The sequence below is a fragment of the Streptosporangium sp. CA-115845 genome (genome assembly GCF_050943795.1).
GTDB lineage: Bacteria > Actinomycetota > Actinomycetes > Streptosporangiales > Streptosporangiaceae > Streptosporangium.
In genome coordinates this window covers 6279272-6336651 of record NZ_CP191988.1, presented here as the reverse complement: position 1 = coordinate 6336651, position 57380 = coordinate 6279272, and the positions used below count along the sequence as shown (strand labels likewise).

Here is a 57380-nt window from a genome sequence, read left to right as displayed (position 1 = left end):
TTCCGGATGAGCCCCCGCCCGGTCCGTACCGCGGCGGGCGTCTCCACCATCACGGTGTCGATCTTCTACCTGCTGGCCCAGATGGTCGGCGCGGGCGCGCTGGTCGGCCTGCTGCTCGGCGTCACCTCGCCGGCGGGCAAGGCGCTCACGATCGTCGGCGTCGGTGTCCTGATGATCGTCTATGTGGTCGTCGGCGGCATGAAGGGCACCACCTGGGTGCAGATCGTCAAGGCGGTGCTGCTCATGGGCGGCGCCACCCTGGTCACCCTGCTGGTGCTCGGCCACTACGGTTTCAACCTGTCCGGCCTGCTCGGCGACGCCGCCGCGCAGAGCGACAAGGGCCAGGCGTTCCTTGAGCCCGGTCTGAAGTACGGCACCGAGGCGCAGGGCCTCGCGGGCAAGATCGACCTGATCAGCCTGGGCCTGGCCCTGGTGCTCGGCACCGCGGGCCTGCCGCACATCCTGATCCGCTTCTACACGGTCCCCACCGCTCGGGAGGCCCGCAAGTCCGTCCTGTGGGGCATCGGCATCATCGGCGTCTTCTACCTGCTGACCCTGGTGCTCGGCTTCGGCGCCGCGGCCCTGGTCGGTGGCAAGGCGATCACGGCACAGGACAAGGCGGGCAACACCGCGGCGCCGATGCTCGCCGAAGCGGTCGGCAAGACCCTCTTCGGCGAGGTCGGCGGCACGATCCTGCTGGCCGTCATCGCGGCGGTCGCCTTCGCCACGATCCTGGCGGTCGTCGCCGGGCTGACGCTGGCGTCGAGTTCCTCCTTCGCCCACGACCTGTACGCGCACGTGTTCAAGCGCGGCAACGTCACCGACAAGGAGGAGGTGCTGGTCGCCCGGATCTCGGCCTTCGTCATCGGCGCGGTCGCCATCGGGCTCGGCATCCTCGCCCAGGGGCAGAACGTGGCCTTCCTGGTCGCGCTCGCCTTCGCCGTGGCGGCCTCGGGGAACCTGCCCGCGATCCTCTACAGCCTGTTCTGGAAGCGGTTCAACACCGCGGGCGCGGTCTCGGCGATCTACGGCGGCCTGGTCTCCGCGCTGGTGCTGGTGATCTTCTCGCCGGTGGTCTCCGGCAGTGCCACCTCGCTGTTCCCCGACGCGAACTTCGCCTGGTTCCCGCTGAGCAACCCCGGCATCGTCTCGATCCCGCTCGGCTTCCTGGCCGGGTTCGTCGGCGCCCGCCTCAGCAAGGAGTACAGCGCCGGCAAGTACGCGGAGATCGAGGTCCGCTCGCTCACCGGCATCGGTGCCGAGCAGGCCACCTCGCACCGGCCGGGCACCGAGGTCCAGCGGCAGCCCGGTACCGACCCTGAGCTGGAGCCCAGCGCCGACTAGGCGCCGATCCGGCACAGCTCCCGAACCCGGCGGGACCCGGCCGCACCACGGCCGGGTCCCGCTGTGTCCTTCTAGCGGGACGCCTCCTCCAGCAGGGCCAGTTCGTCCTCGGACAGCGTCAGGTCGGCGACCGCGAGCAGCGGCCGAAGCTGCTCGACGTTGCGGGCGCTGGCGATCGGCGTGGCCACCGTGGGCTGGGCGGCCAGCCAGGCGAGGGCGATGGTGGCCGGGGTGGCTCCGTGGGAGGCGGCGATCTTGTCCAGGGCGTCGATCACCCTCGGCCCGCGCTCGGAGTGAAGGTACTGCGATGCCTGGCCCGCGCGGGGGCTGTCCACCGTGACCCCGGGCCGGTACTTGCCGGTCAGGAAGCCGCGGGCCAGGCCGAAGTACGGTGTGCTGGTCAGCCCGGCCTCGGCCACCACGTCTCGCAGCGCCCCCTCGTAGCCGCGCTCGAGAAGGTTGTAGTGCTGCTGCAGCACCCCGTACCGGGCCAGGCCCTCCCGCTCGGAGATCTCCAGTGCCTCCGCGAGCCGCTCGGCGCTGTAGTTCGAGGCGCCGATGTTGCGTACCTTGCCCTCGGTGATCAGGTCGTCGAACGCGCCGAGGGTCTCCTCCAGGGGCGTGGCCGCGTCGTCGATGTGGGCCCAGTACAGATCGATGTAGTCGGTACGCAGCCGCCGGAGCGAGTCCTCGGCCGCGGCTCGGATGTTGGCCGCCGACAGCCCGGTGCGGCCGTTCAGTGAACCCACCTTGGTCGCCACCACGATCCGGTCACGGTTGCGGCGGGAGGCCATCCACTCGCCGATGACGGTCTCGGACTCCCCGCCGACGTGTCCGGGCACCCACGCGGAGTAGACGTCCGCGGTGTCGAGGAAATTGCCGCCCGCCTCGGCGTAGGCGTCCAGGACCGCGAAGGAGTCGTTCCGGTCCGCGGTCCAGCCGAATACGTTGCCGCCGAGACAGAGAGGAAACAGGTTCAGCTCAGAAAAGCTCATGGGCTAACTCTATTTCTCGGGTAATCGCGCGGGTGCGGGGCATCGGCGGTAGCCGTCGGAGCATTATTATGTGCGGCGTCAATAAGACTGTCGGAGGCTCCCATGGCACCCGGTTCACGGTTACCCGGACTTCTCATCGGTGCTGTGATCGCGGGCGGTCTCTTCGTCCTGGCGGTGGCCGCCGCGATCGCCCTGATCTCCAACCAGCGCGGGACCGTCGCGGACCCGCCGGGCCCTTCCACCTCGGAGCGGCCCCGCACGCCGGACGCGTCCAGGAGGCCGGAAGGGGTTCCCGACGGTGTCGAGGTGGTCGGGGAGAAACGGTCCGGTGGCCGCCGGATGGATCTGACCCTGCGCTCGGCGGCCCTCGACGACGTCACCCGGGTACGGCTGCTGCTGCCCAAGGGCTGGTCCAGACAGGCGGGCAGGACCTGGCCGACGCTCTGGCTGCTCCACGGGGGGCTCGACGACTACGAGGGATGGTCGAGGTCCGACGTCGAGAGGTTCACGGAGAACGATCAGGTCATCGTGGTCATGCCCGACGGCGGCAAGTGCGGCAGCTACTCCGACTGGTACAACGGCGGCGAGGGCGGGCCGCCCAGGTGGGCGACCTACCATCTCAAGGAGCTGCTTCCGCTGCTGGAGAGCAGGTACGCCGCGGGCAGGGAGCGGGCCATCGCCGGATACTCCATGGGCGGCCAGGGCGCGATGCTGTATGCGGCGGCCGGTGGTTTCAAGGCCGCGGCCTCCTTCAGCGGCGCGGTGCACATCCTCATGCCCGGGGTCGACCTGGCGGTCATGCTCGGCACCACGGCGGGCTGTTTCGGCACCGACTGGAAGCGGATCTGGGGTGATCCGCGGGAGGATCGCGAGGTGTGGGAGCGGCACGACCCGTACCATCTGGCGGGCAGGTTGCGCGGAGTCCGCCTTTACCTGGCCTCGGGCGACGGCGGCAAGGGGGACGGTGAGCTGTTCGGGGACATCACCGAGGAACTCGCTCACAAGGCGACACTGGCCTTCGCCGGACGCCTGCAGTCGCTGGACATTCCCTTCCAGCCCCACTTCTACTCGGGGCGCCACAACATGACCTACTGGAACCGGGAGCTGCGCCGGGCGCTTCCCATGCTCCTGGAGGCTGTCGGAGCCCGATGAGCCCTTCCGGCTCCTCCCGCCGGCCGCGAGGACGAATATTGGACATAAGGGGGCATAAAGGAAGAGGGGAAGGTCGCCCGAACGCTTCGCCGTCCGGTGGCGATGTTTCTCCGGGAGGCAGCGACGGCGATTCTCCGGGAGGCACCGATGGCGATCGCGACGATCAACCCGGCCACGGGCGAGACCGTCAGGACGTTCGACCCGATCCGCGAGGAGGAGGTGGAACGGCGGGTGGCACTCGCCGCCTCCGCGTTCCACGAGTACCGGACGGTCGACCTCAAGCAGCGGGCGGCCTGGATGCACGCCGCCGCCGGCCTGATCCGGGCCGAGCAGGACCGGCTGGCACGGCTGGTGACCACCGAGATGGGCAAGACGCTGGCCGCCGCCCACTGTGAGGTGGACATGTGCGTGCGGGAGATGCGCTTCTTCGCCGACCACGCCGAGGAGTTCCTCGCGGACGAGTCGGCGGACGGGCCCGCCGTGGGAGCGCGGCAGGCGTACGTGCGCTACCAGCCGCTGGGCCCTGTCCTCGGGATCACCTCGTGGGACTTTCCCCTCTGGCAGGTGGTCAGGTCTGCCGCGCCCGCCCTGATGGCGGGCAACGTCTGCCTGTTCAAGCACGCGCCGAACGTGCCGCAGACGGCGCTGCACCTGGGCGGGCTGTTCGCCAGGGCCGGTTTTCCCGAGGGATGCGCGCAGGTCCTGCTGATCGAGCCCGAGCGGGTCGAGCCGTTGCTGCGCGATCGGCGGGTGGCGGCCGTCACCCTCACCGGGGCCGATCGGGAGGGGCGCCCGGTCGCCGCGGTCGCGGGCTGGGAGATCAAGAAGACGGTCCTGGAGCTGGGCGGCTCCGACCCCTACGTCGTCATGCCCTCCGCCGACCTGGACGAGGCCGCCGCCGTCGGGGTCACCTCGCGGGTGCACAACAACGGCCAGTCCTCCGTCGCGGCCAAGCGGTTCATCGTGCACGAGGAGATCTACGACGACTTCGCCGGGCTGTTCGTGGCGCTGATGGAGTCGCTGCGGCTCGGCGACCCCGCGGACGAGGCGACGGACGTGGGACCGCTCGCCACCCGGCAGGGCCGCGACCACGTCGAGTCACAGGTCGCCAACGCCGCGGGGCTCGGCGCCCGGGTGCTCTGCGGGGGAGTGAGCCCGGATCGGCCCGGCTGGTTCTACGAACCGACCGTGATCACCGGTATCACCTGCGAGATGCGGGTGTTCCACGAGGAGGTCCGCGGCCCGGTGGCCGCGCTGTACCGGGTCGCGGACATCGACGAGGCGATCGCCCTGGCCAACGCGACCCCCTTCGGGCTCGCCGCCGCCGTCTGGAGCGGCGACGTGGCGGAGCAGGAGCGCCTCGTCTCCGAGATCGAGGCCGGCATGGTGTACGTCAACGGGATGGTCTCCGCCTACCCGCAACTGCCGTTCGGCGGTGTCAAGAGCTCCGGGTACGGGCGCGGGCTGTCCGCGTACGGCATCCGTGAGTTCTGCGACGCCAAGGCCGTCTGGATCGGCTGATCGCCCGCCACGCCTCGGCGCGGGGCCTTCAGGCGGGCACCATCTGCCTGGCCGGGAGGCTGTCCACCGGGTTGAGCCGCCCGGCGGGCTCGATCTGCTCCATCAGCTCGTCCATGGCCTCCTGCAGGTGGCCCATGAGCCGCCACACGTCGGCCACCCGGTCCGGGCAGGACAGGATGCCGAAGTCGAGCGAGCCGTCGTAGGAGAAGCAGGTGATGTTGACCCCGCCGCTCAGGTCGGTCAGCACGGACATGGGGTGGTAGGCGAGCACCCTGGCCCCGCACAGGTACAGCGGGAGCTGCGGTCCCGGCACGTTCGAGACGATCAGATTGATCGGCGGCAGCATGATCGAGGCCAGCCGGAACACCGTGGAGGTCGCCAGCGCGGTGACGGCCGCGGGCAGCATCGACGACAGCTCGCTCAGCCAGCCGGCGGGGGAGCCGGCGAACCGCCGCTTGGCGGTGTGCATCGTCCGCGCCATGACGCGCAGGCGCTCGCGGGGACAGGCCAGGTCGGTCGGGATGGGGGTGACCATGACGGAGATCTGGTTGCCGACCACGTTCTGGGCGCTCGCGCTGCGGACCGCGACCGGGACCGCGGCGATCAGCGGCCGGTCGGGCAGCGCGTCGCGCTCACGTAGCCAGGCGCGCAGCGCCGAGGCGCACAGCGTCATGACCACGTCGTTGACGCTGGCCCCCGAGCTCCTGGCCACCCGTTTGACGTCCGCCAGCGGGATCGACCCGTAGGAGAAGCGCCGCTCGGGGCCGATCGGGCCGTTGAACGGTGTGCGCGGCGCCGTCAGCACGGGCAGCTCCGGCAACTCCCGCACCCTCCCGGCGATCATCCGGGTGGCGGCGGCCACCCGCCGGGCGCCCGGCAGCGCCGAGGCCAGCGGCATCGTGTCGAGTTCGGTCGCCATGCGACCCAGCGAGTACAGCGTTCTGGCGGGCTGCATCACCGACCTGGCCACGGCCCCGGCGAGCATGCCCGCCAGACCGGGGGCGGTGGTCGGCGGCGTGGGCGCGGGCCGCTCGACGACGCGGGGCTCGGGCGTCAGATCCAGCAGCGCGGCGAGTGTCTCCGCTCCCGAGACCCCGTCGATGGCGCAGTGGTGGACCTTGGCGTACAGGGCGACCCGGCCGCCGGTCAGACCCTGGATGAGATGCATCTCCCAGAGCGGGCGGCCCCGGTCGAGGCGCCGCTCGTGGATCCGGGCCACCTCCTCGGCGAGCTGGGCCTCGTCGCCCGGCGCGGCCAGGGTCACCTCGTGGACGTGGCCGGTGACGTCGAGATCGGGGTCTTCCGTCCAGTACGGACGGTCGAGGTCGAACGGCACGGTGGCCAGGCGGAGCCTCAGCGCCGGGGCCAGGTGCACCCGCTCGCGGAGCAGCCCGATCAGGCACTCGCGGGTGACGGCCCCCGCCTGGGAGCAGGCGGGGTCGAGGATGGCAAGCCCCGCGACGTGGGCCGCCGTGGTCGCCGACTCTGCGTGAAGGAACTGCGCGTCGAGCGCGGTCAGCTGGCGCATCGGTCGAGCCTCCTGGCGGAAGATGGGAGAACACGTATTGCCATCATCAGGTCGGCACGTTTCCCTCTCGTTTCCTCCGTGGGACCTCTGACGTCTTTCCGGCGAGGTCCGGAGGCCCAGCCGATCATCGCGCTAGGTGACATTCCCATTTCACTCGGTAGTCACGCCTGGCGGATGGAGGTGTCCCGGCGATTCTTTCCGAAGGTGATACTCGGGTGCGGGCATCTGGAGCCGTGGGCCGAGTCGTTCGGCTGGGCGGGGCCCCGGTCACCCGCTCACGACGGTCACGGGGTGGCGGACGACGGCGTCGAAGAGGTAGCCGAAGTCGTTGTGCGTGGTGTGCGACGGCTGGACCGCACCGGTCTCGTCGGTGGCGCGGGCGAGCAGGAAGTGCCGGCCGGTCTCCGCGGGTCTCCAGGTGACCTGCCAGCGGGTCCAGGTGGATGCCACGTGCGGTCCGCGCAGCGGAGCGCGCTGCCAGGTGGCGCCACCGTCCAGGCTCACCTCCACGTCGGCGATCCGGCCGTTGCCCGACCAGGACCGCCCGCGCAGCACGTAGGGGCGCCCGGCGACCAGAGTGGCGTTCCAGGGCAGTTCGAAGGCGCTCCTGACGCCCTGCGTGGTCAGCGGGGCGCCGCCCTGTGGCGGGTAGGCGTCGCCGAACATCCGGTAGAACTCGGTGGTCCAGGGTGAGGACAGCGGCGAGGTGGACACCTCGATGTCGCCGACCCACTTGACCGAGGCCAGGCCGATCCAGCCGGGGACGACCAGTCGCACGGGGTGGCCGTGGTCGGGCGGGAGCGGCTCGTCGTTCATCTCGTAGGCGAGGATGACATCCCGTAGCGCCTTGGCCGCCGGGATCGGGCGGCGTACCCGGCCGTAGTCGACCCCGTCGGCCACGTAGGCGGGGTCGAGTCCGCGGGCCATGACGTCGACGGCGTCCGGGGTGATCCCGGAGCGTTCCAGCACCGTGGCCAGCGGCACCCCGCGCCAGCGGGCCACCCCGATGCCGCCGAGCTGCCACGGGGTGCCGATGACCTCCTGGTGCTGCTGGACGGTGAAGAGGCTCCGCCCGTTGCCCGCGCACTCGATCGCCACGTCACGCGTCACCGCGGGCATCGCGAGTAGTTCCTCATAGCCGAAACTCCGGGGGGCGCTCAGGCCCGTGCCGTGCAGCCGCAGCCGCCAGGTGGCCGTGTCGATGATCGGGGTGGAGGTGTGGTTGCGGACGAAGAACCGGTCGTTGGGCACGTGGAACCCGATGTCGCCCATGGCGTCCCAGCGCATCTCGGCATTGGTCTCGTGCTCGACGAACAGCTCCGGCGGCAGCGGCTTGACGATCCCCGGGGTGGACGGATCGTCGCCCGAGGCCCCCTTGTCGTCGGCGCTGTCACCGGTGCTGTCATCGAGGGTCCTGCCGTCGACGGCGGCCGGCCGGAGCCGGTCGAGGGCCTCCCGCGGGATCTGCCCGGCTCGGGTGTGCTGGGAGACGGCCTCGTCGTCGAGGTTCTCGTACGGCATCCGGCACCACTCCTCTCTACATCTATTTCCTACCAGTAAACTATGCAATATCCGATGAGTGCCACGCCCTTGCCGCTCTCAATCATCCCCTCAACGACCGAGGAAAGCCAGCAACCGCTCCAGGGGCCAGGTGTTGATCACATCGTCGCCGGTGAGCCAGCCGCGCTGGGCGACACCGATGCCGAACCGCTGGTTGTCGAGGTGGGGAACCGCGTGGGCGTCGCTGTCGATGGAGAATTTCACGCCGTGGTGTTGCGCCAGCCGTACCAGGTCCGAGGGGAGGTCGGAGCGGTCGGGGAAGGAGTCGATCTCCATCGCGGTGCCGGTGCGGGCCGCGGTGCGAAACACCTCGTCCCAGTCGGCGTCCACCGGCCCCCGGGCGCCGATCCTGCGGGTGGTCGGGTGGCCGATGATGTGCACGTGAGGGTTCTCGCACGCGGTGACCAGGCGCCGGGTCATCTCCTCGCGTGACTGGGTGAAGTGCGAGTGGACGCTGGCCACGCACACGTCGAAGCCCGCCAGCACCTCGGCCGGCCAGTCGACCGAGCCGTCGGGGGCGATGTTCAGCTCGCTGCCGTGCAGCAGCCGCATCTTCGGATATCTCTCCTGCAGCCGGTGCAGCCGCTCGCGCTGCTCCAGGGCCGCCTCCAGCGTCATCCGCTGCATCGCCAGGTCGGGCGCGTGGTCGGTCACCGCGTAGTAGGAGTAGCCGCGAGCCTGGGCGGCGGCGACCATGTCCTCCAGCGAGGCGATCCCGTCGGTCAGGTCGGTGTGGGTGTGCAGGTCGCCCCGCAGATCCTCCAGGGTGACCAGCCTGGGCAGCTCACCGGCGAGCGCGGCGGCGATCTCACCGCCGTCCTCGCGCAGGGTCGGCGGGATCCACTCCATGCCGAACGCCTCGAAGACCTCCTCCTCGGTCGCGGCCGCGATCACCCGCTCCCCCTCGAAAAGGCCGTACTCCGACAGCTTCCAGCCCTTCTTCACCGTGATCTCCCGCAGGTGCACCGTGTGCTCCTTGGAACCGGTGAAGTACATCAGCGCGGCGCCCCACGACTCGGCGGGGACCAGGCGCAGGTCGACCTGGACACCCTGGACGGTGCGGATCGAGGTCTTCTTGTCGCCCGAGGCGATGACCTCCGCGACGTAGGGCTGGGCCTTGAAGTCGTCCATCAGCGACTCGGGGCCGACCGCGAGGACGTCGATGTCACCGATGGTGTCCTTCATCCGGCGCAGCGATCCGGCGTAGGCGATCCGCTCGGCACCCGGCAGCGAGGCGATGACCCGCTCCGCCAGGTCCATGGCGGCTCCGATGTGCATCCTGGCGCTGTTCTCCGCCAGGTGCTCGACCCCCTTGAGCAGGTTTTCCACGGTCTTGGTGCCGAAGCCCCTGACGCCCTCGAGACGCCCCTCTCCGATGGCCTTCACCAGGGCCTCGGGGGAGTCGATGCCCAGCTCCTGGTAGAGGAAGACCGCCTTCTTCGGCCCGAGCGAGGCCACCCGGGTCAGCCGCCGCACTCCCTGGGGAACCTTCCCTCGCAGGTCGTCGAGCTGCCGGAAGCTGCCCCGCTCCAGGTATTCCTCGACCTTCTTGGCGATCGCCTCGCCCACCCCCGGCACGCTTCGCACGGGCACGGCCGTGATGTCCTTGGGAGAGCCCGCGATCGCCTTGGCGGCCTTCTGGTAACTGCGGACCCGGAACGCGTCGCCGCCGGTCATCGCGAACAGCTCGGCGTACTCCTCCAGAGCGGCCGCGACATCGTCGTTAGCTCGTGCCATGGGGCCAGCCTAGAAGATCGCACCGACAGTTCCCACGCCCGCTGCCGGCCTCAGGCCCCGTCCCGATCGGGACGGTCCGCCGGATAGGTCAGCAGGTGGCCGCACATGCCGTCGCGGGGTACGGAGGGCATCCGGGTGACCGCCGCCTCGCGCAGGTGGGTCAGGTCGCCGGCGCGGAGCGCGGCCAGCCGGGCGCCCGTCGTCTCCGCCGCGCGCAGCGGGCCCTCGCGCCAGCGGGACTCGAAGGCGTCCAGGTGGGGGCCGACGAGGCCGGCGGCGGCCGCGAGGAAGGCGGCGAAACCGGGACGGCCCGCGGCGCGGAGCCGCAGGAACCCCTCGACGGCCAGATCGCGGCGCTCGCGCGGGGCCGAGCGCGCGGCCCCGGCGTAGCCGGCGGGATCGGCGAGGACGTCGGGGGGGAAGGTCAGGACGGCGTCGCCGGCCTCGGGCAGGCCGCTGTTCTGCATGAGGACCACGATGCGCAGGTCACCGCGGTTGACCAGGCGATGGACGGTGCCGGGGGTGAACCAGACGACGGAGCCGGGGGCCAGCTCCGTCTCCTGGTAACCGTCCCAGGTCAGGGTCTGCACGCTGCCGGAACCGGCCACCACGGCGTACGCCTCGGCACACAGGGTGTGCAGGTGCGGCGAGCCACCGCGCAGGCCGTCGGCGGCGGGCCAGTCGTAGACGGTCAGATCGCTCACGCCGGTGCCGAACATGGGTGCTCCCTGGGTCTCTCACGCCGGTGCCGGACACGGGTGCCTCCGGACGTACGCCTCCAGCCGGGGGCGGTCCCACGCGCCGGTGGCCACGACCATCCGGTAGCGCAGCCGCAGTGTCGCGCCGGGCGGCAGGATCAGTTCGCGATGGAACGCGATGGACGGGTTGACCGCCGCGAACGGCGTCGTGCGGACGAACCAGACGGTGGGCCGGGCGCTCTGGAACAGCAGGGTGGAGGAGCGGTCGACCTCGTCGTGGGTGCCGCTGTAGGCCAGCCACGCCGACTCCCGGCCCATCATCTCCGGTCCCTCGCCGCCCTCGGCGATCACCCGGCCGTGCTCGAAGGAGCGGGGCCCGCGCCAGAACAGTCCGCAGTATCCGGCCATCGGGCGGCCGGAGGTGGTGGGACTGCCGAAGACCAGGTCCCTTCCGCGTACGTTGGTGATCGCGGTGGACAGCTCCAGCGCCCACGAGTCGTCGCCGACGTCGCCGACCTCGAAGGTCCTCACCTCGTCCACCCAGTGCTCGCCGCCCTGGGTGTGCCAGGTCAGCCGCTCCACGCCGGGGGCGAGGAACTCCTCGTGCCGCATGGTCCCGTTGTTCGGCAGGTCCATGTATCCGGCGGCGGCGCGGACGTAGCTGCCGCCGCCCCAGAAGTTCTCCCCCGACAGGTCCGAGACGGTCAGCTGCAGGCCCCGGTGCCAGCGGTGGTCGTGCGGGCGGTAGGCGCTGACCACGTCGCCCGCCAGGGTCCTGATCGGATGGAAGTAGGGCTTGGGCGATTCGAACACCGGCGTTTCCGGCCGGTGGACGTAGCGCAGGATCTCGACGCCGCGCTCGGTGAAGGTCAGCTCCATGCGCGTCCGTCCAGGCGGTGGTAGAAGGGGTGATCGGGGGTGAGGTCGGTGCGGAGCACGGGCCGGCCGGTGAACGCCGAGGCGTACAGGCCGGTGATCAGTTCGAGCGACCGGCGCCCCTCGGGACCGCTCATGGGCGGCCGCTCGCCGCGCTCGTAGGCGTCCAGCAGCTCCGCCAGCTGCGCCTCGTGCGAGCTCGGCAGGTCGGTCGGCGGGTTCCAGCGCGCCGAGGTGGACCTCCAGTCGGCGTTGCGGTAGCCGTACAGGTGGCGCAGCTCCATCGTCGCCTCGGCGTAGTCGAAGCGCAGGTAGCTCTCCTCGCGCCGGGACAGCACGCTGTTGACCACCGAGGCCATGGCCCCGGAGGCGAAGCGGACGGCGGCCATCGAGACGTCCTCGGTCTCGATCCGGCGGTCCAGCGTGCCGGTCATCGCGCGGATCTCCGACCAGTCGCCCAGGATCGACAGCATGAGGTCCATCTGGTGGATGCCGTGACCCATGGTGGGGCCGCCGCCCTCGGTCTCCCAGCGGCCGCGCCAGGGCGCCTCGAAGTAGGCGTGGTCGCGGTACCAGGCGGTCACGCAGAGCGCGACGAGCGGGCGGCCCAGCTCGGGGGCGAGGGCGCGCAGGTGGCGCGCGCCGGAGCCGAACCGGTGCTGGGAGACCACCGAGGCGTAGCCGGGCCCCTCGGCCGAGGTGATCAGGTCGTACTCGGCCAGCGACCGGCAGGCGGGTTTCTCGATCCACACCCAGGCGCCGACCTTCAGGCAGGCCCTGGCCTGGGCGGCGTGCAGGTGCGGCGGGGTGCACAGGTGGACGAGGTCGGGCCGCTCGGCGTCGAGCATCGCCTCCAGGGAGGGGTACGCCCGCGGGATCGCGTGCTCGGCGCAGAACGCCCTGACCCGCGCCTCGTCGGTGTCCGCGGCGGCCACCACCCGCGCCCGGTGCGACTGGGTGCGCAGCGCGGGCAGATGGCAGATCCCCGCGATGCCGCCGGTGCCCACGACCGCCACCCGGATCATCGTGGTCCTCGCGGCACGGATGTTTCGGGTGTAGGGCCGGACACCGTGACGGAGAGCCGGACCGGGCCGAGCCAGGTGAAGCGGCTGTGGGCGGCCAGTGCCCACAGCCGCTTGGAGACGCGGTAGGTCACCTCGGCCTCGTCGATCCGGATGAGGCGCCGGGTGGCGCCGAACCAGAAGACTTGACGTCCTCCCCGGCGTGAACGCCGGCGATTCCTGCCATGTCGCTGACGCGACATCTCGGTGGGTTCCTGTTTCACGGCCAGGTGCCCAGACAAATCCAGGTCTTACCTCGGCTCCGCAGGCGTTTCACGTCTCCGCCCGCCCAGCGGCGACGTGGACACGGTATCGGAGCGCACCCTGTTCCGCCGGTGAAATCAGGAAGGTGGGGAGCAGGAGGATCGGTGTCAGTAGTGCCCTGTGACGTCGTGACATGCGGGAACCCGCTTTCCGAAAGTTTCACAAGATTACCGAGACTTTTCGTGTCGATCACCGTAAATGTTTCGGAGGGCGGCAGTCAACAGCCGTCAGGACGGGCGGTGCTGTCGCGGACCACGAGGTCGGTGGCCAGCTCCACCCGCCGGGGCTCGTGCCCGCCGCGGTCGAGGCCGAGCACCATCCGGGTGGCCAGCGCCGCCATCTCCTGGAGCGGCTGGCGCACGGTGGTCAGCGGCGGCCAGGCGGAACGTGCCAAAGGCAGGTCGTCGAAGCCCACCACCGACAGGTCCTCCGGCACCCGCAGGCCGCGCTGCCTGGCCGCCTCGAAGACGCCGAACGCCTGCATGTCACTGCCCGCGAAGATCGCGGTGGGCGGATCCGCCGCCGACAGCAGCGCGTGGCCCAGGTCGCGGCCCGAGCCGACCAGGAAGTCGCCGTACCCGATGAGCGAGGGGTCCACCGTGATCCCCGCGGTCTCCAGTGCGGCGCGGTAGCCGTCGATGCGGGCCCGGCTGCACAGCATGCCGGCCGGGCCGCCGATCATCCCGATCCGGCGGTGGCCCAGCTCCAGCAGGTGACGGGTCGCGGCCAGGCCGCCGCTCCAGTTGGTGGCGCCGACCGAGGCGACTCCCGGCGGCGGCTCGCCCTCCGGGTCCACCACCACGAAGGGGATGGACCTGGCGGCCAGCTGGCCGTGCTGGGCGGCGCTGATCCGCGAGCCGATCAGGATGGCCCCGTCGGTGCGCCGGGTGGCGATCCGCTCCACCCAGTCCCTGCCCGGGCCCGCGTGGCTGTGCAGTACCGAGACGACCACGCCGGCGTCGACCTCGCGGGCCGCGGTCTCCACGCCGCGCACCAGTTCCATCGCCCACGGGCTCTCGATCTCGGTGAAGACCAGATCCACCAGGCCGACGGGCTCGTCGCCCTGGCCGGTCCTGCGTATGTAGCCGTGCTTGTGCAGCAGGCGCTCGATCCGCTGCCTGGTCTCGGAGGCGACCTCGGGCCGCCCGTTGATGACTTTCGAGACCGTGGGCGCGGAGACCCCGGCCTCCTCGGCGATCAGGGCGATCGTCACCCGCCTCTTGGATGGCATGCGGCGAATACTAACCGAAAACTTTCGGAGGCCCGCAGGGGGGCCGTCTCCGTTGCTGTTCGAGCTCGCTACCACGGCGGCTATTGACGCGTAACCGGCAATTTACCTATCCTCCGGGTCACGAAATGTTCGGGGAACCTATGAAACTTTTCAGACCCACTCCCGAAAGGGGAACCCCATGCTGAGTCGGCGAGGCGTGGTGGCTCTGGCGGCATCGATGGTGCTTCTTGGAGCCTGCGGCACGAGCGGAGACGACAACGGGTCGAAACCGGGCGCGAGCGCCGGCTCGGAGAAGGTCACCTTCGAGTTCTGGAACCTGGCGACGGCCGAACCGCTCAAGTCCTTCTGGGCTGACCTCATCAAGGAGTACCAGGCGGCCCACCCGAATGTGACGATCAAGAACGTCGGCATCGAGAACGACTCCTACAAGCCGAAGCTCGCCACCCTCACCCAGTCGGGGAAGGCGCCCGACCTCTACTCCACCTGGGGTGGCGGTGTCCTGAAGCAGCACATCGAGGCGGGCCTGGTGAAGGACCTGTCGGCGGAGGCCGGTGACATCCTCGGCGGCTTCACCCCCGCCTCCCTGGCCGCCTACCAGTTCGACGGGAAGACCTACGGGCTGCCCACCGACATCGGCATGGTCGGCTTCTGGTACAACAAGTCGATTTTCACCAAGGCCGGCATCTCCACCCCGCCCGCCACCTGGGCCGAGTTCCTGGACGCGGTGAAGAAGATCAAGACGACCGGGACCACCCCGATAGCCCTCGCCGGCAAGGCCAAGTGGCCGGGCCACTACTACTGGGCCTATCTGGCCATGCGGGTGGCGGGTCTGGACGCGCTCAGCCAGGCCACCACCACCAACGACTTCACCGGACCCGACTTCGTCGCCGCGGGGCAGCGGCTCAAGGAACTCGTCGACCTGCAGCCGTTCCAGAAGGGCTTCCTCAACGCCGACTACTCCACCCCCGACGGGCAGGCCGCCACCATGAGCAACGGCAAGGCCGCCATGGAACTGATGGGCCAGTGGGCGCCGGCCGTGCAGAAGGACGCCGGCAAGGGGCTCGGTGACGACCTCGGGTTCTTCACCTTCCCGACCGTGGACGGGGGCAAGGGCTCCGCGGCCGACGCGTTCGGCGGCGGCGGTGGCCTCGCCGTGGGCGTCAACGCCCCGCCCGCCGCGCTGGACTTCCTGAAGTTCGCGCTCAAGCAGGAGAACCACTCCAAGGCGGTCTCCGCCGGAGGCGTGCTCCCCGTGCTCAAGGGCGAGGAGTCGGCCGTGACCGACCCCAACATCAAGGTGGTCTCCGACGCCCTGTCGGCCGCGACCGGCTTCCAGCTCTACCTCGACCAGGCGTACCCGCCGGCCGTGGGCCAGGAGGTCAACGACGCCGTGGCCGAGTTGATCGCGGGCAAGAAGACGCCGGAGGAGGTCGTCAAGGTCATCACCGAGACGGCGAAGTCGGAGTCGGAGTAGCCGCCCGGATGAAACCGACGGTGAGAACGGTGAAGGGGCGAGGTCGGTGACGACGATGACCGGGCCGGACGCACGTCCGGCCCCTGCCGTGGGGAAGCCCGCCGAGGGGCGGGGGCGGCGCGGTGGCGGGCGCGCGAGAAGGGGCTGGGTCACCGCGATCCTGTTCGTGCTCCCCGCCCTGGTCCTGTTCACCCTGCTGGTGCTGGCGCCGATCCTGGTCGCCGGTTACACCAGCCTCCACAAATGGAACGGCATCGGTCCGCCAAGCGACTTCATCGGCCTGGACAACTTCACCCGGCTGCTGCGGAGCGACATCTTCCTCGGCGACCTGTGGCGCGGCGGCGTCCTGGTCGTACTCTCCCTGCTGGTTCAGCTGCCGCTCTCGCTGGGACTGGCGGTGCTGCTGAACCAGCGGATCCGGGGACGTGCCCTCTACCGGCTGCTGTTCTTCGCGCCCTACATGCTCTCCGAGGCGGTCACCGGCGTGCTGTTCGCGCTGATCCTCTCACCCGAGGCGGGACTGGCCAACCGGCTGCTGACCTCCTGGGGGCTGGAGCCGTGGAGCTGGCTGTCGGAGCCGGACACCGTGCTGTTCTCGATCTTCCTGGTGATCACCTGGAAGTACTTCGGGTTCCACATGATCATTTATCTGGCCGGGCTGCAGGGCATCCCCAGGGAGCTGAAGGAGGCGGCCAGGATCGACGGCGCCGGCGGCTGGAAGGTGTTCCGCCACATCACCCTGCCGCTGCTCGGCCCCACCGTCAGGGTCAGCGTGTTCCTGTCCGTCATCGGCACGATCCAGCTCTTCGACCTGGTCTGGATCCTCACCGGAGGTGGTCCCTCGCACGCCTCGGAGACCATGGCCGTCAGCATGTTCGAATACGGTTTCAAGCGGACCCAGATCGGTTACTCCAGCGCGATCAGCGTCGTCATGTTCCTGATCAGCCTCGTCTTCGCCCTCGGCTACCAGCGGTTCGTGCTGCGCCGGGACCTGGAGGGGGCCAGCACCACGATGGGAGACCACCGATGATCGCCCGGCTCCGGACGGCCCCGATCCACGTGATCATCTGGGTGGCGGCGGTCTTCATCGTCGTCCCCTTCCTGTACGGCCTGTTCGGCGGTTTCAAGACCTCCAGCCAGCTGTCGGGCAACCCGCTCGGCCTGCCCTCCCCGTGGGTCACCGACAACTACACCAGCGTGATCACCACCGGCGCGTTCTGGCGCCAGCTCCTCAACAGTCTGTTCATCGCGGTCGCGACCACCGCGCTGGTCGTGGTCCTGTCGGCGATGGCCGCCTTCGCCTTCGCCCGGTTCGCCTTCCGAGGCCGCGAGTTCCTGTTCACGCTGTTCGCCCTCGGCCTGATGTTCCCGTTCGCGGTGGCGATCCTGCCGCTGTTCATCCTGCTGCGCACCTTCGGCCTGCTGGACAACCCGCTCGGGGTGATCCTGCCGCAGGCCGCGTTCGGGCTGCCGCTGACGATCATCATCCTGCGCACGTTCTTCCGGTCCATCCCCAGGGAGGTCGAGGAGGCCGCCACCATCGACGGCTGCACCCCCTTCGGGTTCTTCTGGCGGGTGCTGCTGCCGATGGCCAGGCCCGCCCTGGCCACCGTCTCGGTGCTGGCGATCGTGGCGAGCTGGAACAACTTCTTCCTCCCGCTGGTGGTCTTCAACGACCCGAATCTGTGGACGCTGCCACTCGGCGTCCAGCAGTTCCAGGGGGAGTACATGGCGGACACGGCCAAGATCTTGGCCTACGTCATCGTCTCCATGGTCCCGGCCCTGGCCTTCTACGCGGTCGCCGAGCGCCAGCTGATCAGCGGCCTCACCGCGGGCGCCACCAAGGGCTGAGCCGGGACCTCATCGCTGTGTCGAACGACCGTTGTGGAGAGTGAGAAACATGACCCTGAGTGTCGCCGGATCCCGTCTCGTCGATTCGGCCGGCACCCCGGTACGGCTGCGCGGAGTAGGCCTCGGGGGCTGGCTGAACATGGAGAACTTCATCACCGGATATCCGGCCAACGAGGCCGCGATGCGTGCGGCGGTCCGGGAGGTGCTCGGCGACGACCGGGCCGAGCTGTTCTTCGACCGCCTGCTCACCGCGTTCTTCGGCGCGGACGACGCCTCGCTCCTCGCCGACCTCGGCGTCAACTGCGTCCGGATCCCGATCAACTACCGCCACCTGGAGTCCGACGACCGGCCCTTCGAGATCATCGAGCAGGGCTTCCGCCACCTCGACCGGGTGATCGGCCTGCTCGCCGAGCGCGGCGTCTACAGCGTCATCGACCTGCACGCCCTGCCCGGCGCGCAGAACCAGCACTGGCACTCCGACAACCCCACGCACATCGCCGCCTTCTGGCAGCACCGGCACTTCCAGGACCGCGTCGTCCACCTGTGGGAGGCGGTGGCCGACCGCTACCGGGACAACCCGTGGGTGGCCGGCTACAACCCGGTCAACGAGCCCGGCGACTCCGGCGGGCGGGTCGTCGGCCCCTTCTACGACCGCCTGGTCAAGGCGGTCCGCGCCGTCGACCCCGGACACGTGCTGTTCCTGGACGGCAACACCTACTCCACCGACTTCTCGATCTTCCGCGAGGTGTACGAGAACACGGTATTCGTCTGCCACGACTACGCCCTGGCCGGCTTCGCGCACGGCGGCCCCTACCCCGGCCACACCCGTGGCGAGTGGGTGGACCGGGTCCAGCTGGAGAAATCCTTCGAGCGGCGGACCGTCTTCCAGCGTGAGACGGGCACCCCCCTGTGGGTCGGCGAGTTCGGCCCCGTCTACACCGGCGACGCGGAGATCGACCGGCAGCGCTATCAGATCCTCCGCGACCAGCTGGAGATCTTCGACTCCTACCAGGCCGGCTGGTCGCTGTGGACCTACAAGGACGTCGGGCTGCAGGGCCTGGTCAGCGCGGGTGAACCGTACATGAGCCGGTTCGGTGACTTCATCGCCAAGAAGGGACGGCTGGGCGCGGACCGGTGGGGCTCGACGATGGAGGAGTCGGCGAGTGAGCTGGCGCCGCTGCACCTGCTGATGGAGACCGAGTTCCCCTCCTGGAACCCCTACCCGTGGGGTGCCCGCTACCAGACCGACGACCTGATCCGGCACATCCTCATCGCGCAGGCGCTGGTTCCCGAGTACGCCGAACTGCTGCGAGGCTGCTCCGACGAGGAACTGACCGCCCTCGCCGACTCCTTCGCGCTCACCCGCTGCGTCCGGCGGCAGCCGCTGCTCGACCTGCTCGCCGAGAACCTGCTCGCCGAGAACCCGCGAGGTGAGAACCGGCAGGGTGAGAACCCGGGCGGCGACGTCTGAGGAAACCGCACGGCGACCCCGTACGGCGACGCCCGGCGGATCCGCCGTCCCACCGGCACCCCCCTCCTACCTGACCGAGGAGCCCAGGAGAGATGCGCACCCCCCGGCCGCGAACAGCGGTCCTGGCCCTGTTGTCCCTCGCACTGTCATTCCTGGCAGGCGCGTCAACCGTCCCCGCCGCGCACGCGGCCGCCGCCACCATCGCCACCTACGACTTCGAGTCCGGCACGCAGGGCTGGGAACCCCGGGGCTCCGGAGTCTCGGTCACCGCGACCACGGACTCCGCGCACGGCGGAACCCGGTCCCTGCTCACCGGCGGCCGCAGTGCGACCTGGCACGGAGCGGCCGTGACCCCGCCCTTCGAGAAGGGCGTCAGCTACGAGGTGACCGCGTGGGCGCGGGCCGTCGCCGGTCAGCCGTCCTCGACGGTCGCGCTCACCGTGCAGCGCACCCCGGCAGGTGGCACGACGGTCTACGAGCGGGTCGCGGCGGCCACCGTCACCGACTCCGAGTGGGTCCGGCTGTCCGGCAGCTACACCTACGCGGCCGACTCGGCCCTGTCGCTGTACGCGGAGAGCTCGGGCGAGACCGTCGCCTTCCAGCTCGACGACATCGTGGTCACCGCCGACACCGACCCCACCCGGTCCGGCCTGACCAGTGACTTCGAGACCGGCACCGCGCAGGAGTGGACCGCGCGTGGCGGCGCCACCCTGACTCCGGGAGACGGCTTCGCGCACACCGGGGCCTACGGCCTGGGCGTGACGAACCGGCAGGCCTCCTGGGACGGTCCCGCACGGACCGTCCTCGGCAAGATGGCCAAGGGATCGAAGTACGACCTGTCGGTGTGGGTGCGCACCGGCAGCGCCCAGAGCCTGGGCCTGTCCGTCGAACGGAGACTGGACGGCACCCCCGCCTACGAGCGGGTGGCCGCGCCCAGGGCGTTGGTCGCCGGCGAGTGGACCAGGCTCGCGGGCACCTACACCCTGGCCCACGACGTGGACTTCCTGAGCGTCTACATCGAGTCGGCCGCCGGGACGGAGCCGTTCGCCATCGACGACTTCGAGCTGGCCTACATCGAACCCAAGCCCATCCAGACCGACATCCCCTCGCTGCGGGACAGGCTGCCGTTCACCGTCGGCGCGGCCTTCTACCGGGGCGCCACCCTGGGCGAGCACGCCAAGTTGATCACCAAGCACTACGGGAGCGTCACCCCCGGCAACAGCCTCAAATGGGACGCCACCGAGCCGACCGAGGGTGAGTTCACCTTCGCCGACGGCGACCACCTGGTCGACTGGGCGACCGCCAACGATCTGGAGTTCCGCGGCCACACCCTGGTGTGGCACAGCCAGACCCCCGGCTGGGTGTTCGAGGGCGCCACCAAGGAGATCCTGCTCCGGCGGCTGGAGAACCACATCCGCGCCGTGATGGGCCGCTACAAGGGCAGGATCGGCACCTGGGACGTGGTCAACGAGGTCATCGACGAGAACCGGCCGGACGGGCTGCGCCGCTCCCCGTGGTTCGAGATCGCCGGCCTCGACTACATCAGGACCGCCTTCCGGGTGGCCCGCGCGGTGGACCCGGACGCGACGCTCGTCATCAACGACTACAACACCGAGTTCCCGCGCAAGCGCCGGGCGCTCTACGACCTGGTCAAGAAGCTGCGCGCGGAGGGCGTCCCGATCGACGCGGTCGGCCACCAGCTGCACGTCAACGTCGAGCAGCCGCCCACCTCGTTCATCGAGGACACCATCGAGAAGTTCGCCGAGCTGGGCGTGGAGCAGCAGGTCACCGAGCTGGACGTGAGCGTCTACACCGACTTCGTGACCTCCTACGACACGGTGCCCGCCGAGATCCTGGCCCTGCAGGGCCACCGGTACCGGGAGATCTTCGACGTCTTCCGGCGGCAGGCGGACCACCTGTCGTCGGTGACGATCTGGGGCGTCGCCGACGACGCGACCTGGCTGTCGTCCTTCCCGATCACCCGGACCAACCCGCCGCTGCCGTTCGACGACGAGCTCCAGGCCAAGCCCGCGTACTGGGGCATCGCCGACCCCGGCAGACTGCCCCCGCTGACCCGGAGCCTGACCGCGCCCGCGGGCACGGTCACGGTGGACGGCAAGCGGGACGAGGAGTGGAACCTGTTGCCCGACGCCCCCATCGCCAGGATCGGTGACCTGTCCGCCGGCTGGCAGGCGCGCACCACACCCGCCGGCCTGTACGTACTGGCCGAGGTCAACGATCCGACCGACAACAAGAACGACACGGTCACCCTCACCGTGGGCGGCACGCCGTACCGGATCCAGCGGGGTGGCACGCACGCCCACGGTTTCAGGGCGCACACCAAGAAGACCGCCACCGGCTACCGGGTGGAGGCGCTGCTCCCCTCGGGGACGGCCACCGGTGTCAAGGTCGTCGTGGCCGACGCGGGTGGTCAGGAGATCTCCTGGGCGGGTGAGCTGACTCCCGTCCCGGCGATCAGGACGACCCGCGCGCCGAAGAGGACCCCGGTGGTGGACGGCATCGTGGACGCCGGGTGGAACCAGGCGCCGGAGATCACCACCGGCACCCGGGTCCAGGGCACCTCGGGGGCGACCGCCAAGGTGCGGGCGATGTGGAACTCCGGCACCCTCTACGTGCTGGCCCGCGTCACCGACCCCGAGCTCAGCGAGGAGTCGCCCAACGCCTGGGAGCAGGACTCCGTCGAGATCTTCGTGGACCCGCAGAACAACAAGACCAAGGGCTATGACGATGACGACGGCCAGTACCGGATCAGCTTCACCGGCAGGCAGACCGTCGGCGGCACCTTCGACGCCTTCGCGGTCAAGGAGAACCTGACCGGCGCGGCCACCCGCGTCCCCGGCGGCTACGTGGTCGAGGCGGCGATCAGGCTGCCCACGGTCACCCTGGCCAAGGACGCCCTGCTCGGCTTCGACATCCAGGTCAACGACGCCGTCGGTGCCACCCGCGCGGCCGCCGCGACCTGGAACGACCCGACAGGGCGCGGCTACGTCGACACGTCGAGGTGGGGGGTGCTCCAGCTCGTCAAGTAGGGCGCGTCCCCCCGGGCCGCCGGGCCGCACGCTCCACGGCGTGCGGGCCCGGCGTCCCCCGGTCTCCCGGAGAGGCCGTCCACCCCGGCCAGGAAGTCGCGCGGACGAAGGATCCGCACATGCCAACGGAGGACCCGTGTACGACAACCCCGTCATCCCCGGTTTCCACCCCGATCCCTCGGTATGCCGGGTGGGCGCGGACTACTACCTCGTCACCTCGTCCTTCGAGTGGTTTCCCGGGGTCCCGATCTTCCACAGCCGAGACCTCGTGCACTGGCGGCAGCTCGGTCACGTGCTGGACCGGCCCTCCCAGCTCGACCTGGACGGCGTACGGCCGTCCGGCGGCATCTACGCCCCCACCCTCCGCCACCACGACGGCGTCTTCTACATGATCACGACGCTGATGGACGAGCCGGGCAACTTCCTGGTCACCGCCACCGATCCGGCCGGGCCGTGGAGCGACCCGGTCTGGTTCCCCGACACTCGGGGCTTCGACCCCTCGCTGTTCTTCGACGACGACGGCCGCGCCTGGATGACCGGCACCCGGGAGAAGGCGGCCAGGCGCTATGACGGCGACACCGAGATCTGGCTGCGCGAACTCGACCTCGCCACGCTCAAGCCGGTCGGCGCGGAGCACGTGATCTGGGAGCCGGTGCAGCGCGGCGGCATCTGGTCCGAGGGCCCGCACATCTACCGGATCGGCGCCCACTACTACCTGCTGACCTCCGAGGGGGGAACCGCAGAGGACCACGCGGTCATGGTCGCCCGCTCCGAGCGGGTCACCGGCCCCTACCAGGGCAACCCGCGCAACCCCGTCCTCACCCACCGCCACCTCGGGCTGCGCCACCCCATCACCAGCGTCGGCCACCCCGACCTGGTCCAGAACGCGCAGGGCGAGTGGTGGTCGGTGCTGCTCGCCACCCGTCCCTACGGCAGCCTCCCCGGTGGTCACCCGTCCGGTGACGGTTCCCTGGACGACCAGCCCACGATGGCCGCCGTCCGGGCCGTCAGCGGCTACAACCTGGGCCGCGAGACCTTCCTGACCCGGGTCCGCTGGGAGGACGACTGGCCGGTCTTCGACCAGGTCGAGCCGCGGATGCCGGCCCCCTCGACCCCCGCGCGCCGCTGGCCCGCCGGCCCCGCTTGCGACCACTTCGACACCGCGTACCTCGCGCCCGTCTGGAACCACCTGCGCACGCCCCGCGAGCCGTACTGGAGCCTGGCCGACAGCCGCCTCACCCTGCGCCTGCGCCCCGAGACCCTGCGCGAGCGCGCCGCGCCCAGCCTCCTCGCCCGGCGACAGCGGCACTTGGCCTTCGCGGCCCACACGGCGATTGAGTTCCGTCCGGTGGGAGAGGAGTGCGCCGGTCTGGTGCTGTTCCAGAACGACGATTTCCACATCACGCTCGTCCGCACCGTGCGCGGCCTGGAACTCACCCGCCGCGCCGAGGGCGCCGACACCCTGCTGGCCCGCACGGAGATCCCGCCCGGTCCGCTCTGGCTGGGAGTGGAGGCGTACGGCCAGGACTACCAGGCCCGGTACGCGGTGCGGCCGGGTGAGTGGACCGACCTCGGGGTCCCGGTGGACGGCCGGATCCTCAGCTCCACCGTGGCCGGGGGCTTCACCGGTGCGATGATCGGCCTGTACGCCACCTCCAACGGCCACCCGAGCACCAACACGGCCGCCTTCGACTGGTTCGAGTACCTGCCGCTGCCCTGGTGACCCCGGAGAAGGCGATGGGCCGGTTTCGGGGCTCCGTCCGATCCGGGCACTGCTCGCCTCAGCTCTCCGAGGGACTGGGACTCTCCGGGGTACCCGGACCTTCCGGTTCGCCGGGGCCTTCCGGGCTGCCGGGGCTTTCCGAGGGGCTGGGAGTGGAGGCCCTCTCGGCCTTGAGCAGCAGGTCTATGTGTTCCTGCACGATGGGCTTGGCAACGGTGGCGAGCTTCTTCACCTCGGGTGAGGAACCGTTCTCGATCTCCTGCTCCACGGCGGCCAGGGTCTCGTGGTGGCCGTGGAGCTCCGCGCTGATCCAGGCCCTGTCGAACTCCGCGCCGCTCAGGGCCGACAGCTGGTCGAGTTGCTTGCGTTGCTCCGTGTTGGGCGTGTCGGGGAGTTTGACGCCGAGTTGATCGGCCACCCGGCGGACGGCCTTGTCGAGTTTCTTGTGGTCCTTGACGAAACGCTTTGCCAGCTTGCGGACGGTCTTGGTGACCTTCTGGCCTTGCTGGCCGGCGGTCTTCTCAAGGGCGGCCTTGCTCGACTCGATCTCGGTCAGGTTGGACTGGTGCGCCTGGACGAGGAAGTCCCTGTCCTGCTGGGTGACGGCCTGAGGGGAGGGGGAGTGGGAGGGAGAGGGAGAGGGAGAGGGGGAGACGACGGCACCGGCCGTACCGCCCATCGCGGCCACGGCGACCGCCACCAGGATGATCATCTTTCGAACCATCGGACCCTCCGTTGATCAATCCACGGTCGAAACTACTACCTCTCCCTCATATGCACGTATCTCTGGAGATATAGCGCCACAGGTGGTTAATCATGACAAAAGGTCATGTGTAGTCCTGTCGAGCAGGTGGGGATGATCAGGTCCGGCCGGATGGCTTCGACGGATTCGCCGGCTGCGGGGTAATGCCGGCAGGCGCGCAGCGTCGTAGGCGCAGGGTTTGCAGCCGGTTCCAACCCGGATCCCAGTGGTGATCGTTATCACCGTGGCATGAGAAATATTCGCATGCTCCTGGGCACGTTACTCGTCGCCGGGACACTCGCCGCGCTCCCGGCCCCCGCGAACGCGAGCGACGAGCCGACCACGGTCGACAGCGTACAACTCGACACACCGGAATCGATTCGCGCCTCCTGGACCCCGGAACGCATGGCGCGAGCCAAGCCGAAGGACATCGTCCACCACGCGGCCCAGGGGGCGCCCGTCCAGCCGGTCGAGGCGGCCGGCCGGGAGGTGACCGTGGCCGGCGCCGCGCCCGCCCGGCCGCCGGCGTCCTCCTCGATCGGCTCGCTGGGGTTCTTCGCCACCCCGACGGTCGGCAAGATCTTCGGCGTCGACTCGGAGGGCCGCGATTTCAGCTGCTCGGCCGCCGCGGTACCGGGTCCGGCGCGCAACGTCATCACCACCGCCGCCCACTGCGTCCACGACGGCCCCGGCCTCGGCTGGGCCCGGCAGCTGACCTACATGCCGTACTACAACAATCAGCCCGACCCGTGGTACGGCTCGTGGACGGTCGCCTGGATGCACGTCTACCAGGGCTGGAGCCAGCAAGGAAACGACGCCTACGACTACGCCTTCGCCAGCGTCTGGCCGCGCGGCGACGGCGCCGTGCTCGGTGACGTCACGGGTTTCAACGGTATGTCGTTCAACCGCTCCTCCAGCTTCTCCGGTTCTCTATGGGGCTATCCGAGCATCGCGCCGAGTTGGGGCGGCTGGCAGTACAACTGCAGCGACACCATTCTGGTCAACTTCCTCGTGCAATCCAGCGTGGACGACTGCCCGCAGATCTCCCAGCACGGCGCCAGCGGCGGACCATGGATGTACGACTACCAGAACGAGCGCATGTGGGGCTACGTCACGACGGTGACCAGCGAGGGCGAAATCGGGGGAACGGTCTACGGTCCTTACTTCGGTAACAACGCCAAACGGCTCTGGGAGATCGCCGGCGAGCGCGGAGCCAACCAGGGCTGAGGCCCGGTGCCTGAACGTCCAGAGTGAGCTTGTTCCGCTTTGACGGACATCGTTGGTGTGGTGGTCAGGTCGCTGCGGCGGCCTCGTGGTCGGCAGGGCGGCTGCGCAGGTGGTGCAGGTTGTACCGGCTCTCGATGAACTCGAGGACTGCGCAGCCAGGCCATCCAGAAGCGGCCGATGACGATGCCGCGACGCGGGAGGACGACCTGGCCACCGAGCCGCTTCCGGCCGGCACCCAGCCGGACAGGGTTATGAACCGCTGGTCGCCTCGCCGTGGTGAGCTCGCGGAGGTGACATCACATCCGGACCGCGCGAGGACGGTACGGCTCGGCGAGGAAGGCGAGCTCCTTCTCGCTCAGGACCAGGTCCACCGCGGCGACCGCGTCGTCCACGTGCCTGTTCTTGGTCGCGCCCACGATCGGCGCCGACAGGCCGGGCTGGTGGAGCAGCCAGGAGAGCGCCACCTGGGCGGGAGGGACCTCGCGCTCCCCGGCCAGCTGGGCGACCCGCTCCAGGATCAGCCGGTCGTTGTCGGCGTCGTCATAGAGGGCCTCGATACGCGGGTCGCTGCCCGCGCGGGTGGTGGCCTCCTCGGCTCCGGCGCGGGCGAGCAGCCCCCGGGCCAGCGGGCTCCACGGGATCAGGCCCACCCCCTGGTCGCGGCAGAGCGGGTTCATCTCCCGCTCCTCCTCGCGGTAGAGAAGATTGTAATGATTCTGCATTGATACGAACTTTGTCCATCCGTGCACCTCGGCGACGTGCTGGGCCTTGGCGAACTGCCAGGCGTACATGCTGGAGGCGCCGATGTAGCGGGCCTTGCCCGCGCGGACCACGTCGTGCAGGGCCTCCATGGTCTCCTCGATCGGGGTGTCCGGGTCCCAGCGGTGGATCTGGTAGAGGTCCACGTGGTCGGTGCCCAGCCGGCGCAGCGAGGCGTCGATCGAGGACAGGATGTGCTTGCGCGACAGGCCGCGGTCGTTGACCCCCTCGCTCATCGGCAGGCACACCTTGGTGGCGAGCACGTAGTCGTCCCGGCTGGGGAAGATCCTGCTCAGCAGGCGGCCGGTGACCTCCTCGCTGTCACCGAGCGAGTAGACGTCGGCGGTGTCGAAGAACGTCACCCCTGCCTCGACCGCCCGGCGCACGATCGGCTCGGCGGCGGTCTCGTCGAGCACCCACTCGCCCCACTTGGCGGGATCGCCGTAACTCATCATGCCGAGGCAGACCCTCGACACCTTCATACCGGTGGACCCCAGGCGCACGTACTCCATCTCAAACCTCCGGATCTTCATAACCTTGGGCCCCACCTTACGACCGCCGACTCCGGTCACTCCTCACCCGGATGCTCCTCGACCCACCCGATTCCGTCGTGTTGTGCCCCCTCGTAAGGGGGAGGAGGATTTCAAATCCTGTGGGATGAGATCACCCGCCTTACCGGGTTGCGACCCCTGGTAAGGACGATGAGGACGCCGAGCCGGAGCCGATGTCGCGACGCGGGTGAGAGGGCACGCTCAGGACGGGCCGGTCGACGGCGTGCACGTTGCCGCGGTCCGACGTGTTCCGCCGCCCGCCGGGGCCGCTCCGCCGGTGTGTTTCTTCAGCGGCCGTCGGCCAGTGGCTGGACCCGGTGGGGGACCACGGTGGACAGGGCGATCACCGTGCTGCTCCGCCGCACTCCGGGGATGGCCAGGGCCTGGTCGATGACCTGCTGGATGTGCTCGTGGTCGCGTCCGGCGATGCGGCACCAGACGTCGCCGGGGCCGGTGACGATGTGCGCTTCGAGGACTTCGGGGATCGCGGTGAGGGCGCTGGAGATGCCGGCGCGGGAGGCCTGCTCCACCTCAAGGGTGGTGAAGGCCTGCACCGGATAGCCGAGGGCGTGCGGAGACAGGTTGGGGCCGAAGTCGGTGATCACGCCGTCGGCGATCATCCGGTCCAGGCGGGCCTGGACGGTGCCCCGGGCGACGCCGAGGAGGCGGGCGATCTCCAGCAGGCCGGTCCGGGGGCGCTCCCTGATCAGCTGGAGCACCTTACGGTCGAGCTCGTCCAGGCCGTTCCGCCGAGCTGCCAATCTGTCCACCTCCGGGGTGCGGGGCGTGCCCGGTACTGACAATCTGCCAGTGAATCGGCCGCTGTGTTGCCCTGCTTATAACCATAATTCAGACTACGCCTGCATATATGTCAACCATGGAGGCGATCGTGGCACGGGAACATTCCCATCCATTCATTCCGTACCGGCCCGTACGTTATCCCGAGGCCGAGATGGTGACGCGGGGCCGGGAGTTCTACGAACATATGGACCTGCGCCGGAGTGTGCGCTTCTTCAGCGACGAACCGGTGCCGCGCGAGTGCGTCGAGCTGGCCGTCAGGACGGCGAACACCGCACCCTCGGGAGCCCATCAGCAGCCGTGGAAGTTCGTCGTGATCGGCGACCCGGAGACCAGGAGGCGGATCAGGGAGGCGGCCGAGATCGAGGAGCGGCAGAACTACGAGGGCGGGCGGCTGACCCCGGAGTGGCGTACGGCCCTGGCCCACCTGGAGACCGGCTCCGACAAGGGCTACCTCGAAACGGTGCCGTGGCTGGTGGTCTGTTTCGCGGAGAAGTACGGCGTACGCCCCGACGGCACCAGGGTCAAGCACTACTACGTCAACGAGAGCGTCGGCATCGCCTGCGGGTTCTTCATCGCGGCCCTGCACACGATGGGTCTGTCCACGCTCACCCACACTCCGAATCCGATGGCGTTCCTGACCGGCATCTGCGGACGGCCGGGCAACGAGCGGCCCTACATCCTGTTCCCGATCGGCTACGCCGCCGCCGACGCCGAGGTTCCCGACCTGGTCCGCAAACCCTTGTCCGAGGCCATGGGCTGACCCGGGCGTCACGGAGCGCACGCCGAATATCCAACGAACCCGTCTCCTACCCGCACTGATTCGGAAGTAGGGGCGGTGCTCAACCGGAGGCGCCCATGTAGCGGGCCTGAGTGGTACGCGGGAGACACCGGGACGGGCGGGTTCGGCAACGGCGGTCGGCGGATCTACGTGGCGCCCGCGCCGGGCCTCGCGGTCGCCGTCACCGCAGGCCGGTACGACAGGCCCGATCAGGACCGCCCCGGTCGTGCTCGACGAGGCGATGACGAGGCGATCCTGCCGGGGATCGAGAGCTGAGGCACGCTCACCGCTCCTGCGGGGCGGACACCAAGAAAGTCACAAGTCCGCCGTCCTACATTGCGGCCAACAGCCTGCCCGGCGGACGTGAGCCGCCCCCGGCGTGGTCCTGGCCATGCCCGTGGTGAACCGTTCGCTGATCAGCACGCGGATCGCCAACTCGATGGTGCGGCAGCTCTGCGAGTCGCTCTGCCCGTCCCGGTTCTTCCTCATCGTCCGGCCGAGCCAGTATGACCACCTCCTCGATCGGTACGCGAAGCGGGACTTCGTGGTGCGCGGTGAGGTCGGCTCGGGCGACGACGCGGCCTTCCGCGGCCCCGACGTGGTCCGCCGCATGCTCGAGACCTACGACCGTGACCACGCCGCCGACCGGACGATCCTCAACGACCTCCCTGAGCGCGCCGCGGAGTTCGGCTTCCAGCCCGTCCGGAGCTTTTCCACCACGCTTCGCCACGCGATGGACGCCGAGCCGGGATTCGGTCCCGACGAGATCCGGCTCGGCAGGGAGGAGGCGTGGAGCCTGCTCTCCTTCGTGAGGTCGCAGCGCGGTATCGAGGAGAGCTTCCTGGAGGCGCGCGACCACTACTTCAGCGTGGAATGTGAGATCGGGGTGGACATCAAGACCCAGGTCTACCGGAGATGTCCCTAGACCTGCCGCCGTCCCCGGCGGTGACGCCGGCCGCTTCGACAGGCCGCCGGTTCCCTCCGTCCGAAGGCCCGGCGGCCGGATCAAAGGCCGGGGCCGGGAAGCGACACCGGTTCCCGGACCCGTCGCGAGGGCCTACAGGCGTGTCCCGGCGGCCATCGGGGTGACGTCAAGGCGGCCGTCGTCGCAGACGGTCGCCTTGAACGGAATCTCCAGGTGCGCCACCTCGTCCGGCGGGATGATCATCAGCCGTGCGGACGCCGGGCATGATCGGCTCCCGCCGGGCACCTGGCTCCAGTGCAGCCTGGCGTGCGCGCTCGCTCCGGGCCGCAGGGTGATCCGCCGGGGCTGGACGCTCTCCCTGCGCGTCCTGGTACGCATCGCGTCGCCGCTGCCGTCGATCATGATCAGGCCGACGAAGCCGTACACCCAGCAGGTCCTGGCGGAGGTGTTGGTGAACACCAGCGGCGCGTAACGCTGTCCCGCTCCGGCGTCCACCCTGCCGACGCGCGCCGCGAGCGCCTCGGTGCGGCAGCGCCCGGCGGCGGTGCCGCTGCCCGCCACCCGCAGGCCCGCGGCCTGGGCGGCGACGGCGGGGCGCGCGGGGGCGGAGTCTGGAGACGCGGGGGAGAAGCCCGCGGGAGCGCTGCCGGCAGCCGGGGCGGCGCCCCGGGGGCGGGAGGCGGGCGGGGCGCACGCGGTCGCGGCCGCCAGCATGGCCAGCGCCGAGGTGGCGGCGAGCAGTCCGGCGCCGATGGAATGTCTCATGGTCCGTTGGACGCGCACCGCGCCCGCTTTGTTGTCGTACCGGGCATTCGACACGGGAGGAACGGCGCGGCGGAAATCCCCGGCGTCTCATCGCCGGGGAGCAGGTCCGGTCAGGACAGGTGGCGAGACCACCACTCCAGCACCGCCTCGAAGCGCTGCAGGCGGTGCTTCGGGCGCCCGCCGCGGCTGAGCTCGTGTCCCTCACCGGGGAAGAGCAGGAACTCGGCGGGGGTGCCGTTGCGGCGCAGCGCGACGAACATCCGCTGTGCCTGCTCGACCGGGCAGCGGATGTCCTCCTCGGAGTGGACCACGGCGAACGGCAGTGTGATCCGATCGGCGTGGTAGAGCGGGCTCATCGCGCGCTGCGTCTCGATGTCGGGACCGCAGTAGGCCTCGGCGAAGAACCAGCCGATGTCGGAGGAGCCGGTGAAGGAGTCCCAGGCGTTGACCGCACGCTCGCTCCAGGCGGCCCTGAACCGGTCCCCGTGCCGGGCGGCCAGCCAGCTCGTCATGAAGCCGCCGTAGGAGCCGCCCATCACGCCCACCCGTCCGGCGTCGCACTCGGGTCGATCCAGCGCGGCGTCGAGCAGGGCCAGCACGTCGTCGGCGTCCACGGTGCCCAGCGCGCCGATCACCGACCGGCCGTGCGCCTGTCCGTATCCGGAGGAGCCGCGCGGGTTCGGCAGGACCACCGCGTACCCGGCGCCCGCGTAGACCTGGGTCTCGTCCAGGAAGGCCCATCCGTGCTGGTGGAACGGGCCGCCGTGCACGTTCAGCAGGACGGGATGCGGGCCTTCGCCCTCGGGCAGGGCCAGCCAGCCGTGGACCGGGTAGCCGTCGGCGGAGACGGCGGTGATCTCCAGCAGCGGGCTGATCCCGGCGAGGGCGCCGGAGAAGTCCGTCAGCGGCCCGTCCGGGGTGACCACCTCGCCGGGGCTCGCGGGGGTGGACACCACCGCGACCACCTGCTCGCCGCAGGAGGTGAAGGACCTGACGCCCGCCCGCTCGCCCAGGATCGGGACGAGCTTCTCCAGCGGCGTGTCGAGGGCGCCGGAGGGGACCAGCCGCAGCTCGACCGCGCCGCGCACCCGCACCGCGACCAGGACGCCGTCCCGCAGCGGTACGGGAGGCAGTGGCTCGCAGTCCACCGACTCCTCCTCGGTCAGCCGGGTCCCGGTCCCGATCGCCGTCTCGCCGGCGATCCACAGTGGCGCGCGGTAGAGGCCGGTGTTGCGGGCCACCGCGTCGAGTCCGGAGAACTCCGTGCCGAGGTAGAGCACCTCCCCGCCGGGCAGGGCGACGGGATGCTCGGCGGAGCCGTCGCTGCGCACCGCGAGGATCGGGGCGCCCCCGCCGGCCGGGACGGCGTACACGTCCGTGTGCAGGCTCTCACCGTCGAGGTCGCGGGGGGCTGAGACCAGCACGTGCTCGCCGTCCGGTGTCCAGCAGGGGGACTCGACGTCGTAGGGTCCCTCGGTCAGTCGTACTGGCACCGGGACGTCCGCGAGGGCGTTGACCACGAACAGGCTCTGCCGCCGGTCGAAGGTGAAGCCGATTCCCTCGGTCCGGTGGCGGAGCCCGGTGATCCGGCGCGGCGCCTCGGCCTCGGCGCCCACGCCCTCCTCGGTGCCGTACCGGCCCGGCTCGGCGACCCGGGCGACGAACGCGATCCGGCGCGAGTCCGGTGCCCAGACCGGGACGCCCGTGCCCAGCGGCAGGTCGGTGACCGGCCGGCCCTCACCGCCGCCGGTGGGCATCACGTGCAGTTGCGGGCTGCCGTCGCCGGCACGCAGGAAGGCGACCCAGGCGCCGTCGGGGGAGATGCGCGGCGCGCTGTCGCGGTCGCCGAAGGTGAACCGGACGGGCGGGCCGTCCTGCGGCACCCGCCACAGGTTCCCGGAGTAGGCGTCGGCCTCCAGATCGGGCCGGGCCACGTCGACGAGAAGGAGATCGCCGTGGAGGGTGACGCTGCCGGGTACGTTGAGCAGGGCGAGATCTTCTGGACGCATGGTTGCCGACGCTATCACCGTCTTAATCGTTTATATGAGCATTTAAAGCTCTGTGGCCGCCCCGTTTTGGCTGGTCGTCGCGCTGTGCCCTGTTCTTCGGGGTTTCATCAGGCCTCATTGAATGAAAGGACAGGCCGGCTATTGATGGTGTGCCGCTTTTGCCGGAGACAGCCGGGGAGAGCACCGATCTGCGCTCTCCCCGGCTGTCGCCATCGGGGTCCGTCTACCAGGGGATGGGGCCCTCCTGCGAGCTGAACGTGCCGGTCGGGCCGTCGCCGCCGAGAGTCGCCATCCGTACGGCCACCGCCGCGCCCTCGGCCGCCGTACGGGTTCCGGTGTGGCCGGTCAGGTCGGTGGCGCAGTGGCCGGGATCGACGGCGTTGACCAGGATTCCGGACCCGCGCAGCTCGTTGGCGTAGAGCACGGTGAGCGCGTTGAGCGCGCTCTTGGCCGAGTTGTAGGCCAGCATCGGCCACGCGACGTTGAGGTCGTCTCCGGTGGAGGTGAGGCCGACCGAGGCCAGCCGGGTCGTCATGTTGACGATCCTGGCCTCGCCGGACGCCCGCAGCAGCGGGATCATCGCGTGGGTGACGGTGACGACCCCGAAGACGCCCACCTCGTAGGTGACCCGCATGTGCTCGACGGTCACCTCCGCCGGGGCCACGCCGAAGTCACCACAGGTCGCGGCATTGTTGACCAGTACGTCCAGCCGCCCGAACCCCTCACCGACGATCTTGGCCGCGCTCGCGGCCGCCGCCGGGTCGGTGACGTCGAGCAGTACGGGACGGGTGCCCTCGGGAGCGTGGCTCTCGTCACGGACCCCGGCGAACACGGTCATCCCGCGCTCGGCAAGCTGCCGGGCGATCTCCCGGCCGATGCCCCGCCCGGCCCCGGTGACCAGTGCGATCTTCACAGGTTCTCCTTCTGTTGAGTGCGCACAGTCTGGGGGTGGCCTCTTGGAAGTAACCTGTGGATCAGTTGTGGCGCGCCGGGCCGCCGCGAGCCGGTTCAACGGCGCACGGGACGTGGCCGCCGGGTGCGCCCGTCGGGCTCCGTGCTCATGACCTGCCGATCTCCGACCGGACTCTCAGCCGGTGGAAGGCGAAGCCGGCACCGCCGCTGTTTTGGTCGACAAAAACTGAAACGTGTTCTCTTTTGGTTCGCGGCCCGCGCCGTCAGCGCAGGGATGGAATGATCATCGTGACGCCGGGGACGGATCCGATCGAGGCGAGCGCGCCTCCCGCCTCCTGGAGGCCGATGGAGCGGGTGACCAGTGCGTCCGGGTGGAGGGTGCCGTCGGCGACGGCCGCCAGCATCGCCGGGTAGGCGTGTGCGGCCATGCCGTGGCTGCCGAGAAGTTCGAGCTCGTAGCCGATCACCCGGCCCATCGGGAGCGCGGTGAGCCCCGGCAGCAGGCCGATCTGGACGTGGCGTCCCCGGCGGCGCAGGCTCTCGATCGACGCCGTGCATGTCCCGGGGCTGCCGAGCGCGTCGATGGAGACGTGGGCGCCCCCCGAGGTGAGCTCCATGATCCGGGCGGGGACATCGGCCTCGGCCGGGGCGGCATTGACGCAGGCGGTGGCGCCGAACGCGCCGGCCATCTCCAGGGCGCCCGCGGAGACGTCCACGGCGATCACCCTGGCCCCGGCCGCAGCCGCGATCATGATGGCGGACAGGCCCACACCGCCGCAGCCGTGCACGGCCGTCCACTCGCCGGGCCGCACCTGGCCCACGGCGTTCACGGCCCGGTAGGCGGTGGCGAAGCGGCAGCCCAGGCTCGCGGCGGTGCCGAAGCTCATCTCCTCGGGGAGCCGCACCAGGTTCACGTCCGCGTGATCGATCGCCACGTACTCGGCGAAGGAACCCCAGTGGGTGAACCCCGGCTGGGTCTGACGCTCGCAGACCTGCTGCTCGCCGGCCGCGCACGCCGCGCAGGAACCGCAGGCGCAGACGAACGGGACGGTCACCCGGTCGCCGGGCCGCCACGAGTCGACGCCCGCGCCCACCGCCTCGACCACCCCGGCAAGCTCGTGCCCGGGCACGTGGGGCAGGACCCGGATGTCCGGGTCGTGGCCCTGCCAGCCGTGCCAGTCGCTCCGGCAGAGCCCGGTGGCCTCCACCCGGATCACCGCTCCGCCGGGCGGGGGCTCGGGGGCGGGCACCTCCCGAACCTCAAGATCGGTTCCAAAGTCGTCGAAGACCACCGCTCGCACCCGCGCACACTCTCTTCCGGCTACCGGCCGCCGCCTTTCGGCTCCACTCGAACCTGACACTACTCAATTCGGTCCCGGCCCCCGTTCCCTTCTCGGTGCCCGCGAGGCATCGTGGGAAGTCAGAGGAGACGCGGCAAGGGGCCCCGGACGTGCCGCGCGCCCTCGTTCACGGAGGGCTGTGACGAAAGCCCTGATTAGAAGGCGCAAGCTGGGAGAGAGGGAGGGAGCACGAGGACCAACTGATCGGACGGTGTGATGGGGCAGAAAGTCGACAAGGACCGTTACTCCGAGGTGGAGTTCATCCGCTTCGGGGAGAGATTGGCGGAGCAGCTCGGCACTCTCCGCGAGGTGCTCGCGCGGCCCGGTTTCGGGGCCGGTCCCGTGACGATCGGGGCTGAACTGGAGATGTTCCTCATAACGCCCGACGGCCGCCCGCTGCCCCGCAACCAGGAGGTGCAGGCGGTCGCCGCCGACGATCGGCTCACGCTGGAGCTGGGCAGGTTCAACCTGGAGGCCAACCTGACCCCGCTGCCGATCGCCGGGCGGCCGTTCACCGCCATGATGCGCGAGATGCGGGAGATCATGGCCGTGGTGGACACGGCGGCCGAGACGCAGGGCGGGCAGGTCGTGGTGATCGGGATCCTGCCCTCACTGAGCGAGTTCGACTTCACCCACGAGGCGCTGAGCGGTGAGGGACGCTACCGAGCGCTGGCCAGGGGCATGCGGCGGCTGCGCACGGAGCCGTTCCGGGTGCGCATCGAGGGGGTCGAACTGCTGGAGCTGGAGGTCAAGGGGGTGATCCTGGAGAGCGCCAACACCTCCTGGCAGGTTCATCTCCGCACGCCTCCCGCCGACTTCGCCCGCGTCTACAACGCCGCCCAGCTGGCCATCGGCCCGGTCCTCGCGGTCAGTGGCAACTCACCGGCCTTCCTGGGCAGGCAGCTCTGGGAGGAGACGAGGATCGCGCTGTTCGAGGAGGCCGCCGACGACCGGGACGTCGAGCGGCTCGACCGCAGGGTCCGGCGGGTGGCGTTCGGCTCCGGCTGGGCGCGGAGCGCCGAGGGACTGTTCGAGGCATGCGTCCGCGACTACGAACCGGTGCTGCCGATGAGCTCGGCACCGGAGGAGGTGCCCGCGGGCGGTGTCCCGAAGCTGGCCGAGCTCCGGCTCCACCAGGGCACCGTGTGGCTGTGGAACCGGCCGGTCTACGACCCGGTCGGCGGCGGCCACCTTCGGGTGGAGATGCGCGCTCTGCCCGCGGGGCCGAGCGCGGCGGACATGGCGGCCAACAGCGCGTTCCTGCTTGGGCTGACCGCGGCCCTGGCCCTCCAGCCGGTGGAGGAGTTCCCCTTCGCCGGGGCCTACCGCAACTTCTACCGAGGCGCGATCCACGGCCTGGACGCGCCGCTGAGCTGGCCCGGCCTGAGCGAGGAGGTCCCGGCCTGGCGGCTCGCCCTGGACCTGCTGCCGGTCGCCGAGACCGGTCTCGGCAAGATGGGCGTGGAGCCGGGCGAGATCCGGTGGGCGCTGGACATCGTGCGGGAACGCGTCACGCGCCGCCGTACCGGTGCGATCTGGCAGCGGAAGGCGCTGGCGGGCATGGGGGGCGACCAGGCGGCGCGGGCGCGCCTGGTGAGCCGGTACCGGGAACTGTCACGGACCGGGGAGCCCGTTCATACCTGGCCCTTTTAACTACAAAAGGGATTTGAGTAAAGGCATACTCATGAACTCCGTATCTTGATCCGCCGATCCTGGCGGGACCGGACAAGGAGACCCCCACATGAGTCAGATGAAGGCCGCACCGGCGGAGCCGTTCGGGTTGAAACGGGACGCCGGCGGCCTCGCGGCCGGGATCAAGGTCCTGGAGAAGGAACTTCAACGGGTCTCCCTCGACACCGTGCTGGCCAAGGCCAATCGCGTCGCGGCCAGAAAGGGATCGACCGGTGCCGGGGCGTTCGCCACGATGACTCCCAAACCCGTTGACTGGTACTGCTTCGACGCGGACGACAACGTCACCAGGGAGTGGTACCCCCAGGGCCTGACCTCCGCCTCCGACGCCGGGATCGGCGGGAACACGTTCGTGGTGAGCTGGTACCACTCGCCGACGTCGGGGGCCGAGCGGGGCGTGCGCCTGACCTTCCTGAACGCCGCGAGGCTCCGCTACCGGCACGTCCTGCTGGTGCGGGTCGCCGCGGACGGGAACATCGCACCGATCAACATCCACGCGGGCGGCGTCGCCTGGTACGGCGGCCTGCTGTACGTCGCCGACACCACGCGGGGCCTGCGGGTGTTCGACACCCGGCAGATCTTCGAGGTCAACGGGGACGGCACGGCCGAGATCGGCAGGAAGGGCGGCAGATACGAGGCGTTCGGCTACCGGTACGTGATGCCGCAGACCGACGCCTGGACCACCACCGGCGGCACGGTGCGTTTCTCCTACACCGCCGTCGACCGCAGCACCACCCCCCACACCCTGATCTGTGGCGAGTACGTCGACACGGCGGGCACGGTCGGACGGGTGGCCCGCTGGTCGCTGACCGCGCAGGGGGCACTGAACGCCCCCGCCGGCGGCGTCGTCCAGGCCGTGGACGCCTACGCGCTCCCGGTGAGCAAGATCCAGGGCGCGCTCTCCTACAACGGCACCTGGTATCTCAGCCAGACCGCGGGCGCCGCGGGGAACGGCACCCTGGTCGTGGTCGGCGACACGGTGCGCAGACGGCCCTACCCGGTGGGGCCTGAGGACCTCACCTGCGTCCGCGACAAGAAGACGCTGTGGAGCGTGACCGAGTTCGCGGGCCGCCGGGTGGTGTACGGCGTGCCGCTCTGACCGGCGGGCCGCCTTTCCCCAGAACGGGGACGAAGGGAGCGGGCGGCCCCGACGCGGGGCGCCCGGTCAGTGCAGGGAGCCACCGACCAGGCGGAGATCACCGCCCAGCGAGACGGAGACGGCGGTGGTCACGATCGCCGTGAGCGCCTGGGCGGACACCGAGACGGGCATGGAGGGCCTGGCCTCGCCAAGGACCTGCCCGGGGCTGTACGGCAGGTGCACGAAACCTCCGCGGACCCCCGGCCGCTCGGTGGCGATCAGGTGCATCAGGCCGTAGAAGAGGTGGTTGCACAGGAACGTGCCGGCGCTCTGCGAGACGCTCGCGGGCACCCCGACCGCCCGCGCCGCCGCCACGCACGCCTTCACCGGCAGCGTGGCGAAGTAGGCGGCAGGACCGCCACGTACCACCGGCTCGTCGATCGGCTGCCGCCCGGCGCTGTCCGGGACGCACGCGTCGTCGAGGTTGACGGCCACCCGCTCCACGGTCACGTCCGGCCGCCCTCCGGCCTGCCCGACGCACACGACCACCGCCGGATCGTGCTCGGCCACCGCCGCGCGCAACTGCTCGAGCATCTCGCCGAACCGGCAGGGGAGCAGCGCGGTCCGCACCCCGGGCACCAGGGCGATCGCCTCCCACGACGGGTTGCCGCCGCCGTCGAGCGGCTCGAACCCGGTGAGCAGGACGCCCTTCATCGGCGGTCCGGAGGCAGGGCGCAGGCGGGGGTACCGCCGGGCAGGCGGTGCCGGTTGCCGGCGATCAGGCGGTAGAGCCCCTGGGCCGCCCAGCGCAACGGCGGGACCCGCAGCGCGAACCCCAGCGGGCTCCACGGGAGACCGGCGGCGATCAACAGCCTGGCCACCGCCTGCGCTCCGCCGTGCACACCGCCGTCCTGGACCCAGAGCACCTCGCGCTCGGCCCGTTCGCGTGTCACGCCCAGCGCCGGAAGGTCGGTGAACTGCCAGGGGACGACCAGGGCGCGAACCCCGATGCGGTGCTCGGCGAACCTGACGCTCGTCGTGCAGAAACCACAGTCGCCGTCGAAGATCAGTACAGGTCGTCCCGTCATGCACCCGACACTACCCAGCGGAACCCGATCAAGGCCCGGCGACCAGGGTGACCGCTATCGGGCGGTGGTCGGAGTGTGGGACATCGGGGTTGACCTGGTCCTTTCCGGTGAAACCCGGGGTGACGAGCACGTGGTCGATCTGCTCGACCGAGTGTCCCCGGGACGGAATGGTGTTGAACGGCCTGGCCGGGGCGAGGGGGTCGGTCAGGCCCGCGCCGGTCAGCACCTCCCAGGCCCGGTCCCCGGGCTGAAGGTTGAGGTCGCCGGCCACGATCACCGGGGCGCCCCCCGTGGAGGCCTCCCTGACGATCCCGCCGAGCTGTTCGACCTGGTCGAGTTCGCGCCAGCCCGGCGGAGGCTGCAGGTGGGTGCCGATCACGGTGACGTCCCCGCCCTGCCAGCGCAGCCCGACCTCCAGCGCCTGCGCGCCGGTCGGTCCGCCCTGGACCAGCACGTGGTTCCTTATCGAGGTGACCGGCAGCGTGGTGAGCAGGGCGTCGCCCCACACCTCGTCGGTCGCCGGGGCCCAGATGTAGTGCATGCCCAGCCGCTCGGCGATCAGCCGCACCCCGTCGTGGCCGCCGTTGAGCAGCCAGCCCCGGTCGGCCTCGCTCAGCACCACCACGTGCGGCCGCAACTCCCTGAGCGCGTCGGCCTGCTGCTCCAGGGAGAGCCTGCCGGACTCGCCGTACCCCATCCTGATGTTGTAGGCCGCGACCCGCAGCCCATCACGCGGTGCCTCCCAGCCAGGCCGCTCCCCCTGCCAGAGGGGCACGGCCGCCACCAGCGCGACCGCGGCCACGGTGACCGCCGCGAACCGCCGGTCGTAGGAGCGGCGCGGCAGGCCCGTGCCACCCGCCAGACCCAGGACCGCGACGACGAGCGCCGCGCCGACCGGCACCCACTGGTTGGAAAGGTAGAGGTCGTAGGCGGCGTAGTAACCGAAGACGAACACGACGAACAGCAGCATGCCTCCTGCCGCGGCCAGGCCCCGCCGTGCCGCCCCGTCCGGGCCGAAGGTCGTCGCGGCGTGCGCCAGACAGGCGCCGAGCGCGAGCTGGCCGACGATCTGCGCGGCGATCGTCCAGCCGGGGGCCACCCCGTGGACGCCGTCCACGGTGGCCCTGCCCAGGGTGAACGCCACCGCCGAGGCCACCAGGGCGATGGCGGGCGGGAGCGGGCGGCGCAGCACCGGCAGCGCGGCGGGCGCCGCCGACACCACCGCGAACGCCGCCACGATCACGGCGGCGGCCTGCTGGGCGGATACGGTCGCCGCCTGGGCGTGCGCGGTGTTGCCCGTGTAGAGACCCCAGAGCAGCAGGGCGGGGCCGAGGGCCAGCCAGGCGCGGGGGGCACCGGAGTACTCCTCGTCCGGGAGTTCCGCCCGGATCAGGAACAGGCCGAAGAGCCCGAGTTCGACAGCCAGCAGTGCCCACGGGATCGCTCCAGGCCGCCACATCAGGTCGATGCCGTCCAGCGCCGCGTGGGTCACCGTGGCGGCCGCCAGGCCGGCGATCACCCCGGCCATCACGGGCCGGGCGTCCCGGCCGCCCATCGCGGTCGCCACCAGCCAGACCAGGCCGGCCAGCAGGCCGAGGCTGGCCACGTACAGCTGCGGGCCCCCGCCCCCGGTCAGCTGGAGCGCCAGCCGAGCCAGGAGCAGCAGGCATCCGGCACCGAGGGCGATCAGCCGCGGCTGGACGAGTCTGGCCAGCGGGACGGTCAGGAAGGCCAGGACGAACCAGGAGAGGGCGTACAGGCCCATCATCTCCGCGGGAGTGCTTCCCGCCCGGCCGAAGAGCGTGATCAACGAGGGCAGGAAGACCCGTAACACGTCGACCAGCACGACCACGCCGAGGGTTGTGTCCAGGCGGATCCGCATGCTACCTCCAAAGAACGCGAGCTATCCTCGTCTTCTTCGCGATGCATGACAAGGGCCGGTCCGCCCGGGGAGGGAGGATCCGTCTTCAGGGAGCCGAAGGTTCCTCTCCGGAGTTCCCGGAGTTCGGGGGATGGACAGGCCCGCTCGGAGAGGTCGAGGGGCCGGCGGCCCCGTTGGCGGCCCCGTTGGCGGCACTGTGGGTGGCCCTGTCGGTGGCAGAGCCGTCGAGGTGGCGGAAGGCCTCGTGCGCCGAACGGACACTGTCGCGCAGCGCCTGCTCCAGGTGGCCGGCGTCCTCGGTGAGCTTCCCTATCTCCGGTACGGCGAAGGCGTCCGCGCCCGACTCCGCCAGGAGTTCCTCATAGCGGGGAAGCCGTGAGCGGAGTATCTCGATCTGCTCGTGGGCGCGTAGCGCCCGCTCGGCGTCGGACACGTGGCCCGCGTAGCGCTCCAGGGCCTCCACCCGCGCGAGCACGGCGGCCTCGCTGGCGGCCAGGGCACGCTCCAGCGGTGCCATGGCCGCGGCCACCTCCGGCGTGCTGCCGCCGTACACGAACTCGTGATGCTCGTTGCGCAGTGCGGAGAGCTTGGTCAGCAGCTGGGCGATCTCCCATTCCTGCGAGGGGAGCATCACCGCGTTGCGCACGTCGTCGAGCATGCCCATGGCGTTGACCCGGGAGCGCAGGATGAAGTCGATCGCCTGCTGGGCCCGTTCGAGCAGCTGGCCGGCGTTGTAGTCGAAGTCCTCGGCGGGCAGCAGGTAGCGGCCCTCGTACCAGCGGGCCTCGCGATACAGGTCGTGCTCGGTCGCCTCCGGTTCCAGCGGCTCGCGGGCGGTGAGGAAACCGACGAGGACCACGAGGGCGAGCAGGGCGAGCACGAAGAAGAACAGCTGCCCGGCGTCCGCGAGGAAGAGCAGGCAGGCCAGCAGGAGCGCCGACATCGCCCCTCCGGACCACAGGAAACGGACGGGCAGCCGAGAGGCGGGCTCAGCGGGCTCGGGGCTCCAGCCGGCGCGGATACGCGACAACATCGACGCGTGCTGGCGGAAGAGGTCGGCGGTCCGGGCGGGAACCTCGGGATCGACCACCACTCGCCGCACAGGCTCGTCCCTCCATCCGGTCAGGTTCTCACATCATCGGTCGAGATGGCGGAACGCCTCGTGCGCCGAGCGTACGCTCTCGCCGAGCGCCCGCCGGAGCATGTCGGCGTCATCGCTGAGATGCCCGATCTCCGGCGCGGAGAACCTGGCCGCGCCCGTCTCGGCGACGAGCTGCTCGTACTCGGGCAGGTGAGCTCGCAGTGCCTCGATCTGCCCCTGGGAGAGCAGGGCGCGATCGGCGTCGGCCACGTGGCCCGCGTAGCGTTCCAGGGCCTCCACCCGCGCGAGCACGGCGGCCTCGCTGGCGGCCAGGGCGCGCTCCAGCGGCGCCATGGCCGCGGCCACCTCGGGACTCCTGCCGCCCCTGGCGAGATGGCGGTGCCTGGCCCGCAGCGCGGAGAGCTTGGTCAGCAGCCGGGCGATCTCCCACTCCTCGGCGGGGAGCATCACCGCGTTGCGCACGCTGTCGAGCATGCCCATGGCGTTGACCCGGGAGCACACGATGAAGTCGATCGCCCGCTGGACCCGGCCGAGCAGGTTTCTGGCGTCGTGGTCGAAGTCCTCCAGGATCAGGAAGCGCCCCTGCCACTGCAGGGAGTGCCGGTACAGGACCCGCTCGATGGAGTCGGCGGGTGAGGGCTTCCTGGCGAGGTAGATCACCGTGAGGATGATGAGGTAGAAACCGACCAGCAGGGTGAGCACGGCCGCGGACGTCGGGAGCGGGGTGCCGCCGAGTGCCAATCCGGCCGCCGCGACCGCCGCCGAGCCGCCGAAAAGCCCTACGAGCACTCCCGGAACCCGGGGATCGTCGTCCCCCCTCGGGACACGTCCGGTACGAAGGCGATAGAGCAGGGGCCCGTTACGACGGAGGAGTTCGGCGATGTCCCTCGGCACCTCAGGATCGACCACCACGCGTTGCACAGGCTCGCCCCCTTTGCCACGTTTCAAAAGCATAGCGATTAACGGTGTTTCAGGTTATGCGTCCTCCCATGGTGCCTCTTTTGGTGTCTCTTTGCCCGCCGGTGACGCGGGCCAAAAAGGTGATCGTGATGATTGTTCCGGACCCGAGGTCGCGTCAGGCGGGGTTCGGGCGGGGAAGTCCGGGTGAGAGCGGGCCGGGAGGGCCTTTGCCGGATGCTCCGGCGGACCTCGCGAGGCCGAGGTTGTCGGAGGGGGACCGGATACGACAAAGTGATCACAATGAAGGAGCGGTTCGTTTCCGTCGCGGTTCTCGGGCTGGTCGTGGGCTGTGGCTCCGAGGCGTCGCTCAGCCAGAACGTGCTGGATCAGGTGCGGCGGCAGGGAGCGGCTCCGGAGCTGATCTACGTACTGGAGCTGCCGGGGTACGAGCTGGCCGTGCTGTCGGCCGGCGTGTTCGGGAATGACGGGTTCGGAGCCGTCTACTTCTCCGAGGGCTCGCTCGTTCAGCTGAGGGTCGACCGCGGCACGTTCAGCGACGCCCGGTGCGCGGACACGCCGCTGATGGACGCGGATCCGCCGGGGGCTCCGGTGAGGTGTGAGCGTGACGAGGTGGGCTGGTACCGCTCGGGCGGGGGCCGCCATGAGTACACGGCGGTCCGAGCCGATCACTTCATCCGGTTGAACGGCGGCGTCGACGAGGTCGACCGGGCCGCGCTGAAGGCGGCCGTGGCCGGAGCGCGGCAGGCGATCCCGGATGGTTTCGGGACGCCCTTGTCGCCGTCCGCTCCGGTGGAGCGCGGCGATCTGCCGACCAGCGGCGACGGTGCGCCGAACAATAAGGTGGGACCCGGCGGCTGACCCGCGGGCCGCGCGGGATCCGGGCGCCGGGGCCTCGCTCCTGTCGCTCCGCGCGGGTGGCACGGCGCCGGGAAACAGAAAATCCCAGACCGAGGGCCTGGGATTTATCCGGTGGACGATACAGGGATTGAACCTGTGACCTCTTCCGTGTCAGGGAAGCGCTCTCCCGCTGAGCTAATCGTCCTCGGGTACCACCAGAGCGGAAGACGGGATTCGAACCCGCGACCCTCACCTTGGCAAGGTGATGCTCTACCACTGAGCCACTTCCGCATTTCGCTTCGGGTTTCCCCTTGGCGCTCGCACTACCCTACCGGATCCCGGGGGTCCGCAGGTCGTGCGCTGAGGTGGAGACGGGATTTGAACCCGTGTAGACGGCTTTGCAGGCCGTTGCCTCGCCTCTCGGCCACTCCACCAGCCAGATCCTGAAAGGACCTGCCGGAGCGGAAGACGGGATTCGAACCCGCGACCCTCACCTTGGCAAGGTGATGCTCTACCACTGAGCCACTTCCGCGTGCTCCCCGGAGACGACTCCGGGGCACGTGGAAACTCTAGCGCCTCCGCGGGGCGGATGTGCGCAAGGATCGGGTCTGACGAAGGTCTTCACCTGCTGACCGGTTGGACGTCGGAGGCCCGGACGAACATGATCCGGTGCCCGAACTGGATCTGCCGGTAGCGGATCTCGCCCCTGACGACGCGGTGCTCGGCAGGATCGAAGGCGGCCGCCCGCAGGTACGAGGCACGGGTCGTCGGGCCGGAGCTGTAGAACTGCCCGGCGGGTATCGAGTACTGCAACGGGGTCAGGGCCTGCACGGGGACGCCCACGGGGTAGGCATGCGCCTTCGGATAGGCCCTGCCGTACACCCTGATCGGGGAGCGGCCGGGTCTGGGCGTCACCAGAGGGCCCGACGCGGGCAGGGAGGTGGGGGCCTCGGCGGGGTCGCTGAACCACGCCTTCCGGCCGAGGTACCAGATCGCGGTCCAGCCGTCCCTGCGCTCGGCGAGCGCGTACCGCTGGCCGCTGGAGGCGCGGGCGGCGTGGTCGTAGACGCTGTACGTGGAGTCGCCGGTGGGGTGCTTGCCGATATCGGAGACCAGTGGCGCGGTGAGGGAGGGGCGGGTGTGCAGCCAGACCGAGGAGGCGCCCAGGCTGCGGCACCCTCCAGGACAGCCGGTGAAGTTCGGGCTGTTGGTGCCGTAGTCGGGCTTGATCAGCACCGAGCGCGCGGCGTCACCGCCGGAGGCGCGCAGCGGGCTGCCGAGCAGTTCGAAGTAGTGGCTCCAGTCCCAGTACGGGCCGGGGTCGTCGTGCATGCCGCCCACGGTCTCCGGGGTGGTGCCCGGCACGTTGTCGTGTCCCAGGATGTGCGCCCGGTCGAGGGGGACGTCGTACTTGGCCGCGAGGTGGCGTACCAGTCTGGCCGAGGCCCGGTACATCGCCTCGGTGAACCAGGATCCGCCCCTGGCCAGGTACCCCTCGTGCTCCAGGCCGATGGAGCGGGAGTTGACGTACCAGTTTCCGGCGTGCCAGCCGATGTCCCTGGCCCGTAGGTGCTGGGCGATGTGGCCGTCGCTGGAGCGGATGGTGAAGTGCCAGCTCAGGTATTCGGGGTTCTTGACCAGGCGGGTCATCGCGTCGTAGCTCGTCTCGCCGTCGTGGATCACGATGTAGTCGATCCTGCGGGGACCGTCGGAGCGGTCGTGGTTGCCGTAGCCGCCGCCCTTGAGCCGCCGGTAGACGGCGGGGAGCCACTCGCAGGAGACGTTCCTCGGGCAGTCGGGCCCCGCGACGGGAGTGGTGGTGGCTTTCCCGGCGGGGGCCGCCACGGGTCTCGCCGCGGGGCCCGCCGCGGGTTTCGCGGTGGGGCCCGCGGTGGGTTTTGCGGTGGGTTTCGCGGTGGGCAGGGGGGAGGGGGCTGCGGCGAGCACTGTGGCGATCTTCGCGGCAGGCTCCGTCGCGGGCTTCACGGCGGTGTCCGTGACGGGGGCGGAGGTGGGGGCGGGGCTGGGGGTGGGACGGTGCGCGCGGCGCTGTGCCATCGGGGCGGGCGGTTCGGGGAGAGGCGGTTCGGGGGGGAGTGGCGCCCGCGGTACGGAAAGGCCCGGCGTCGCGGGCAGCACCACCCGTTCGCCGTCGTCGGTCACCCGTGCGGCACCGGCCTGGATCGTCGCGTAGACCTCGTCGGCGAAGGACCGTGCCGCCTCCGTTCCCGCGGCGCCCTCCTCCGGTACGCCGGGATAGCGGGCCACCGCGTCGTACCAGCCGGCCGCACCGGCGTCGGGGCTCCCGCCGGTGCGGCGCCGGTAGTCGGCGAGCAGCGCGGCACCGCCCAGGATGTTGGCGGAGGGGTCCTCGCGCAGCCGGCGGAGGGGCAGGCCGGTCAGTTCCGAGGCCCGTCGCAGGGTGTCCTGGGGCGGGGCCGGCGCGACGGGCGGAAGGGCGATCACGCGTGGTCGGGTCTCGTCGCCGCGCGGGTCCTCGCCGACGCCGTGCGGCCGGCCCGGTCTGGCCCGGCCGTCGACCAGATGCATCGGGCCGTAGCCGGCGGAGACGCTGGGCAGCCCGCGGTGGCCCTCCCAGCGGGACTCCAGGTAGGAGACCGCGAGCAGCACGCTCTCCGGCACCCCGTACGTCCGCGCGGCCTTCGCGAAGGCGTCCTGCCTGCCGGACCGCGCACCCGTTCCCGCCGTCGGCGGTGTGCCGGCGACAGCGCCGGGGGAGGTCGCGGTCGTGGCGGGTGCCGGGCGCTTCCGGGGCCGTGTCATCTGATCCCCCGGGTATGCCGCCTGTGCCGGGACGGCCGAGACCAGTACGGCGAGAGCGGTGACGACGGTGATCCCCGGCAGGCGGCGCATGATGGTTCCTCCCCCTCTGATGGCTACTTAGAGTTATCAGAGATTGCCGACTGTCGCGCGTTGTGGCGAAGTTGCAGCATTGTGGAGATTCTCTGCCCGAAATCGGGCAGAAAACTTGGTGTGCTCTCTCCCGGATGCGTATGGTCCTGCTCTGTGCCCACGACACGGCATCCGTATGAGGATCTGATCACCCACCTGACCCGGACGAGCGCCCTCGGCCCGGGCGAAGCGGCGCGAGTCGTCGCCGACGTGCTGGCCTACTTCTCCGAACCCCTTGAGGAGTTCGTCAGGCGGCGTCACGCGGAGCTCAAGGGGAGAGGGCTGGTCAATGACGAGATCTTCCCCAGGCTGGCCGCCGAGCTGGCGGTACGCCGTGTCGCGGCACCCGAACTCTCCCTGCGCCAGCTGCGCCGGATCGTCTATGGATAAGGAACGGTTACATGTGTGGAATCGTGGCCTATGTAGGGCCCAAGGACGCGGCCCCCATCCTGCTGGAGGGTCTGCAGCGTCTTGAGTACCGGGGCTACGACTCGGCCGGGGTGGTGGTCTCCAACAAGGGTCTGAAGATGCGCAAGGTCAAGGGCCGGGTGGCCGACCTGGCGGCGGTCGTGCCCGCGCGGTTCAAGGGCGGGCTGGGCATCGGCCACACCCGCTGGGCCACCCACGGCGCGCCCAGTGATGTCAACGCCCACCCTCATCTGTCCACCGACGAGCGCATCGCCGTCGTGCACAACGGCATCATCGAGAACGCCGACGAACTGCGCGCCAAGCTGGAGGCCGACGGTGCGATCTTCCTGTCGGAGACCGACACCGAGGTGCTCTCGCACCTGATCGCCCGTACGGTCAAGGAGGCCGACTCCCTGGAGGAGGCCGTCAGGACCGCGCTCAAGCGGGTCGTCGGCACGTACGGCATCGCGGTGATCGACTCCGAGCGCCCCGGCGAGGTGGTGGTGGCCCGCAACGGAAGCCCCATCGTGCTGGGCATCGGTGAGAAGGAGATGTTCGCCGCGTCGGACGTCGCCGCGCTGGTCCGCTACACCCGCCAGGTGGTCCACCTGGAGGACGGCGAGATCGCCGTGCTCAAGGCCGACGGGTTCAACACCTTCGCCAGCGACGCGCGGGAGACGGCCAAGGAGACGCTGACCGTCGACTGGGAGGCCGGGCACTACGACACGGGCGGTTACGAGCACTACCTGCTCAAGGAGATCTCCGAGCAGCCCGACACCGTGGCCAGGACGCTGCGCGGGCGCCTGGACGACCGCTTCCACATCGCCCACCTGGGCGGCCTCAACATGGACGCGCGGGAGACCCGCTCGTTCCGCCGGGTGAAGATCATTGGCTGTGGTTCCGCGTACTACTCGGGCCAGATCGGCGCGCAGCTCATCGAGGAACTGGCGCGCATCCCGGCCGACGCGGAGCCGGCCAGCGAGTTCCGCTACCGCAGCCCGGTGGTGGAGGCCGACACCCTGTACGTGGCGATCAGCCAGTCGGGGGAGACCTACGACACCCTCGCCGCCGTCCAGGAGCTCAAGCGCAAGGGTGGCCGGGTGCTCGGCATCGTCAACACCGTGGGCAGCGCGATCGCCCGCGAGTGTGACGGCGGCCTCTACCTGCACGCGGGTCCCGAGGTCTCGGTGGCGAGCACGAAGGCGTTCACCTCGACCGCCGTGGCCTTCGCGCTGCTCGCGCTGCACCTGGGCCGGGTGCGTGACCTGTCTCCCGCAGACGGCCGCCGGATCTGCGAGGGGCTGCGGAGGCTGCCGGACCAGATCAAGGAGATCCTGGCGCTGGAGCCGCGGCTCAAGGAGCTGGCGCAGAAGTACGCCGAGGCGCCGAGCATGATGTTCGTGGGCCGGGTCCGGGGATATCCGGTGGCCCGCGAGGGCGCGCAGAAGCTCAAGGAGATCTCCTACGTGCACGCCGAGGCGTACCCGGCCAGCGAGCTCAAGCACGGGCCGCTGGCGCTGATCGGCCCGGACATGCCGACCGTGGCGATCGTCCCCGACGACGAACTGCTGGACAAGAACCTCACCACGCTGGGTGAGATCCGCGCCCGGGGCGGCCGGGTGCTCATGGTCGGTCACCGCACGGCCGACCCCAAGCTGGCCGACGACTGCGTCGTGGTGCCCAGGAACGAGACCGAGCTGGACCCGATCCTGCTGTCGATCCCGCTCCAGCTCTTCGCCTACCATGCCGCCGTGGCACTGGGGCGGGACGTCGACAAGCCCCGCAACCTGGCCAAGAGCGTCACGGTGGAGTGAGACGGCTCCCGGGGCGACCGCCGACGATGGTCGCCCCACCGGGGGGTGGGCCGCAGTGACACCCCCGATCTATAACGGATAGTGATAAAGCGGTAACCTATGGTATAGGGGGTTCTTGGGGGAAGGGGCGCTTATGCGCCGTAGGAGGTTTTTCGCGCTGGTGGCGGGTGCCATGGTCGTCGCGGGTTGCGACCTGACCGGTGATTCCGCCGACGTGGCCGTGGGCCGCCTGAGCATCCTCGAACCCACCGCCGACGGCCACGGCTGGGACGGGATCGCGGGCCGGCTCGCCTCCGTCCTGGTCCTGTCGGGGCTGGCGCGCTCCGCCATGGCCGTCGAGCGGCCGGGAGCCCTGGCTTCCGTCCCGCGTGACGCGTTCGGCGCCGTACGCGGCTCGTTCACACGCGAGGGCAGGCTGCTCGTCACCGCGATGCCGATGGTGACGGCCGCGGAGATCGCCAACACCGCCGCGGTGGTGGACGCCACCACCCCTCTCGCCCGCCTGGTCGGCGACTGGACGGTCCTGGTCGTCCCCTCGGACTCCCGCCTGCGCACCTTCGAGGACTTCGCCGCGGAGCTGCGCCGCAACCCGGCGGTGCTGACGGTCGGCGGCCGGCCGGAGGGCGGTTCCGACCACGTGCTCTACGGCATGATCGGCAAGTGCCTCGGGGTGGACGCCCGGTTGCTGGAGTACGCGGGGTTCCTTGGCGCCGAGGATGCCGCCGAGGCGCTCCAGGTCGGACGGGTGGCGGCCCTGCTGGGGTCGGCCCGCGCCCTGCGGCCCGAGATCATCGCGGGCCGCCTGCGTCCCCTGGTGGTCTCCTCGGGCAACCGGCTCGACGGGATCGACGCGCCGACGCTCCTGGAGGTCGAGGTCCGGCTGGAGTACAGCGACTGGTGCGGCCTGCTGGGACCCAAGGGCATGAGCCAGACGGACCGGGACGCCGCGATCGCCCTGTGTGACAGGATCGATGCCGCGCCGCGCTGGCGCGCCCTGTGCGCGGCCAATGGATGGAGCCGGGTCTACCTCAGCGGTGACGACTTCCGCCAGTGGCTCTTCACCGAGACGGCCCGCACCCGCGGGGTGCTCCACGAGCTCGGGCTACTGAAGTCCTCCGACACAACTTGTTGGGGTAGTTGCGTCAGGCGCCCCTAGATGTAGGATCCTGCTCGTTGCTGGTTCGCCCCGGGAGGGGCGAGGCAAGAGGGAACCCGGTGAGATTCCGGGACTGCCCCGCAGCGGTGAACGGGAACGAAAGCCGTCATGTGAGCACTGGGTGAACCATGCCTGGGAAGCGACGGCCGGTAGGCACGCGCAGGGCGCCCGTGAGTCCGAAGACCTGCCGGTGACGTGATTGTCCAGGGCCTCGTGGGAGGGCCCGCGGAACGAGGCGGTCCGGCGTGCCCGGGATCGCTCGCGGACGCGTGCCCCTCCGGCGGAGCCGTACGGGGAAGTCAGAGCGAGCGAGGAACACCACGTGACACAGGCCTTGGCAGGGATCTCAGCAGGGACCGCGGCGGGAACCGTGGCGGAGAACGCCGGGAACGCGCCGGTCGATCGCAGGCTGGCCATCGACGAGGCGGCGGCCCGGGTGATCACCGACCCCGAGAACTCCAGGGTCGCCGCCGCGCTGCTGGCCGAGCTGATCGCCGACGAGGCCGCCGAGCACGGCGTCCGCGACTTCTCCGAGTCGGTCGCCGCGACGCACGAGGCGGGGTTGATCGCCGACGGGCTCGCGGAGTTCGTGGCCGCCCACGCCGGGGTCCTGGACGCGCTCATCGAGCCGGACGCCGACGCCAGATTCGAGTACTTCGGGCTGCGTACCGTCTACGACCGCTACCTGCTGCGTCACCCGCGCACCCGCAAGGTGCTGGAGCGCCCGCAGCACTTCTTCCTCCGGGTGGCCTGCGGCCTGTCCGAGACCGTCGAGGAGGCCGCCGAGCTGTACACGCTCATGGCCACCCTGTCCTACCTGCCCAGCTCGCCCACGCTGTTCAACTCCGGCTCGCGCCGGCCCCAGCTCTCCTCGTGCTTCCTGCTCGACTCGCCCCGCGACGAGCTGGAGGCCATCTACGAGCGCTACGGGCAGGTCGCACGGCTGTCGAAGTACGCCGGGGGCATCGGGATCGCCTGGAGCCGGATCCGCTCGCGGGGCTCGCTGATCCGCGGTACCAACGGCCATTCCAACGGCATCGTGCCCTGGCTGCGCACCCTGGACGCAAGCGTCGCCGCGGTCAACCAGGGCGGCCGCCGCAAGGGCGCGGCCTGCGTCTACCTGGAGCCCTGGCACGCCGACATCGAGGAGTTCCTCGAACTGCGCGACAACACCGGCGAGGAGGCTCGCCGCACGCACAACCTGAACCTGGCCAACTGGATCCCCGACGAGTTCATGCGCCGGGTCGAGGCCGACGGCGTGTGGTCACTGTTCGACCCCAAGGATGTTCCGCACCTCACCGACCTGTACGGCGCCGCGTTCGACGACGCCTACCGGGCCGCCGAGGCCGAGGGCCGGTTCACCACGCAGCTCCCCGCCCGCACCCTGTACGGCCGGATGATGCGCACGCTCGCCCAGACCGGCAACGGCTGGATGACCTTCAAGGACGCGGCCAACCGGACCTCCAACCAGACGGCCAGGCCGGAAAACGTCATCCATCTGTCGAACCTCTGCACCGAGATCCTCGAGGTCACCAGCGACGCCGAGACCGCGGTCTGCAACCTCGGCTCGATCAACCTGGCCGCCCACCTGTCTCCGGACTCCGGAGACGGCGTCGACTGGGCGCGGCTGCGCGCGACGGTCCGCACCGCCGTGCGGTTCCTCGACCGCACCATCGACCTGGGGTTCTACCCGACCCCCGAGGCTCGGGCCGCCAACCAGAGGTGGCGCCCGATCGGGCTCGGCGTGATGGGCCTGGCCGACGTGCTGTTCACGCTGCGGCTGCCGTTCGACTCGCCGCGGGCGCTGGAGCTGTCCACCCGGATCTCCGAGGAGATCGCGCTGGCCGCCTACCGGACCTCCTCGGACCTGGCCGCGGAGCGGGGCCGCCACCCCTCGTACCAGGAGACCAGGGCCGCCGCCGGGGTGCTCCACCCCGACCACTACGGGGCTGCGACGTCGGCCGCGTGGACGGAGCTCAGGGAGCGGATCGCCGGAACGGGGCTGCGTAACTCGCTGATGATCGCGATCGCGCCCACGGCCACGATCGCCTCCATCGCCGGCTGCTACGAGTGCATCGAGCCGCAGGTCTCCAACATCTTCAAGCGCGAGACCCTCTCGGGTGAGTTCCTCCAGGTCAACCGCTATCTCGTCGCCGACCTGCGGGCCCGGGGGCTGTGGACCTCGCGGATCCGTGACGCGATCAAGCGCGCCGACGGCTCCGTCCAGGACATTCCCGAGATCCCCGCCGAGCTGAAGCTGCTCTACCGGACCGCCTGGGAGCTGCCGCAGAAGGCGCTGATCGACCTGGCCGCCGCCCGCACCCCGTACATCGACCAGTCGCAGTCGCTGAACCTGTTCATGGCCACGCCGACCATCGGCAAGCTCTCCTCGATGTACGCCTACGCCTGGAAGTCGGGCCTGAAGACCACCTACTACCTGCGCTCGCGCCCGGCCACCCGGATCGCGCAGGCCACCGTGGCGGCACCGGTGGACGGAGAGGTCCCCGTCCTCGACCCCCAGGCCGTCGCCTGCTCCCTGGAGAACCCCGAGTACTGCGACGCCTGCCAGTAGACCTGCCGGCGGCCCGTCCCAAGGGCACCCCGTCACCCCTCAGCCACCCCGAAAGGCATTTTCCCGATGTTGCTCGACCCCGGCATGGATCTCACCCTGCGGCCGATGCGCTACCCCGAGTTCTACGAGCGCTACCGGGCCGCGATCCGCAACACCTGGACCGTCGAGGAGGTGGATCTCGCCTCCGACCTGGCGGACCTGGCGAGGATGACGCCCGAGGAGCGTCACCTGATCAACCGCCTCGTGGCGTTCTTCGCCACCGGCGACTCGATCGTGGCCAACAACCTCGTCCTCAACCTCTACCAGCACCTCAACGCCCCCGAGGCGCGTCTCTATCTCAGCAGGCAACTGTTCGAGGAGGCGGTGCACGTCCAGTTCTACCTGACCCTGCTGGACACCTACCTGCCCGACCTTGACGAGCGGGTCAAGGCGTTCGCCGCGGTCGAGCACATTCCCTCGATCCGCGACAAGGCGGAGTTCTGCTTCCGCTGGATCGACTCGCTCGGCGGGCTGACCCGGCTGGAGACCAGGGAGGACCGGCGGGCGTTCCTGCTCAACCTGATCTGCTTCGCGGCGTGCATCGAGGGCCTGTTCTTCTACGGGGCCTTCGCCTACGTCTACTGGTTCCGCGCCAGAGGGCTGCTCAGCGGCCTGGCCACCGGGACGAACTGGGTCTTCCGTGACGAGTCCATGCACATGGAGTTCGCCTTCGGCGTCGTGGAGACCGTGCGGGCCGAGGAGCCCGGCCTGTTCGACGACCAGCTCACCGAGCAGGTCACCCGGATGATCGAGGAGGCGGTGGCGGCCGAACTGGCCTTCGCGGCCGACCTGTGCGGCGACGGTCTGCCGGGAATGGGGGTGGAGCAGATGCGGCGCTACCTTGAGTACGTGGCCGACCAGCGGCTGGTCAGGCTCCAGATGCCGGTCCGGTACGGCACGGCGAACCCGTTCGCGTTCATGGAGTTGCAGGACGTGCAGGAGCTGGCCAACTTCTTCGAGCGGCGGGTTTCGGCCTACCAGATAGCTGTCGAGGGGAATGTCGCTTTCGACGAGTCCTTCTGATTGGCTGATGGTCCGGGAAGAGAACGACGAAGGGGAAGTCGTCAGTGTCCAGCTGGATCATCATGATCATTTCCGTGGCCGCCGCCATCGTGGCGGTGGAGGTGGTACGCAGGGTGCTGCGCTCACGGCTGATCGGCGAGAAGTGGGCGCTCGCCGGTCCGGTCGTGAGCCGCTGCACCTGGCCGGGGTTCGCCACGGCCGCCGTGGCGACCGCCTACACCGTCTACGAGCCCGGTATGGCGGAGGGCTCGGTCAGCCAGGTGATCGACCGCGGCCTCAGCATGGCGATGATCGGGTGCGCTACCTGGCTGGTCATCCAGGCCGCCTACGCCGTCACCGACGTGGTCCTGGAGCACCTGGTCACCGTCCAGGGCGAGGGCAACCGCAGGGCCCGTCGCATCCGTACCCAGATCACCCTGGTCCGCAGGGTCGCCTCGGCAGTGATCATCGTGGTGGCGCTGGGCGCGATGCTCTTCACCTTCCCCCAGGTGCGGGCGCTCGGTGCCGGTCTGCTGGCCTCGGCCGGGATCGCCGGCGTCGTCGTCGGCATCGCCGCCCAGTCGACACTGGGCAACCTGCTCGCCGGCCTTCAGCTGGCCTTCAGCGACGCGCTCCGCCTGGACGACGTCGTGGTGGTGAAGGGCGAGTGGGGCCGCATCGAGGAGCTCAGCCTGACCTACGTGGTGCTGCGGCTGTGGGACGAGCGCCGGCTGGTCCTGCCCGTCTCCTACTTCACGACCAACCCGTTCGAGAACTGGACCCGGCACAGCAGCAGGGTGATCGGCCACGTGTTCATCCGGGTCGACTGGTCGGTGCCGGTCGAGGAACTGCGCACCGAGCTCTACCACGCCCTGCGCGTGCACCCGCTCTGGGACCAGAAGGACTGGACCATCCAGGTCACCGACACCCTGCCCAACGGGCTGCTGGAGTTGCGCGCCCTGATGAGCGCCGCCGACTCCGCCAGCGCCTGGGACCTCAAGTGCGACATCCGCGAGCACCTGGTGGCCTTCGTCCGCGAGAAGTATCCCCAGGCTCTGCCTCGCTTCCGGGTCGAGAATCCGCCCATGCCCGCCCCCCTTCCCGGGACGCTCACCGGCCTGACGGCGCCGGCACCGGGGCGTTCCGGCGATGAGGACGGCGATCGGCCGGCTCCGTTCTGAGGCGACCGGTTTCCTGAGCCGGCCGCGTCGGCCGCCGCCACTGCGTGAATCGTGATCACGATGGATTCGTCCGCCGCGTTCGACGACCTCCCCGGGGTCCGGGCGCAGGTCGTTCCGCACCGCTGCTCTGGGGCTGGGATCGCACCCGGTCACTGAACGCCGGCGTCCTCGCGATAGCCCCTGGCCTGCACCTCGAACAGCTGGGAGTATCCTCCGCCGGCGGCCATGAGGTCGTCGTGCGTTCCCCGCTCGACGATCCGGCCGTCGCCGAGTACGACGATCAGGTCCGCGTCGCGGACAGAACCGAGCCGGTGCGACACGAGCAGGCTGGTGCGCCCGATGCGATGCTCGCGCAGCCGCCGGTGCATCTCGTACTCGGCCTGCGCGTCCAGACCCGAGCTGGGTTCGTCGAGGATGAGCAGGTCGCGCCGCTCGCGCACCATCGTGCGGGCCAGGGCCAGACGCTGCCACTGGCCTCCGGAGAGCAGCACCCCGGTCTGCGCGTCCTCCTCCTCGTCCCCGAAGAAGATCCGGCTCAGCAGCGTGTCGTAGCCTCGGGGCAGCGCCTCGACCATGTCGTGGACGTCCGCCATCCCGGCGGCGGCCTGGATCCTGGCGCGGTCGGACAGGGCCTCGATCTCCCCCACCCCGATGTTCTCCGCCGCGGTCAGGTCGTAGCTCATGTAGTCCTGGAAGAGCACGCCCATCCTGGCGCGCAGTTCGGCAGGCGGTACGGCGCGCAGGTCCACGCCGTCCCAGAGGATCGACCCCCGGGACGGATCGTAGAACCGGCACAGCAGCTTGATCAAAGTGCTCTTGCCGGCCCCGTTGAGCCCCACCAGCGCGACCGACGTGCCGTGCGGGATCGTCAGGTCGACTCCCCGCAGCACCCATGGGTGGCTCTCGTCGTATCGGAACCACACATCGCGCAGCTCGATGCCCCGCCGCAGCGCGGGCAGCGTGGCGGCCGGCCCCTCAGTGGAGTGACGCGGCGACGGCAGGTCGTCGGGCAGCGATGTCACCTGCTCGTGGTAACCGAACAGGGACAGCGCCTGACGGGCGTTGGCCACGTTCTCCACCACCGAGATCAGTGCACCCTGCGTTCCGGCCACGGAGGCGGCGAACGCGGTCACGTCGCCGAGGCTCAACCGGCCGTCCACCGCCGCGTACACCGCCCAGATCAACCCCACGCCGCTGACCGCGGCGGAGAGCGTCGCGAGCAGCGACTGGGTGAGCGCCTCCCGCCGGTCCAGCCGCCGCTCACCGGCCTGGACGGTGGCCAGCTCTCCGAACATCCGATCCTTGAGGAAGCCGCCCAGCCCGAAGAGCCGGACCTCTTTCGCGGCTTGCACATCGGTGATCATGGAGGAGTAGAAGAGCTGTCGCCGGATCGACGTGGACTGCCCGGCGATCATCATCATCCGCCGCTTCTCCAGCGACATCCGGGCGACCAGGGCGGGAATCGCCGCCAGCGCCACCAGTCCCGCCATCAGCGGGCTCAGCACGGCCAGCGCGGCCAAGAGGCTGACCAGCGTGATGGCATTGCGCCCGATGTCGAACAGACCCGAGGTGATGGGCGCCAACGTGCTTCCCGAAGCCTGGGTGGCCAGGCGCAGCCCGTCCAGAAACGCCGGATTCTCGAACCTCGACAGGCCCTGGAATCCGTTCACCGCCGTGTACAGGCGGTCCTGCATCAGGCGATCCAGCCTGCGCTCCGACTCGGCTCGCAGGTACATGATGAGCTGCGGAAGCACCCCGGAGACCAGCCCGATGGCGGTGAGGCCGCCGACCGGCAGCAGTACGTGATCGGGGCGACCGGTCGCCAGCTCGTCGATGAGAAGCTTCGTCATCCACACGGTCCCCACGGGCAGCAGGCCGCCGACGACGGTGACCGCCAACTGGGACGCCGCCAGACCGGGTCCGGCCCGCCAGCACAGTGACGTCACCGTGCCGACGGCTCGCAGCAACCGCCGCAGCCGGCCCTCACCTGGCGTCGCGTCGGAGGCCAGGGATGCCGTCACTTCGCCGGCGCCATCTCGGCGAGGGCCGCAAGTTCCGTCTGCGCCGCCACGATCGTGCCGTCCGGGCCGACGCGCAAGAACGTCGGGAAGGCTTCGACGCCGATCGCCTTCACCAAGCTGTCGGCGCGTTCGGCCGTGATGACGCTCGGCACGTCGGCGACCACCCGGACAAGGTCGTCGGCCCTCGGACCGGCACCGGAGATGACCGCCATGGCGGCCTGGGTGCGGGCCGTGACGGCGAACTGTGGCGCGTGCTCGTGGCACGCGTCGCAGTTGACGTCGAAGAACGCCACGAGTTGCGGCCGGTCGACACCGTCGGTGTCGGTGTCGGTCCAGGGCAGGGTACGTCCGACCAGGACTCCCGGATCGTAAGGAGCGAACCGCGTCCCTCCGGAGAGGCGTGCCAGCTCGGCGGTGTGCTCGCGAAGGCGGCGCAGCACCGCGAAGGTGAGCAGCAGGTCGAGGAGGCAGAGCACGCCGACCAGCACGACGGCGGCGATCAGGAAAGTCATCGGACAACCTCACTTAAGGACGTCAGGCGCCGGCACATCAGTGCGGCGAGACGGAAGTGGTGAACAGGTCCATCAGGTCGTCGAGGCGCACCACGATCAGGACGCCCACGGCGGCGGTGGCCAGCGCGAGTGCGACACCGGCCGGGTGCGCCGCGGGCCCGGTGCCGCCGGCGGCGGCACCGGCCGCCAGTCCGACGCAGCCGATCGCCATCAGAACGAGATTGCGCACCACGTGTGTCCGGCCCAGCGGGGTGACGGAAGCGCCGAAGCACCGGCACGGTGTGTGCCGCCCCCGTCGCAGGGCGGCCGAGATACCGGTGGTCAGGACGATGAGCAACACCGTCGCCGCCGCGAAACCCGAAAGCAGGGTGTACGGCAGCACGAGTGCGAGGATCACCACGGCCTCCGCCCCCAGCACGGCGTACGCCGCCACCACGGACCTCGCGCGCGGGAACATCCCGAGGGCCACGATCGAGGCCACGAACTCGTCGAGCGCCGCCCGCCCGCGAACCTTGCCCGCCAGCGCGATCACGAAGACGCCGGCCAGCAACGCCTGGCATGCGATCATCAGATAGAGCATCTTCACCGTCTCACGAGTCGTACTGTCCGGCGTGTTTCGCGGATCACCGTGTGGTGAGGATCCGCGAAACACGCTCGGAGTCCGGACTACACGTTCGGCTCGGTCAGCACTTTCCGTGCTTCTCGCAGCCCTGCACGCAGCCGGTCGTACCGCCGACGACGTAGCAGAGCTTGGCGTATCTGGTCGTCCCGTAGCAGTAGCAGGTCTGCCAGAAGGAGGCGTCAGCCTTCGCGGTCGCCT

48 protein-coding genes, 4 tRNA genes and 1 riboswitch (2 of these 53 running past the window's edge) are annotated in these 57380 nt (G+C 70.3%); of the genes, 22 read left to right on the top strand and 30 right to left on the bottom strand.

Features of this window, described 5'->3' with window-relative positions:
* Window positions 1-1344, top strand: partial view of a solute symporter family protein gene (locus tag ACQP0P_RS30615; RefSeq protein WP_433361069.1) — the 3' portion only. The gene continues 330 nt to the left of window position 1, outside the view; only the last 1344 of its 1674 coding nucleotides appear in the window; the start codon falls outside the window, past its left edge; it ends in the stop codon at window positions 1342-1344.
* A gap of 71 nt (window positions 1345-1415) precedes the next feature.
* On the opposite strand, the gene ACQP0P_RS30610 is transcribed toward ACQP0P_RS30615, so the two are convergent.
* The gene (locus tag ACQP0P_RS30610) at window positions 1416-2339 is read right to left on the bottom strand and encodes an aldo/keto reductase (RefSeq protein ID WP_433361066.1); all 924 of its coding nucleotides are present in this window, start codon (window positions 2337-2339) and stop codon (window positions 1416-1418) included.
* 144 nt (window positions 2340-2483) lie between these two features.
* Between ACQP0P_RS30610 and ACQP0P_RS30605 the strand changes: the two genes are divergently transcribed.
* Both ACQP0P_RS30605 and ACQP0P_RS30600 read left to right on the top strand, forming a co-directional pair.
* Complete coding sequence (locus ACQP0P_RS30605) at window positions 2484-3491, top strand: alpha/beta hydrolase (protein ID WP_433361063.1); 1008 nt, start codon at window positions 2484-2486, stop codon at window positions 3489-3491.
* A 147-nt stretch (window positions 3492-3638) separates the two neighbouring features.
* Window positions 3639-5012, top strand: a complete 1374-nt coding sequence (locus tag ACQP0P_RS30600; RefSeq protein WP_433361060.1) for an aldehyde dehydrogenase family protein — start codon at window positions 3639-3641, stop codon at window positions 5010-5012.
* Window positions 5013-5040: 28 nt separating this feature from the next.
* Here the strand turns inward: ACQP0P_RS30600 and ACQP0P_RS30595 are convergent, their stop codons facing one another.
* The 8 genes from ACQP0P_RS30595 to ACQP0P_RS30560 form a co-directional block, all read right to left on the bottom strand.
* A complete protein-coding gene (locus ACQP0P_RS30595; protein ID WP_433361057.1) occupies window positions 5041-6540 on the bottom strand; it encodes a WS/DGAT/MGAT family O-acyltransferase in 1500 nt (499 codons plus the stop codon).
* A 267-nt stretch (window positions 6541-6807) separates the two neighbouring features.
* Entirely contained in the window at window positions 6808-8061 is a 1254-nt protein-coding gene (locus tag ACQP0P_RS30590) for a sulfite oxidase (RefSeq protein ID WP_433361054.1), read from the bottom strand.
* Window positions 8062-8151: 90 nt separating this feature from the next.
* Window positions 8152-9837: a DNA polymerase/3'-5' exonuclease PolX gene (gene polX / locus ACQP0P_RS30585; protein ID WP_433361051.1), complete on the bottom strand. Its 1686-nt coding sequence runs from the start codon at window positions 9835-9837 to the stop codon at window positions 8152-8154.
* Between the two features lie 50 nt (window positions 9838-9887).
* A complete protein-coding gene (locus tag ACQP0P_RS30580; protein ID WP_433361048.1) occupies window positions 9888-10556 on the bottom strand; it encodes a cupin domain-containing protein in 669 nt (222 codons plus the stop codon).
* An 18-nt stretch (window positions 10557-10574) separates the two neighbouring features.
* Entirely contained in the window at window positions 10575-11414 is an 840-nt protein-coding gene (locus tag ACQP0P_RS30575) for a PmoA family protein (protein ID WP_433361045.1), read from the bottom strand.
* On the bottom strand, window positions 11405-12436 hold the full coding sequence (locus ACQP0P_RS30570; protein WP_433361042.1) for a Gfo/Idh/MocA family protein: 1032 nt from the start codon (window positions 12434-12436) through the stop codon (window positions 11405-11407). The genes ACQP0P_RS30575 and ACQP0P_RS30570 overlap by 10 nt, the downstream gene beginning before the upstream one ends.
* Window positions 12433-12675 carry a hypothetical protein gene (locus ACQP0P_RS30565; protein ID WP_433361039.1) on the bottom strand — a complete coding sequence of 81 codons (243 nt, stop codon included), beginning with the start codon at window positions 12673-12675 and terminating at the stop codon, window positions 12433-12435. The genes ACQP0P_RS30570 and ACQP0P_RS30565 overlap by 4 nt, the downstream gene beginning before the upstream one ends.
* A 278-nt stretch (window positions 12676-12953) precedes the next feature.
* Window positions 12954-13967 (bottom strand): LacI family DNA-binding transcriptional regulator, encoded by a 1014-nt coding sequence (locus tag ACQP0P_RS30560; RefSeq protein WP_433361036.1) that lies wholly within the window; start codon window positions 13965-13967, stop codon window positions 12954-12956.
* A gap of 178 nt (window positions 13968-14145) precedes the next feature.
* On the opposite strand from ACQP0P_RS30560, the gene ACQP0P_RS30555 reads away from it, so the two are divergent.
* The 6 genes from ACQP0P_RS30555 to ACQP0P_RS30530 all read left to right on the top strand — a co-directional run bounded on the left by ACQP0P_RS30555 (window position 14146) and on the right by ACQP0P_RS30530 (window position 23536).
* Complete coding sequence (locus ACQP0P_RS30555) at window positions 14146-15441, top strand: extracellular solute-binding protein (RefSeq protein ID WP_433361033.1); 1296 nt, start codon at window positions 14146-14148, stop codon at window positions 15439-15441.
* Between the two features lie 55 nt (window positions 15442-15496).
* Window positions 15497-16471 carry a carbohydrate ABC transporter permease gene (locus ACQP0P_RS30550; RefSeq protein ID WP_433382191.1) on the top strand — a complete coding sequence of 325 codons (975 nt, stop codon included), beginning with the start codon at window positions 15497-15499 and terminating at the stop codon, window positions 16469-16471.
* Entirely contained in the window at window positions 16468-17292 is an 825-nt protein-coding gene (locus ACQP0P_RS30545; protein ID WP_433361030.1) for a carbohydrate ABC transporter permease, read from the top strand. Before ACQP0P_RS30550 ends, ACQP0P_RS30545 begins: the two co-directional genes overlap by 4 nt.
* A 49-nt stretch (window positions 17293-17341) precedes the next feature.
* Entirely contained in the window at window positions 17342-18763 is a 1422-nt protein-coding gene (locus ACQP0P_RS30540) for a glycoside hydrolase family 5 protein (RefSeq protein ID WP_433361027.1), read from the top strand.
* A gap of 92 nt (window positions 18764-18855) precedes the next feature.
* Complete coding sequence (locus tag ACQP0P_RS30535) at window positions 18856-21813, top strand: endo-1,4-beta-xylanase (protein ID WP_433361024.1); 2958 nt, start codon at window positions 18856-18858, stop codon at window positions 21811-21813.
* A 136-nt stretch (window positions 21814-21949) separates the two neighbouring features.
* Window positions 21950-23536: a glycoside hydrolase family 43 protein gene (locus ACQP0P_RS30530; RefSeq protein ID WP_433361021.1), complete on the top strand. Its 1587-nt coding sequence runs from the start codon at window positions 21950-21952 to the stop codon at window positions 23534-23536.
* Window positions 23537-23594: 58 nt separating this feature from the next.
* Here the strand turns inward: ACQP0P_RS30530 and ACQP0P_RS30525 are convergent, their stop codons facing one another.
* Window positions 23595-24260, bottom strand: coding sequence for a DUF4142 domain-containing protein (locus ACQP0P_RS30525; RefSeq protein ID WP_433361018.1), 666 nt, complete (start codon window positions 24258-24260; stop codon window positions 23595-23597).
* Window positions 24261-24527: 267 nt separating this feature from the next.
* Between ACQP0P_RS30525 and ACQP0P_RS30520 the strand changes: the two genes are divergently transcribed.
* Window positions 24528-25505, top strand: a complete 978-nt coding sequence (locus tag ACQP0P_RS30520; protein WP_433361015.1) for a trypsin-like serine peptidase — start codon at window positions 24528-24530, stop codon at window positions 25503-25505.
* Window positions 25506-25801: 296 nt separating this feature from the next.
* Here ACQP0P_RS30520 and ACQP0P_RS30515 read toward each other — a convergent pair whose 3' ends face one another.
* A complete protein-coding gene (locus tag ACQP0P_RS30515) occupies window positions 25802-26776 on the bottom strand; it encodes an aldo/keto reductase (protein ID WP_433361012.1) in 975 nt (324 codons plus the stop codon).
* A gap of 326 nt (window positions 26777-27102) precedes the next feature.
* A complete protein-coding gene (locus ACQP0P_RS30510; RefSeq protein ID WP_433361009.1) occupies window positions 27103-27576 on the bottom strand; it encodes an Lrp/AsnC family transcriptional regulator in 474 nt (157 codons plus the stop codon).
* A gap of 191 nt (window positions 27577-27767) precedes the next feature.
* On the opposite strand from ACQP0P_RS30510, the gene ACQP0P_RS30505 reads away from it, so the two are divergent.
* The 3 genes from ACQP0P_RS30505 (at window position 27768) to ACQP0P_RS30495 (ending at window position 29319) form a co-directional block, all read left to right on the top strand.
* Complete coding sequence (locus ACQP0P_RS30505) at window positions 27768-28376, top strand: nitroreductase family protein (protein WP_433361006.1); 609 nt, start codon at window positions 27768-27770, stop codon at window positions 28374-28376.
* 75 nt (window positions 28377-28451) lie between these two features.
* Window positions 28452-28670 (top strand): hypothetical protein, encoded by a 219-nt coding sequence (locus ACQP0P_RS30500; RefSeq protein ID WP_433361003.1) that lies wholly within the window; start codon window positions 28452-28454, stop codon window positions 28668-28670.
* Between the two features lie 124 nt (window positions 28671-28794).
* The gene (locus ACQP0P_RS30495) at window positions 28795-29319 is read left to right on the top strand and encodes a hypothetical protein (protein WP_433361000.1); all 525 of its coding nucleotides are present in this window, start codon (window positions 28795-28797) and stop codon (window positions 29317-29319) included.
* Between the two features lie 132 nt (window positions 29320-29451).
* Here the strand turns inward: ACQP0P_RS30495 and ACQP0P_RS30490 are convergent, their stop codons facing one another.
* From ACQP0P_RS30490 to ACQP0P_RS30475, 4 genes are all read right to left on the bottom strand, one after another.
* Window positions 29452-30084: a DUF4232 domain-containing protein gene (locus ACQP0P_RS30490; RefSeq protein ID WP_433360997.1), complete on the bottom strand. Its 633-nt coding sequence runs from the start codon at window positions 30082-30084 to the stop codon at window positions 29452-29454.
* A gap of 110 nt (window positions 30085-30194) precedes the next feature.
* A complete protein-coding gene (locus tag ACQP0P_RS30485; protein WP_433360994.1) occupies window positions 30195-32093 on the bottom strand; it encodes a S9 family peptidase in 1899 nt (632 codons plus the stop codon).
* 223 nt (window positions 32094-32316) lie between these two features.
* Entirely contained in the window at window positions 32317-33006 is a 690-nt protein-coding gene (locus tag ACQP0P_RS30480) for an SDR family NAD(P)-dependent oxidoreductase (RefSeq protein ID WP_433360991.1), read from the bottom strand.
* 262 nt (window positions 33007-33268) lie between these two features.
* A complete protein-coding gene (locus ACQP0P_RS30475; protein WP_433360988.1) occupies window positions 33269-34306 on the bottom strand; it encodes an alcohol dehydrogenase catalytic domain-containing protein in 1038 nt (345 codons plus the stop codon).
* Between the two features lie 255 nt (window positions 34307-34561).
* Between ACQP0P_RS30475 and ACQP0P_RS30470 the strand changes: the two genes are divergently transcribed.
* Window positions 34562-35998: a glutamate--cysteine ligase gene (locus tag ACQP0P_RS30470; RefSeq protein ID WP_433360985.1), complete on the top strand. Its 1437-nt coding sequence runs from the start codon at window positions 34562-34564 to the stop codon at window positions 35996-35998.
* Between the two features lie 88 nt (window positions 35999-36086).
* Window positions 36087-37133 (top strand): hypothetical protein, encoded by a 1047-nt coding sequence (locus tag ACQP0P_RS30465; protein WP_433360982.1) that lies wholly within the window; start codon window positions 36087-36089, stop codon window positions 37131-37133.
* Between the two features lie 66 nt (window positions 37134-37199).
* Here ACQP0P_RS30465 and pcp read toward each other — a convergent pair whose 3' ends face one another.
* The 5 genes from pcp to ACQP0P_RS30440 all read right to left on the bottom strand — a co-directional run bounded on the left by pcp (window position 37200) and on the right by ACQP0P_RS30440 (window position 42105).
* Window positions 37200-37826, bottom strand: a complete 627-nt coding sequence (pcp, locus tag ACQP0P_RS30460) for a pyroglutamyl-peptidase I (protein ID WP_433360979.1) — start codon at window positions 37824-37826, stop codon at window positions 37200-37202.
* Window positions 37823-38200: a thiol-disulfide oxidoreductase DCC family protein gene (locus tag ACQP0P_RS30455; protein WP_433360976.1), complete on the bottom strand. Its 378-nt coding sequence runs from the start codon at window positions 38198-38200 to the stop codon at window positions 37823-37825. Before ACQP0P_RS30455 ends, pcp begins: the two co-directional genes overlap by 4 nt.
* 28 nt (window positions 38201-38228) lie before the next feature.
* Window positions 38229-40082 (bottom strand): endonuclease/exonuclease/phosphatase family protein, encoded by a 1854-nt coding sequence (locus ACQP0P_RS30450; RefSeq protein WP_433360973.1) that lies wholly within the window; start codon window positions 40080-40082, stop codon window positions 38229-38231.
* Window positions 40083-40167: 85 nt separating this feature from the next.
* Window positions 40168-41184, bottom strand: a complete 1017-nt coding sequence (locus ACQP0P_RS30445) for a hypothetical protein (protein ID WP_433360971.1) — start codon at window positions 41182-41184, stop codon at window positions 40168-40170.
* A gap of 33 nt (window positions 41185-41217) precedes the next feature.
* Window positions 41218-42105 (bottom strand): hypothetical protein, encoded by an 888-nt coding sequence (locus ACQP0P_RS30440; RefSeq protein ID WP_433360968.1) that lies wholly within the window; start codon window positions 42103-42105, stop codon window positions 41218-41220.
* Window positions 42106-42384: 279 nt separating this feature from the next.
* Between ACQP0P_RS30440 and ACQP0P_RS30435 the strand changes: the two genes are divergently transcribed.
* Window positions 42385-42963: a hypothetical protein gene (locus ACQP0P_RS30435; RefSeq protein WP_433360965.1), complete on the top strand. Its 579-nt coding sequence runs from the start codon at window positions 42385-42387 to the stop codon at window positions 42961-42963.
* Between the two features lie 112 nt (window positions 42964-43075).
* Here ACQP0P_RS30435 and ACQP0P_RS30430 read toward each other — a convergent pair.
* The 5 genes from ACQP0P_RS30430 to ACQP0P_RS30410 all read right to left on the bottom strand — a co-directional run bounded on the left by ACQP0P_RS30430 (window position 43076) and on the right by ACQP0P_RS30410 (window position 45816).
* Window positions 43076-43147, bottom strand: a tRNA-Val gene (locus ACQP0P_RS30430).
* 14 nt (window positions 43148-43161) lie between these two features.
* Window positions 43162-43233, bottom strand: a tRNA-Gly gene (locus ACQP0P_RS30425).
* A 72-nt stretch (window positions 43234-43305) separates the two neighbouring features.
* Window positions 43306-43376 (bottom strand) — tRNA-Cys (locus ACQP0P_RS30420).
* 26 nt (window positions 43377-43402) lie between these two features.
* A tRNA-Gly gene (locus ACQP0P_RS30415) sits at window positions 43403-43474 on the bottom strand.
* An 89-nt stretch (window positions 43475-43563) separates the two neighbouring features.
* Window positions 43564-45816 carry an N-acetylmuramoyl-L-alanine amidase gene (locus ACQP0P_RS30410; RefSeq protein ID WP_433360962.1) on the bottom strand — a complete coding sequence of 751 codons (2253 nt, stop codon included), beginning with the start codon at window positions 45814-45816 and terminating at the stop codon, window positions 43564-43566.
* 153 nt (window positions 45817-45969) lie between these two features.
* On the opposite strand from ACQP0P_RS30410, the gene ACQP0P_RS30405 reads away from it, so the two are divergent.
* The 6 genes from ACQP0P_RS30405 (at window position 45970) to ACQP0P_RS30380 (ending at window position 54027) form a co-directional block, all read left to right on the top strand.
* Window positions 45970-46245 carry a hypothetical protein gene (locus ACQP0P_RS30405; protein ID WP_355554105.1) on the top strand — a complete coding sequence of 92 codons (276 nt, stop codon included), beginning with the start codon at window positions 45970-45972 and terminating at the stop codon, window positions 46243-46245.
* 11 nt (window positions 46246-46256) lie between these two features.
* Window positions 46257-48077, top strand: coding sequence for a glutamine--fructose-6-phosphate transaminase (isomerizing) (gene glmS / locus ACQP0P_RS30400; protein ID WP_433360959.1), 1821 nt, complete (start codon window positions 46257-46259; stop codon window positions 48075-48077).
* A 133-nt stretch (window positions 48078-48210) separates the two neighbouring features.
* Window positions 48211-49233, top strand: coding sequence for a Bug family tripartite tricarboxylate transporter substrate binding protein (locus ACQP0P_RS30395; RefSeq protein ID WP_433360956.1), 1023 nt, complete (start codon window positions 48211-48213; stop codon window positions 49231-49233).
* Window positions 49234-49237: 4 nt separating this feature from the next.
* Window positions 49238-49439: riboswitch (cobalamin riboswitch) on the top strand.
* A 116-nt stretch (window positions 49440-49555) separates the two neighbouring features.
* A complete protein-coding gene (locus ACQP0P_RS30390) occupies window positions 49556-51805 on the top strand; it encodes a ribonucleoside-diphosphate reductase subunit alpha (RefSeq protein WP_433360953.1) in 2250 nt (749 codons plus the stop codon).
* Window positions 51806-51871: 66 nt separating this feature from the next.
* Entirely contained in the window at window positions 51872-52867 is a 996-nt protein-coding gene (locus ACQP0P_RS30385; RefSeq protein ID WP_433360950.1) for a ribonucleotide-diphosphate reductase subunit beta, read from the top strand.
* A gap of 44 nt (window positions 52868-52911) precedes the next feature.
* Entirely contained in the window at window positions 52912-54027 is a 1116-nt protein-coding gene (locus tag ACQP0P_RS30380; RefSeq protein ID WP_433360947.1) for a mechanosensitive ion channel family protein, read from the top strand.
* Between the two features lie 149 nt (window positions 54028-54176).
* Here ACQP0P_RS30380 and ACQP0P_RS30375 read toward each other — a convergent pair whose 3' ends face one another.
* From ACQP0P_RS30375 to ACQP0P_RS30360, 4 genes are all read right to left on the bottom strand, one after another.
* Window positions 54177-56048, bottom strand: a complete 1872-nt coding sequence (locus tag ACQP0P_RS30375; protein WP_433360944.1) for an ABC transporter ATP-binding protein — start codon at window positions 56046-56048, stop codon at window positions 54177-54179.
* A complete protein-coding gene (locus tag ACQP0P_RS30370; RefSeq protein ID WP_433360941.1) occupies window positions 56045-56560 on the bottom strand; it encodes a hypothetical protein in 516 nt (171 codons plus the stop codon). The genes ACQP0P_RS30375 and ACQP0P_RS30370 overlap by 4 nt, the downstream gene beginning before the upstream one ends.
* 37 nt (window positions 56561-56597) lie before the next feature.
* Complete coding sequence (locus ACQP0P_RS30365; RefSeq protein ID WP_433382188.1) at window positions 56598-57140, bottom strand: MauE/DoxX family redox-associated membrane protein; 543 nt, start codon at window positions 57138-57140, stop codon at window positions 56598-56600.
* Window positions 57141-57243: 103 nt separating this feature from the next.
* Window positions 57244-57380, bottom strand: the 3' portion of a protein-coding gene (locus ACQP0P_RS30360; protein WP_433360938.1) for a hypothetical protein. It continues 52 nt past the right edge of the window; the window shows 137 of its 189 coding nt (coding positions 53-189); the start codon falls outside the window, past its right edge — the gene reads right to left on this strand; the stop codon is at window positions 57244-57246.

Coding starts and splice junctions, on each gene's coding strand:
- ACQP0P_RS30535 (WP_433361024.1), top strand. CDS start 18,856: ATGCGCACCCCCCGGCCGCGAACAGCGGTCCTGGCCCTGTTGTCCCTC.
- ACQP0P_RS30370 (WP_433360941.1), bottom strand. CDS start 56,560: ATGACTTTCCTGATCGCCGCCGTCGTGCTGGTCGGCGTGCTCTGCCTC.
- ACQP0P_RS30455 (WP_433360976.1), bottom strand. CDS start 38,200: ATGACGGGACGACCTGTACTGATCTTCGACGGCGACTGTGGTTTCTGC.
- ACQP0P_RS30485 (WP_433360994.1), bottom strand. CDS start 32,093: ATGCGTCCAGAAGATCTCGCCCTGCTCAACGTACCCGGCAGCGTCACC.
- ACQP0P_RS30505 (WP_433361006.1), top strand. CDS start 27,768: ATGGTGACGCGGGGCCGGGAGTTCTACGAACATATGGACCTGCGCCGG.
- ACQP0P_RS30555 (WP_433361033.1), top strand. CDS start 14,146: ATGCTGAGTCGGCGAGGCGTGGTGGCTCTGGCGGCATCGATGGTGCTT.
- ACQP0P_RS30595 (WP_433361057.1), bottom strand. CDS start 6,540: ATGCGCCAGCTGACCGCGCTCGACGCGCAGTTCCTTCACGCAGAGTCG.
- ACQP0P_RS30465 (WP_433360982.1), top strand. CDS start 36,087: ATGAGTCAGATGAAGGCCGCACCGGCGGAGCCGTTCGGGTTGAAACGG.
- polX (WP_433361051.1), bottom strand. CDS start 9,837: ATGGCACGAGCTAACGACGATGTCGCGGCCGCTCTGGAGGAGTACGCC.
- ACQP0P_RS30565 (WP_433361039.1), bottom strand. CDS start 12,675: ATGTCGCGTCAGCGACATGGCAGGAATCGCCGGCGTTCACGCCGGGGA.
- glmS (WP_433360959.1), top strand. CDS start 46,257: ATGTGTGGAATCGTGGCCTATGTAGGGCCCAAGGACGCGGCCCCCATC.
- ACQP0P_RS30490 (WP_433360997.1), bottom strand. CDS start 30,084: ATGAGACATTCCATCGGCGCCGGACTGCTCGCCGCCACCTCGGCGCTG.
- ACQP0P_RS30540 (WP_433361027.1), top strand. CDS start 17,342: ATGACCCTGAGTGTCGCCGGATCCCGTCTCGTCGATTCGGCCGGCACC.
- ACQP0P_RS30600 (WP_433361060.1), top strand. CDS start 3,639: ATGGCGATCGCGACGATCAACCCGGCCACGGGCGAGACCGTCAGGACG.
- ACQP0P_RS30520 (WP_433361015.1), top strand. CDS start 24,528: ATGAGAAATATTCGCATGCTCCTGGGCACGTTACTCGTCGCCGGGACA.
- ACQP0P_RS30450 (WP_433360973.1), bottom strand. CDS start 40,082: ATGCGGATCCGCCTGGACACAACCCTCGGCGTGGTCGTGCTGGTCGAC.
- ACQP0P_RS30545 (WP_433361030.1), top strand. CDS start 16,468: ATGATCGCCCGGCTCCGGACGGCCCCGATCCACGTGATCATCTGGGTG.
- ACQP0P_RS30575 (WP_433361045.1), bottom strand. CDS start 11,414: ATGGAGCTGACCTTCACCGAGCGCGGCGTCGAGATCCTGCGCTACGTC.
- ACQP0P_RS30580 (WP_433361048.1), bottom strand. CDS start 10,556: ATGTTCGGCACCGGCGTGAGCGATCTGACCGTCTACGACTGGCCCGCC.
- pcp (WP_433360979.1), bottom strand. CDS start 37,826: ATGAAGGGCGTCCTGCTCACCGGGTTCGAGCCGCTCGACGGCGGCGGC.
- ACQP0P_RS30385 (WP_433360950.1), top strand. CDS start 51,872: ATGTTGCTCGACCCCGGCATGGATCTCACCCTGCGGCCGATGCGCTAC.
- ACQP0P_RS30550 (WP_433382191.1), top strand. CDS start 15,497: ATGACCGGGCCGGACGCACGTCCGGCCCCTGCCGTGGGGAAGCCCGCC.
- ACQP0P_RS30515 (WP_433361012.1), bottom strand. CDS start 26,776: ATGGAGTACGTGCGCCTGGGGTCCACCGGTATGAAGGTGTCGAGGGTC.
- ACQP0P_RS30525 (WP_433361018.1), bottom strand. CDS start 24,260: ATGGTTCGAAAGATGATCATCCTGGTGGCGGTCGCCGTGGCCGCGATG.
- ACQP0P_RS30365 (WP_433382188.1), bottom strand. CDS start 57,140: ATGCTCTATCTGATGATCGCATGCCAGGCGTTGCTGGCCGGCGTCTTC.
- ACQP0P_RS30410 (WP_433360962.1), bottom strand. CDS start 45,816: ATGCGCCGCCTGCCGGGGATCACCGTCGTCACCGCTCTCGCCGTACTG.
- ACQP0P_RS30395 (WP_433360956.1), top strand. CDS start 48,211: ATGCGCCGTAGGAGGTTTTTCGCGCTGGTGGCGGGTGCCATGGTCGTC.
- ACQP0P_RS30435 (WP_433360965.1), top strand. CDS start 42,385: ATGAAGGAGCGGTTCGTTTCCGTCGCGGTTCTCGGGCTGGTCGTGGGC.
- ACQP0P_RS30590 (WP_433361054.1), bottom strand. CDS start 8,061: ATGCCGTACGAGAACCTCGACGACGAGGCCGTCTCCCAGCACACCCGA.
- ACQP0P_RS30570 (WP_433361042.1), bottom strand. CDS start 12,436: ATGATCCGGGTGGCGGTCGTGGGCACCGGCGGCATCGCGGGGATCTGC.
- ACQP0P_RS30610 (WP_433361066.1), bottom strand. CDS start 2,339: ATGAGCTTTTCTGAGCTGAACCTGTTTCCTCTCTGTCTCGGCGGCAAC.
- ACQP0P_RS30560 (WP_433361036.1), bottom strand. CDS start 13,967: ATGCCATCCAAGAGGCGGGTGACGATCGCCCTGATCGCCGAGGAGGCC.
- ACQP0P_RS30470 (WP_433360985.1), top strand. CDS start 34,562: ATGGGGCAGAAAGTCGACAAGGACCGTTACTCCGAGGTGGAGTTCATC.